At 57.9% G+C, this 56,412-nt stretch carries 55 protein-coding genes and 1 tRNA gene (1 of these 56 only partly in view); 26 read left to right on the top strand and 30 right to left on the bottom strand.

Translation table 11 applies throughout. The features are described 5' to 3' along the window. The 3 genes from CU103_RS25975 to ftsE all read right to left on the bottom strand — a co-directional run. A protein-coding gene (locus tag CU103_RS25975) for a YdcF family protein (RefSeq protein ID WP_245449005.1) crosses the window boundary here: on the bottom strand, positions 1-646 show its 5' portion. The gene continues 65 nt to the left of window position 1, outside the view; the window shows 646 of its 711 coding nt (coding positions 1-646); its start codon is at positions 644-646; the stop codon falls past the left edge of the window. A gap of 105 nt (positions 647-751) precedes the next feature. Beyond that, entirely contained in the window at positions 752-1,750 is a 999-nt protein-coding gene (locus CU103_RS25970) for a cell division protein FtsX (RefSeq protein ID WP_106666935.1), read from the bottom strand. After that, complete coding sequence (gene ftsE, locus CU103_RS25965) at positions 1,743-2,402, bottom strand: cell division ATP-binding protein FtsE (RefSeq protein WP_106666934.1); 660 nt, start codon at positions 2,400-2,402, stop codon at positions 1,743-1,745. Before ftsE ends, CU103_RS25970 begins: the two co-directional genes overlap by 8 nt. 170 nt (positions 2,403-2,572) lie before the next feature. Between ftsE and CU103_RS25960 the strand changes: the two genes are divergently transcribed. Together CU103_RS25960 and hpt are read left to right on the top strand one after the other, a co-directional pair. Beyond that, positions 2,573-2,896, top strand: coding sequence for a hypothetical protein (locus CU103_RS25960; RefSeq protein ID WP_106666933.1), 324 nt, complete (start codon positions 2,573-2,575; stop codon positions 2,894-2,896). Positions 2,897-2,980: 84 nt separating this feature from the next. Beyond that, complete coding sequence (hpt, locus tag CU103_RS25955) at positions 2,981-3,517, top strand: hypoxanthine phosphoribosyltransferase (RefSeq protein WP_106666932.1); 537 nt, start codon at positions 2,981-2,983, stop codon at positions 3,515-3,517. Here the strand turns inward: hpt and CU103_RS25950 are convergent. The 4 genes from CU103_RS25950 to argH form a co-directional block, all read right to left on the bottom strand. Beyond that, on the bottom strand, positions 3,514-6,069 hold the full coding sequence (locus CU103_RS25950) for a TIGR02302 family protein (protein WP_106666931.1): 2,556 nt from the start codon (positions 6,067-6,069) through the stop codon (positions 3,514-3,516). The genes hpt and CU103_RS25950 overlap by 4 nt on opposite strands. A 162-nt stretch (positions 6,070-6,231) precedes the next feature. Further along, positions 6,232-7,497, bottom strand: a complete 1,266-nt coding sequence (gene lysA, locus CU103_RS25945) for a diaminopimelate decarboxylase (RefSeq protein WP_106666930.1) — start codon at positions 7,495-7,497, stop codon at positions 6,232-6,234. A gap of 11 nt (positions 7,498-7,508) precedes the next feature. Beyond that, entirely contained in the window at positions 7,509-7,661 is a 153-nt protein-coding gene (lptM, locus tag CU103_RS25940; protein ID WP_245449010.1) for an LPS translocon maturation chaperone LptM, read from the bottom strand. Between the two features lie 161 nt (positions 7,662-7,822). Further along, on the bottom strand, positions 7,823-9,223 hold the full coding sequence (gene argH, locus CU103_RS25935) for an argininosuccinate lyase (protein ID WP_106666928.1): 1,401 nt from the start codon (positions 9,221-9,223) through the stop codon (positions 7,823-7,825). 35 nt (positions 9,224-9,258) lie between these two features. Between argH and tlpA the strand changes: the two genes are divergently transcribed. After that, on the top strand, positions 9,259-9,939 hold the full coding sequence (tlpA, locus tag CU103_RS25930; protein ID WP_106666927.1) for a thiol:disulfide interchange protein TlpA: 681 nt from the start codon (positions 9,259-9,261) through the stop codon (positions 9,937-9,939). A 61-nt stretch (positions 9,940-10,000) separates the two neighbouring features. Here tlpA and CU103_RS25925 read toward each other — a convergent pair whose 3' ends face one another. The 11 genes from CU103_RS25925 to CU103_RS25870 form a co-directional block, all read right to left on the bottom strand. After that, on the bottom strand, positions 10,001-11,938 hold the full coding sequence (locus CU103_RS25925) for a DEAD/DEAH box helicase (RefSeq protein WP_106666926.1): 1,938 nt from the start codon (positions 11,936-11,938) through the stop codon (positions 10,001-10,003). 425 nt (positions 11,939-12,363) lie between these two features. Then, the gene (locus tag CU103_RS25915; RefSeq protein ID WP_106666924.1) at positions 12,364-12,837 is read right to left on the bottom strand and encodes a YaiI/YqxD family protein; all 474 of its coding nucleotides are present in this window, start codon (positions 12,835-12,837) and stop codon (positions 12,364-12,366) included. 5 nt (positions 12,838-12,842) lie between these two features. Further along, a complete protein-coding gene (locus CU103_RS25910) occupies positions 12,843-13,481 on the bottom strand; it encodes an exopolysaccharide biosynthesis protein (protein ID WP_106666923.1) in 639 nt (212 codons plus the stop codon). A 22-nt stretch (positions 13,482-13,503) separates the two neighbouring features. Beyond that, positions 13,504-14,535 carry a TerC family protein gene (locus CU103_RS25905; RefSeq protein WP_106666922.1) on the bottom strand — a complete coding sequence of 344 codons (1,032 nt, stop codon included), beginning with the start codon at positions 14,533-14,535 and terminating at the stop codon, positions 13,504-13,506. A gap of 183 nt (positions 14,536-14,718) precedes the next feature. Next, the gene (locus CU103_RS25900) at positions 14,719-15,600 is read right to left on the bottom strand and encodes a 3-hydroxybutyryl-CoA dehydrogenase (RefSeq protein WP_106666921.1); all 882 of its coding nucleotides are present in this window, start codon (positions 15,598-15,600) and stop codon (positions 14,719-14,721) included. 102 nt (positions 15,601-15,702) lie between these two features. Next, entirely contained in the window at positions 15,703-16,632 is a 930-nt protein-coding gene (locus CU103_RS25895) for an electron transfer flavoprotein subunit alpha/FixB family protein (protein ID WP_106666920.1), read from the bottom strand. Between the two features lie 20 nt (positions 16,633-16,652). Beyond that, positions 16,653-17,402 (bottom strand): electron transfer flavoprotein subunit beta/FixA family protein, encoded by a 750-nt coding sequence (locus tag CU103_RS25890; protein ID WP_106666919.1) that lies wholly within the window; start codon positions 17,400-17,402, stop codon positions 16,653-16,655. Positions 17,403-17,595: 193 nt separating this feature from the next. Next, the gene (locus tag CU103_RS25885; protein ID WP_106666918.1) at positions 17,596-18,357 is read right to left on the bottom strand and encodes a rhomboid family intramembrane serine protease; all 762 of its coding nucleotides are present in this window, start codon (positions 18,355-18,357) and stop codon (positions 17,596-17,598) included. A gap of 36 nt (positions 18,358-18,393) precedes the next feature. Beyond that, positions 18,394-18,975, bottom strand: coding sequence for a cob(I)yrinic acid a,c-diamide adenosyltransferase (locus CU103_RS25880; protein ID WP_106666917.1), 582 nt, complete (start codon positions 18,973-18,975; stop codon positions 18,394-18,396). A gap of 19 nt (positions 18,976-18,994) precedes the next feature. Beyond that, entirely contained in the window at positions 18,995-19,192 is a 198-nt protein-coding gene (locus CU103_RS25875; protein WP_099997916.1) for a twin transmembrane helix small protein, read from the bottom strand. Between the two features lie 43 nt (positions 19,193-19,235). Continuing rightward, positions 19,236-20,069, bottom strand: a complete 834-nt coding sequence (locus tag CU103_RS25870; protein WP_106666916.1) for an SDR family oxidoreductase — start codon at positions 20,067-20,069, stop codon at positions 19,236-19,238. A 100-nt stretch (positions 20,070-20,169) separates the two neighbouring features. Between CU103_RS25870 and CU103_RS25865 the strand changes: the two genes are divergently transcribed. Next, entirely contained in the window at positions 20,170-21,024 is an 855-nt protein-coding gene (locus CU103_RS25865; RefSeq protein WP_106666915.1) for a YihY/virulence factor BrkB family protein, read from the top strand. On the opposite strand, the gene CU103_RS25860 is transcribed toward CU103_RS25865, so the two are convergent. Then, the gene (locus CU103_RS25860) at positions 20,991-21,875 is read right to left on the bottom strand and encodes a DMT family transporter (RefSeq protein ID WP_106667043.1); all 885 of its coding nucleotides are present in this window, start codon (positions 21,873-21,875) and stop codon (positions 20,991-20,993) included. The genes CU103_RS25865 and CU103_RS25860 overlap by 34 nt on opposite strands. A gap of 119 nt (positions 21,876-21,994) precedes the next feature. Further along, positions 21,995-22,858: a tRNA glutamyl-Q(34) synthetase GluQRS gene (gene gluQRS, locus CU103_RS25855; RefSeq protein ID WP_106666914.1), complete on the bottom strand. Its 864-nt coding sequence runs from the start codon at positions 22,856-22,858 to the stop codon at positions 21,995-21,997. Positions 22,859-22,943: 85 nt separating this feature from the next. Between gluQRS and CU103_RS25850 the strand changes: the two genes are divergently transcribed. Together CU103_RS25850 and CU103_RS25845 are read left to right on the top strand one after the other, a co-directional pair. Next, the gene (locus CU103_RS25850; RefSeq protein ID WP_106666913.1) at positions 22,944-23,588 is read left to right on the top strand and encodes a DNA-3-methyladenine glycosylase family protein; all 645 of its coding nucleotides are present in this window, start codon (positions 22,944-22,946) and stop codon (positions 23,586-23,588) included. A 109-nt stretch (positions 23,589-23,697) separates the two neighbouring features. Then, positions 23,698-24,255 (top strand): HNH endonuclease, encoded by a 558-nt coding sequence (locus CU103_RS25845; protein ID WP_106666912.1) that lies wholly within the window; start codon positions 23,698-23,700, stop codon positions 24,253-24,255. 170 nt (positions 24,256-24,425) lie between these two features. Here CU103_RS25845 and CU103_RS25840 read toward each other — a convergent pair whose 3' ends face one another. Both CU103_RS25840 and CU103_RS25835 read right to left on the bottom strand, forming a co-directional pair. After that, complete coding sequence (locus CU103_RS25840) at positions 24,426-24,929, bottom strand: disulfide bond formation protein B (protein WP_106667042.1); 504 nt, start codon at positions 24,927-24,929, stop codon at positions 24,426-24,428. Between the two features lie 32 nt (positions 24,930-24,961). Continuing rightward, positions 24,962-25,552 carry a YqaA family protein gene (locus CU103_RS25835; RefSeq protein WP_106666911.1) on the bottom strand — a complete coding sequence of 197 codons (591 nt, stop codon included), beginning with the start codon at positions 25,550-25,552 and terminating at the stop codon, positions 24,962-24,964. A 271-nt stretch (positions 25,553-25,823) separates the two neighbouring features. On the opposite strand from CU103_RS25835, the gene CU103_RS25830 reads away from it, so the two are divergent. Beyond that, positions 25,824-25,908 (top strand) — tRNA-Leu (locus CU103_RS25830). 41 nt (positions 25,909-25,949) lie between these two features. On the opposite strand, the gene CU103_RS31610 is transcribed toward CU103_RS25830, so the two are convergent. Next, positions 25,950-26,105: a hypothetical protein gene (locus CU103_RS31610; RefSeq protein WP_162707288.1), complete on the bottom strand. Its 156-nt coding sequence runs from the start codon at positions 26,103-26,105 to the stop codon at positions 25,950-25,952. An 84-nt stretch (positions 26,106-26,189) separates the two neighbouring features. Here CU103_RS31610 and CU103_RS31215 point away from each other — a divergent pair, with 84 nt between their 5' ends. Further along, complete coding sequence (locus CU103_RS31215) at positions 26,190-26,387, top strand: hypothetical protein (RefSeq protein WP_146147873.1); 198 nt, start codon at positions 26,190-26,192, stop codon at positions 26,385-26,387. A gap of 44 nt (positions 26,388-26,431) precedes the next feature. On the opposite strand, the gene bspF is transcribed toward CU103_RS31215, so the two are convergent. The 3 genes from bspF to secA form a co-directional block, all read right to left on the bottom strand. Continuing rightward, positions 26,432-27,718 carry a type IV secretion system effector crotonyl transferase BspF gene (gene bspF, locus CU103_RS25825; protein ID WP_106666910.1) on the bottom strand — a complete coding sequence of 429 codons (1,287 nt, stop codon included), beginning with the start codon at positions 27,716-27,718 and terminating at the stop codon, positions 26,432-26,434. Further along, positions 27,718-29,139, bottom strand: coding sequence for a lipopolysaccharide biosynthesis protein (locus CU103_RS25820; RefSeq protein WP_106667041.1), 1,422 nt, complete (start codon positions 29,137-29,139; stop codon positions 27,718-27,720). The genes bspF and CU103_RS25820 overlap by 1 nt, the downstream gene beginning before the upstream one ends. A 143-nt stretch (positions 29,140-29,282) precedes the next feature. Beyond that, complete coding sequence (gene secA / locus CU103_RS25815) at positions 29,283-32,009, bottom strand: preprotein translocase subunit SecA (RefSeq protein WP_106666909.1); 2,727 nt, start codon at positions 32,007-32,009, stop codon at positions 29,283-29,285. Between the two features lie 268 nt (positions 32,010-32,277). Between secA and CU103_RS25810 the strand changes: the two genes are divergently transcribed. From CU103_RS25810 to CU103_RS25790, 5 genes are all read left to right on the top strand, one after another. Then, complete coding sequence (locus CU103_RS25810) at positions 32,278-33,195, top strand: peptidylprolyl isomerase (RefSeq protein ID WP_106666908.1); 918 nt, start codon at positions 32,278-32,280, stop codon at positions 33,193-33,195. A gap of 81 nt (positions 33,196-33,276) precedes the next feature. After that, entirely contained in the window at positions 33,277-34,518 is a 1,242-nt protein-coding gene (argJ, locus tag CU103_RS25805; RefSeq protein WP_106666907.1) for a bifunctional glutamate N-acetyltransferase/amino-acid acetyltransferase ArgJ, read from the top strand. A gap of 12 nt (positions 34,519-34,530) precedes the next feature. Continuing rightward, positions 34,531-35,283, top strand: coding sequence for a GNAT family N-acetyltransferase (locus CU103_RS25800; RefSeq protein ID WP_106666906.1), 753 nt, complete (start codon positions 34,531-34,533; stop codon positions 35,281-35,283). Beyond that, on the top strand, positions 35,280-35,687 hold the full coding sequence (locus tag CU103_RS25795) for a (deoxy)nucleoside triphosphate pyrophosphohydrolase (protein WP_106666905.1): 408 nt from the start codon (positions 35,280-35,282) through the stop codon (positions 35,685-35,687). Before CU103_RS25800 ends, CU103_RS25795 begins: the two co-directional genes overlap by 4 nt. 80 nt (positions 35,688-35,767) lie before the next feature. After that, a complete protein-coding gene (locus CU103_RS25790; protein WP_106666904.1) occupies positions 35,768-36,094 on the top strand; it encodes a hypothetical protein in 327 nt (108 codons plus the stop codon). 4 nt (positions 36,095-36,098) lie between these two features. Here CU103_RS25790 and CU103_RS25785 read toward each other — a convergent pair whose 3' ends face one another. After that, positions 36,099-36,983 carry a methyltransferase domain-containing protein gene (locus CU103_RS25785; RefSeq protein WP_106666903.1) on the bottom strand — a complete coding sequence of 295 codons (885 nt, stop codon included), beginning with the start codon at positions 36,981-36,983 and terminating at the stop codon, positions 36,099-36,101. Between the two features lie 63 nt (positions 36,984-37,046). Here CU103_RS25785 and CU103_RS25780 point away from each other — a divergent pair, with 63 nt between their 5' ends. The 5 genes from CU103_RS25780 (at position 37,047) to CU103_RS25760 (ending at position 40,407) form a co-directional block, all read left to right on the top strand. Then, a complete protein-coding gene (locus tag CU103_RS25780) occupies positions 37,047-37,814 on the top strand; it encodes a ComF family protein (RefSeq protein WP_106666902.1) in 768 nt (255 codons plus the stop codon). A gap of 78 nt (positions 37,815-37,892) precedes the next feature. After that, positions 37,893-38,162, top strand: a complete 270-nt coding sequence (grxC, locus tag CU103_RS25775) for a glutaredoxin 3 (RefSeq protein ID WP_106666901.1) — start codon at positions 37,893-37,895, stop codon at positions 38,160-38,162. A 10-nt stretch (positions 38,163-38,172) separates the two neighbouring features. Further along, entirely contained in the window at positions 38,173-39,039 is an 867-nt protein-coding gene (locus CU103_RS25770) for a carbon-nitrogen hydrolase family protein (protein ID WP_106666900.1), read from the top strand. Then, positions 39,036-39,449 (top strand): DUF1178 family protein, encoded by a 414-nt coding sequence (locus tag CU103_RS25765; protein ID WP_106666899.1) that lies wholly within the window; start codon positions 39,036-39,038, stop codon positions 39,447-39,449. Before CU103_RS25770 ends, CU103_RS25765 begins: the two co-directional genes overlap by 4 nt. 61 nt (positions 39,450-39,510) lie before the next feature. Beyond that, positions 39,511-40,407, top strand: coding sequence for a DMT family transporter (locus CU103_RS25760; protein WP_106666898.1), 897 nt, complete (start codon positions 39,511-39,513; stop codon positions 40,405-40,407). A gap of 14 nt (positions 40,408-40,421) precedes the next feature. Here CU103_RS25760 and ubiG read toward each other — a convergent pair whose 3' ends face one another. Continuing rightward, positions 40,422-41,165, bottom strand: a complete 744-nt coding sequence (gene ubiG, locus CU103_RS25755; protein ID WP_106666897.1) for a bifunctional 2-polyprenyl-6-hydroxyphenol methylase/3-demethylubiquinol 3-O-methyltransferase UbiG — start codon at positions 41,163-41,165, stop codon at positions 40,422-40,424. A gap of 190 nt (positions 41,166-41,355) precedes the next feature. On the opposite strand from ubiG, the gene CU103_RS25750 reads away from it, so the two are divergent. The 8 genes from CU103_RS25750 (at position 41,356) to CU103_RS25715 (ending at position 53,880) form a co-directional block, all read left to right on the top strand. Next, positions 41,356-42,609: an aspartate kinase gene (locus CU103_RS25750; RefSeq protein WP_106666896.1), complete on the top strand. Its 1,254-nt coding sequence runs from the start codon at positions 41,356-41,358 to the stop codon at positions 42,607-42,609. A 143-nt stretch (positions 42,610-42,752) separates the two neighbouring features. Next, positions 42,753-44,993, top strand: coding sequence for a phosphoenolpyruvate--protein phosphotransferase (gene ptsP, locus CU103_RS25745; RefSeq protein WP_106667040.1), 2,241 nt, complete (start codon positions 42,753-42,755; stop codon positions 44,991-44,993). 7 nt (positions 44,994-45,000) lie between these two features. Further along, the gene (gene prfA / locus CU103_RS25740; protein ID WP_106666895.1) at positions 45,001-46,080 is read left to right on the top strand and encodes a peptide chain release factor 1; all 1,080 of its coding nucleotides are present in this window, start codon (positions 45,001-45,003) and stop codon (positions 46,078-46,080) included. Between the two features lie 5 nt (positions 46,081-46,085). After that, the gene (prmC, locus tag CU103_RS25735; protein ID WP_106666894.1) at positions 46,086-46,958 is read left to right on the top strand and encodes a peptide chain release factor N(5)-glutamine methyltransferase; all 873 of its coding nucleotides are present in this window, start codon (positions 46,086-46,088) and stop codon (positions 46,956-46,958) included. A gap of 295 nt (positions 46,959-47,253) precedes the next feature. After that, a complete protein-coding gene (locus CU103_RS25730; protein WP_106666893.1) occupies positions 47,254-48,069 on the top strand; it encodes a DUF4167 domain-containing protein in 816 nt (271 codons plus the stop codon). 264 nt (positions 48,070-48,333) lie between these two features. Beyond that, positions 48,334-48,996, top strand: a complete 663-nt coding sequence (locus tag CU103_RS25725; protein WP_106666892.1) for a dihydrofolate reductase family protein — start codon at positions 48,334-48,336, stop codon at positions 48,994-48,996. A 687-nt stretch (positions 48,997-49,683) separates the two neighbouring features. Further along, a complete protein-coding gene (gene clpB, locus CU103_RS25720) occupies positions 49,684-52,296 on the top strand; it encodes an ATP-dependent chaperone ClpB (RefSeq protein WP_106666891.1) in 2,613 nt (870 codons plus the stop codon). Between the two features lie 171 nt (positions 52,297-52,467). Next, entirely contained in the window at positions 52,468-53,880 is a 1,413-nt protein-coding gene (locus CU103_RS25715; RefSeq protein ID WP_106666890.1) for a L,D-transpeptidase, read from the top strand. Between the two features lie 3 nt (positions 53,881-53,883). On the opposite strand, the gene CU103_RS25710 is transcribed toward CU103_RS25715, so the two are convergent. Then, the gene (locus CU103_RS25710) at positions 53,884-55,836 is read right to left on the bottom strand and encodes a M23 family metallopeptidase (RefSeq protein ID WP_106666889.1); all 1,953 of its coding nucleotides are present in this window, start codon (positions 55,834-55,836) and stop codon (positions 53,884-53,886) included. Between the two features lie 215 nt (positions 55,837-56,051). Further along, a partial coding sequence (locus CU103_RS31830) for a hypothetical protein (protein ID WP_210203845.1) occupies positions 56,052-56,412 on the bottom strand: 361 nt, incomplete at its 5' end.

The following is a 56,412-nucleotide window of genomic DNA, read 5'->3' as shown; positions in this document are numbered from 1 at the left end:
GGATCACGGCTCCCAGATATTTGACATATTCGACCAGAAGGACGCGGACGATAAGTCCGCGTGTGATCCAGTCGCCGTCCCGCAGATTGCTGTTGATGATGGGATAGGGGATGAATTCAATATCCCGCGATGCGCGTTTGAGTTCAACCATCGTGCGGGGGATATGATAATTGTTGGTAACGACAATGACCCGGGCATAGTGGTTCGCCTTGGCCCATTTGACGCTTTCGGCAGCATTGCCAATCGTGTCCATGGCGGATCGGTCGATATCAACACAGCATTCGAACAGAGTGGCGTCGCCGCCGGTGACCCGCTGCAACTCGCTGCGGTTGGTGGAGGAATGGACGCCGCTGATGAATAGCCGCTCGCCCCGCTTGTTCTTGAGAAGTTCGAGAGCCCCTTCGATGCGCGAGTAGCCACCGGTAAGAACGACGATGCCGTCGGCGGGTTCGACCAGATCGGGTGTCTCCAATGTGCTGACATGGTCGCTGAAGACGATGAAGCCGCCGATAAACAGGCCCAGTGCGAGAATGCAAAGCAGGAACAATGGCAGCACAATCCGCGTGCGGATCAACGAGGCCAATCGCTCGCCGCGGTTCTGATCACCGGTGCCCGGCTTCTGGTTGCTGTCGTTCACGCCGTCCATTTTGCGTCGCAAATGCCTTGTTTGGGTTTCGTTTTTAAAGAGGGGTTCAACAGCAGCTTTGCAGGAGCTTTTGTAAAATCCATATTATCAATAGATGGAATAAGCTTAGGTTTCGTGACCTGTCCCGGTCCGTCCGTCCACCTGCCTCAAATGCGCTATGACTGTCATTCTTGTTGTAATCATCGTCAAGACGCTGACCGCCAGAATGATGAGGACCACACCCGAATAACCGCCTGATCCAATGGAAAAATTGCCGAAAAGCGCTGTAGCCTGATCGGCCTCGGGGGTTGCCAGGTTGCGCGAGGACCACCAGGCAACGGCCAGGAAAATGACCATGGCGAGCGCCCCGCCGCAAAGTGCGCCTTTCAAGGCTGTCCAGAAGAAGTGCCGCTCGAATTGGCGGGCGACGAACTTCTGTTCCGCGCCAATAAAATGCAGCACCTCGATGATGTGCTCATTGCCAGCCATGGCACCGCGGGTGGCAAAGATGACCGTCAGGACAGTTGCGGCAATGACCAGACCGAGAACGGCCATGCCGATGAGAACGGTCGAACGCGCCATCGAAACAAGCCGGTCGACCCAGGTGCGGTGATCATCGAAACTTGCGCCCGGGACGTCCTTGACCAGCGCGTTGCGTATGGCGGCAAAATCCGGTGGGGAAGCTTCGTCGAGGGTGACAATCACCAGACGGGGCACGGGTAGTTCATCGATGTCGAGACCGGTGCCAAGCCAAGGCTCCAACAGGCGTGCGGTCGCGGCACGATCGATGATACGGGTGGATTTCACCCCGGAAAAGCCCTGTGCGATCGCGCTGGCCTGCGCCAGCAGAGCTTCCATGTCCTGCCCCTCGACAGGCCGGACCTGGATCGTAGCCTCCGTCGAAATCTGGCTCTGCCATGTGGCGGCCGTCGATTGAACAAGGCTGACCGCGCCTATGGTAAGGCAAGCGAGGAAGGTCATGATGGCGATGACGATCATCAGTGCATGGCCAACAACATTGCCGGCCGGAACGATGGGCGCCTGGCCGCTTTTGCCGCGTGCGATTTGCACGGCCTTCGCAAACAGGACCAGCGCCTGCTCCTTGAGTTGGGCCGCTCTAATCATAGATGTCGAGCCTTCCCTGGTCGAGGATCATGCGCCTTGCATTGATCTGGTCCATCAGCGTCAGATCGTGCGTCGCGATGACCACGGCCGTGCCGGAACGGTTCAATTCGCCGAAAAGCCGCAGCAACCGCCTTGCCAGCGGCGGATCGACGTTGCCCGTCGGTTCGTCCGCCAGAAGGATTTCGGGCTGGTCGATCAAGGCGCGGGCGATAGCGGCACGCTGCTTCTCTCCGCCGGACAGGACGGGCGGCAGCACATGCATGCGCTCACCAAGCCCGACCCAATGCAACAGCTCTTCCACCTCGGCACGATAAGTGGCTTCCTCCTTGCCGCGCACGCGGAGCGGAAGGGCAACGTTCTGATAGGTCGTCATGTGGTCCAGCAAGCGGAAATCCTGGAAAACGACACCGATCCGGCGGCGAAGCAGCGGCATTTCCTTGGAGGAGATGGTCGCGATATCCTTGCCGAACACGGTGATCAGGCCGCGCGTCGGTCTCAGCGTCATGAACAGCAGGCGCAACAGCGAAGTCTTGCCGGCCCCGGAAGGACCGGTCAGGAACTGAAACGACCTGGGTGCAATGTGGAGGCTGACATCACGCAGAACCTCCGGGCCCATCCCATAGCGCAAACCGACATTCTCAAAACGAATCAAGCGTAATTTTCCAATCTCATGTCCACGTGTGTTTTATTCAGCGCCGACAGGTTTGGCCACACCAATCACGGCTGAAGATCAGCCGAAACGTTAATTTTTGTGCAGTAGCCTCACCCCATGATTCGGAGGAACATGACTGCAACATGGCGGGATGATCGGAAAACCGTGTAATGGCGCAAATCAGGCCAGTAATTGCCGAATTCGATCTGAATTTTCTTGGCGCAGGCCCATTCGACAGAGGCGTTGCGGAGGACATTCATTTCGAAACCGTCATGCCGCCAGAGTATACGGCGGCCGGTGGTGTGCCAAACCATGCCCCTGTCCGGTCTTCTGAGCGTTCACTTCCTGACAATGACGGTATCTCGATTCTCCAACCCGCCGGAAATGGGCAAGGTAAGATGCCAGGGTTCGGCTACTGGCTGTTCGTTACGCTGGTTGCCGCTTCGGTGTTCTGGATTTGCGGCGGGCACACGCTGTTCGTAGCGCTGCGATAATCTCGATTAGGCTTTTGCTTTTGGAACCGGGTTTGGGCTATAGCAACCCCTTCAATCACTGCTGCCCAGTACAGGAAGACGTGCATGCCAAAAGTCGGCGGAAAAAACATCGACATCCTCTTCAGCGCTCAGACGATTGCTGACCGAAATCTCGAACTTGCCAAGGCTATCGTCGCACGCAATTTCGAGAATCTGCTGGTGATATCAATTCTCAAGGGGTCGTTCATTTTCGCGGCCGACCTGATCCGGGCCATGCATGACGCGGGAGCGGAGCCCGATGTCGAGTTCATCACCGTTTCGAGCTATGGCAAGGGAACAGAAAGTGGCGAGGTACGTCTGTTGCGCGATATCGACAGCGATGTCCATGGACGCGATGTTCTGCTGATCGACGATATTCTCGAATCGGGCAGGACGCTGAAGTTCACTCGCGAATTGATGCTGGAGCGCGGCGCCCGCAGCGTTTCCATTGCGGTGCTGCTCGACAAGAGCGTGAAGCGCAAGACCGACATCGAAGCCGATTTCAAAGGTTTTGAATGCCCCGACTATTTTGTGGTGGGATATGGCATGGATGTCGGGCACTCGTTCCGGCAACTGCCCTATGTCGGCGTTGTCACGGACTAGTCGAATTTCAACAGCCGCTCGAGATAATCCTTCTCTATCTGCGGGCTGAGTGCATTGCCAAGACGGCGACGGATTTCGTCAAGGATCTGGCGCGCGCGCTGGATGTCGATTTCGCCGGGCAGCATATTGCCGGGCTCAGGCGCCAGTCCTTCCGGGCCCCGTTGCGGGCGCCCCAATGGATCTCGGCGGCCATTCTGTTGCTGACCGCCCGGGCCCGTCTGTCCGTCCTGGCCCATCGCTTGCTGCCACTGCTTCATCATGTCCTGACCGCCGCGGCGCAGCGCATCGAGTGCGTTGCCTTGCTGGTCCAGGGCTTGACCGCCATCGGCTTCGCCGAGCGATTTTCCTGCCTCACCCATGGACTTCCCTGCTTCGCCGAAATCCTTGCCGGGATTGATCCCCAATCCTCGCAGATCCTTCATCATTTGCTCGAGGTCTGACTGAAGCTTGTCCTGTCCTTCCTGCAGGCCACGCAGCGCCTTGGCGATGTCCTCTTCGGACATCTGGCCCTGGTTGCCTTGCTGACCCTGCTCGTTCTGCCCGTAATCCTGCTGCATGCCGTTCTGTCGCTGCTGCTCGAGTCGATGGGTCTCGTTCATCATTTGCTTCTGGCGCCGCATCAGATCACCAAGCTTGTCCATCTGCTGCCGCATCTGACCTTGCTGACCGTTCTGCCCCTGCTGGTTTTGACCCATCTGCAGATTATTCAGCATGTTTTCCAGTTCAGACAACAGCTGCTGTGCCTGATCCTTCGAACCCTGCTTGGCCAGATCCTCGATCCGGTCCAGCATGCGGTCGATATCTTCCTGCCGCAACTCCATCATGTTGGGGTTTGGCGCCTGTGCCATATTGGGGCTCTTCTGGGCCTTCTCGGCAAATTCACGCAAATACTCGTTCATGGCGCTGCGCAATTCGGCCATGCGCTTTTCGATTTCTTCCTGGCTCGCACCCCGTTCGATCGCTTGCTTCAGTGCTTCCTGTGCCTGGCGCAGGCGACGCTCGGCGTCGGACAGTGCGCCATCCTCGATCCCGCGTGCAACCTGCCACATATAGGCGACCACATCGCGCAATTGATCGTCGCTGCGAGCAAGGTTGAGGCGTGAACGAACGCTGCGCAGAGCGAGATAATGCGAGGCATTCTTGATTGTTTCTTCCGGCCAGATGGTGATGGCATCAAGCGTATTCAGCACATCGGGCTTGGCATTGGCATTGAGCGCCAGCACGCGGCGTTGTTCCACGACGGCCCGCGCCAGGGGGTTGGCAAAGGGACGTTCCGGCATCACCAGGGTTTTGGTTTCGCTTCGTGCCTCCTGCTTTGCGTCGTCAGTCGCGGCGAGGGTCATGCGGACTTCGGAACCCGCCCATGGATGCTCGGTGAGATCCTTTGTGGTCTTCATTTCCCTGGGTTGCTCACCGCGCCGGGGCAGCGAGAGGGGCAGATCCGGTGCGTTGTAAAGCGGCCGCGCGTCCTTGCCGGAGACCACGGCCTGCTCAATTTTCGCAAGGGCACTCACGGCACCGTAATCGTCCTTCAGCGCGTACGACACTTCCATCGTGCGGTTGGCGGCGCTCGAAGGGTCTTTGGTGAAGCGGATAGAGGGGGGCTGGTCCGGAATAACGGAGAACGACCACGCGGAGTTCGCAGTACCATCGCCTGAAAGCGCAACTGTGCTGTTGGCACCAAGCAGGATTTCGAAGTTGCGCGGTTTGCTCTTGGCGGCTGCGGCATCGTCCGCCTTGCCCTGGTCTTTTGCTTCTATATTGGCGGCTTTGCCATCAATCGATGTCAGTGTGACCTTCTCGGACCCGCTACCGCCGATGATCCGGATGATGAGGGTGCTATCCTGCGGGACAGTAAACTGTTTTTCTTCGGCATTGGCTGCCGATGTCAGGAAAAGCGGCGCCCGCCCGGTATAGCGGGGGGGCGTTACCCACGCATCAATCCGCGGCGGCACAACGTTACTACCGCTATGGCTGCGGAAAGCATCGCTGATGCGACCGCCGAGCGGTCCGCCGGAAAAAGCAAAAGCGACCACGAAAAGAAGTCCGACGACAGCCCTCAACGCCCAGGGATCACGTTCCGGGATACGCGTTTGCGGCAATCCGCTCTTCAAATCCCGGAGACGCTCAGCCATGCGTTTTCGGTGTTCGTTCCACAACGCCTGCGCAAATGGATCATTCGCGTTGGTGGCGAGTTCTTCCGACTGCACGGTAATCGGCTGATGATCGAGCGTATTGACGCTCTCCAGCCGCCGGCTGATTTCCGTATGACCTGGCAAGCGGAACTTCGACAGAAGGTAGAGGCAGGCTGGAAGCGAAAGAGCAAACAATCCGAGAACGGCGAACCGCACTAAATCCGGAATCATCCGGAAAATACCGAACCACGACAGGCAAAGGAATATTGCGATAACAAGCAGAAGCGGTAGCAAAAGCGGCCACAGGCGTTCCAGTACCACCGTCAGCCAAGTCGACAAACGGAGGCGATCGATACTCCTGAAAATATCGAACGTGAGCCTTGTCTCGTCCCGTTCATCGGGGTGTTGACCGGTCATCTTCACTCCATCTCGCTGGCATGAATGGTGTCAGCCTCGACAACAATACCATTCATCATGGCAAACGCGAGGCCTTAGGGGCAATTTGCGATCATAGTTTTGTGTAAAGACGAAAGCCCCAGTTACCCAGTCCGACTGAAATCGCAATGGGTCTCCTAAGATCTACAGCCACTCCGGGACAGAATCGAGCGCGATCAGCTCTTCATAGGTCGTACGCGGGCGCACGACATGGAACCGGTCGCCATTGACCAGCACCTCCGGCACCAGCAAACGCGTATTGTAGGTGCCGGCCTGAACAGCGCCATAGGCGCCCGCCGTTCCAATGGCGATGAGATCGCCGGGAGCAGGTCGCGGCAGGTCACGGTCAAGTCCAAGATAGTCGCCGGTTTCACATACTGGACCAACAACGTCGCCGCGAATGCGTGGATGGGTGGCAGCAGGCTCGATGACCGGGCGGATCATGTGAAACGCATCATAGAGCGTTGGCCGGATGAGATCGTTCATTGCCGCATCGACAATGATGAAATTCCGGGCATCCCCTTCCTTGAGGTAAATGACCTCGGTGACGAGAATTCCGGCATTGCCAATAATGAGGCGGCCCGGCTCGAAGATGGTCTTCAGACCAAGCGGTTTGATATGCTTGGCGACAATCTGCGCATAAGCGTCGGGCAATGGCGGTGGATTGTTGTCGAAGTGATAGGGAATGCCGAGCCCGCCACCAAGATCGACATGTTTGATGTCATGGCCGTCCGCTTTCAGCTGCGCCACAAATTCAGCGAGCAGCCGGAAGGCATTGTCGAAGGGTTCGAGGTCGGTGATCTGGCTGCCGATATGCATGTCGACGCCGACGATTCGGAGGCCGGGCAGCTTGGCAGCATGCGCATAGACCGTGCTGGCCTTGGCCAGAGGAATGCCGAACTTGTTCTCGGATTTTCCGGTCGAGATCTTCTTGTGGGTCTTGGCGTCAACATCCGGATTGATACGCAGGGACACCGGCGCAACCTTGCCCGCGGCCACAGCGCGGGCCGACAGAAGTTCAAGCTCGGGTTCAGACTCGACATTGAAGCAATGGATGCCGGCGGCCAGGGCATAGTCCATTTCGGCGGGCTTCTTGCCGACGCCAGAAAAGACAATTTTGTTTGCAGAAATTCCCGCGGCAAGCGCCCGGCGCAGCTCGCCCTCGGACACCACATCGGCGCCGGATCCCAGCTGGGCCAGGGTCTTCAGGACCGCCTGATTGGAATTAGCCTTGAGCGCGTAGCAGACAAGCGCGTCCATTTCGGCAAAAGCGGCCGAGAAAACCTTGAAATGGCGTTCAATAGTCGCTGTCGAATAGCAATAGAACGGCGTTCCGACCGCCTTGGCGATATCGGGAATGCTGACGCCCTCGGCGTGAAGGACGCCGTCCTTGTAATCGAAATGGTTCACGTAAAATCAGCCTAGATCAATGGGTCGAGTATGAAACGCTTGTCGGGCGCAGGTGGGGTTGCGGTTTTCGGTTCGCCAGGCATCGAGGTAACCGAAGCCGGTGGCGGTTCAAGCGGGCCCTTGCGGCCACAGGCCGAAACAGCGCTTACAATCGCGATCGACATCAGAATTGTCGTCAGAATAGAACGGCTTGTCATCAATTTGATCCTGTCGTCCGAATGGGCGTTTGTCTTTGTCTAGAGCATGACGGGATCATATGGAAGGGTCTCGCTCTGACATCCGATGCCGATTATCTCTGCCCTAGATGGGGGAGATCAGTGAAGCCTTACAGCTTCCCGATGCGCTTTTGCCAGAATTTGATCTGCCGGCGAACCTGTTCCGGGGCCGTGCCGCCATAGGATTTGCGGCTGCGCACCGACTTGTCGACAGCCAGATAGCCGAACACTGCATCGGTGATGCCGGTATGGATCTGCTGCAGGTCCTCAAGCGACAATTTGCCGAGATCGACTTTTTTCTGCTCGGCCAGCGCGACGGCGCGTCCGGTCACGTGATGTGCCTCGCGGAAGGGCAGGCCGAGTTCGCGCACGAGCCAGTCGGCAAGGTCGGTCGCGGTGGAATAGCCGTAGCCGGCGGCCTTTTTCATCGCCGCCGTGTTGATCGTCATGTCACCGACCATGCCGGTCATCGCGGCAATTGCGAGTTCCAGGGTTTCCGCCGCGTCAAAGACCGCCTCCTTGTCTTCCTGCATGTCCTTGGAATAGGTGAGCGGCAAGCCCTTCATCACCGTGAGAAGCCCGACGAGTGACCCGGTAATGCGCCCGGTCTTGGCGCGGACCAGCTCGGCCGCGTCAGGATTTTTCTTCTGCGGCATGATGGAGGAGCCTGTCGAGAAGGAATCGGACAGGCGCACGAAGCCGAACTGCGGCGTCGACCAGATGACGATTTCTTCCGCCAGACGCGACAGATGCGTGGCGGTGATGGCCGCAGCCGCGAGGAATTCGAGCGCATAGTCGCGATCGGAAACGCTGTCGAGCGAATTACGCGTCGGTTCGCGAAAGCCAAGAGCCTTGGCCGTCATGTGCCTATCAATGGGGAATCCGGTGCCGGCAAGCGCCGCAGCGCCGAGCGGCGACTCATCCATGCGCTCGATCGCGTCCTTGACGCGGCCCAGATCGCGGCCGAACATTTCCACATAGGCCATGCAGTGGTGGCCGAACGTCACCGGCTGCGCTGTCTGGAGATGGGTAAAGCCGGGCATCAATGTCGCCGCATGTTCTTCGGCGCGCTTCAGAAAGGCTGCGATCAGCTGCTTGAGCGCGACGGCGGTCTTTTCGAATTCCGCTTTCACCCAGAGGCGGAAATCGACGGCGACCTGGTCGTTGCGCGAACGGGCCGTGTGCAACCGGCCGGCGGAGGCGCCGATCAGTTCCGCAAGGCGGGATTCGACATTCATGTGAATGTCTTCAAGTTTGCGTGAGAACGTGAACTTTCCCTGTTCGATCTCTGACAATATCGTGTTCAGACCCTTTGCGATCTTGTCGTGATCCTCCGCCGCAATTATGCCGGTCTTCGCAAGCATGGCAGCATGGGCAAGCGAACCCTGAATGTCCTGGGCGTAGAGTTTCTGGTCAAAGCCGATGGAAGCATTGATTTCTTCCATGATCGCGGCGGGACCGGAGGCAAAACGGCCTCCCCACATTTCATTGCTGTTCTTCTTGTCGGACATGGAAAGCGCCTTGGGTGAGAAGCGAAAGAGTAGAAATGACTGACGACAACCGAACACAGAAATCGCCACGGAACGCGAGCAGAAAGATCATTCTTCTTGCAGGCCTGGCGGGCATCGTTGCCGGTGCGGTTGCGGTATACGTGATGGAGCGGCCTTCTGGCAATATTGTCGCCAGCACAAACCCGTCCGATCAGTGCGCAATGAAAACCGACGCCGCCAAGAAGCTCGATGCGGCCGCGACGGGCGCAGTTGCGGCCATGCGCGGTGCGGACGCGCCGCAGTCCATGTCGGAATTGGCGTTCACAGCGCCAGACGGCAAGCCGGCGCGGCTTTCGGATTTCAAGGGCAAGACGCTGCTGGTCAATCTCTGGGCGACATGGTGCCTGCCGTGCCGCGAGGAAATGCCGGCGCTCGATGCGCTGGAGTCGAAAAAGGGCGGGGATGACTTTCAGGTCGTGACGATCAATATCGATACGGGTGACGATGAAAAGCCTAAGGCGTTCCTGAGCGAGATCGGCGTCAAATCGCTGCAGCTCTACCGCGATGTCTCGATGGGCGTGTTCAACGACCTGAAGCGCAAGAACCTGGCATTTGGGCTGCCGGTAACAGTGCTTGTTGACAAGGATGGCTGCCAGATCGCCGCCATGAACGGGCCCGCGGACTGGTCGAGCGACGATGCCGCCCGGTTCATCGACGCGGCGATATCGGGGCAGTGATCAATAAAAAAAAGCCTCACCCGAGGGCGAGGCCTTTTCAGCTTTTGCCGAACGCGCTGAATTACTCAGCTCCTCCCGCAGCGGCCTTTTTTGCCTTCTTGGCTTTGTACTTGTCAAAGCCATGCAGTTCGCCTGGTTTGCGTTCTTTAGGTGTTTTCTTCGGTTTTTCAGGCTTTTCTGTGGTCCAGCCTTCCGGCTTCGCCTTGGCCGGCTTGGCAGCCCAGTCGGATTTCGGCTTGTCATCACGGAAACGGGGCTTGCGGTCGTCAAAATCCCGCTTCTCGCCAAAGCTCTTCTTGCCTTTGTAATCGCCACCTTCACGACGCGGCGATGAGGGGCCAGCGCCTTCGCTGCGCGTGATGTTCACGCCCTTTTCGCCCGTGCCAAATTGCTTGATCCGCGCCATGAAATCGTCGGCCTTGCTGGCGGTGATTTCAAAACGGGTTTCCGTCTCGAGAATCTTGATCGAACCGACATCGGTCTTGGTGATATCACCGGCCTTGCAGATCAGCGGCAGGAGCCAGCGCGGTTCGGCCCGCTGCTTGCGGCCGACGCTCAAGGAGAACCAGGCACCGCTCTCGAACTGTTCGAAGCGTTCGGAACGTGGTGCGCGTTCACCGCGTCCAGGCCTGTCGTCGAAGCTGCCCTTGCGGCCAGAATCGCGCATCGGCTCAAGCACATGCGACGGTGTGCCTGACAATTCTTCGGGGGCAGGGCGTGCAGCCATCTGCTGGCGCAGATAGGCAGCGGCGATCTGCGCGGCTGAATGCATGCCCAGCAACTCACGAACATAATCGCCCTCTTCCTCGGTCATGACTTCGGTCAGCGAAGGATCATTGAGAATGCGATCATGGTTGCGCTTGTTGATTGCGTCCGCATCGGGGGGCGGCACCATCGTCGTTGCGAGCTTTGCGCCTTGAAGCAGGCGCTCGGCGGTGCGGCGGCGTGATGGCGGTACGATCAGAACGCAGATGCCCTTACGGCCTGCACGTCCTGTTCGGCCGCTGCGGTGCAGGAGCGTCTCGGAATTGTTCGGTAGGTCGGCGTGAATGACGAGATCAAGATTGGGCAGATCGATACCGCGCGCGGCAACGTCGGTCGCCACGCAAACCCGGGCACGGCCGTCGCGCATTGCCTGGAGTGCATTGGTGCGTTCGGCCTGGCTCAACTCACCAGAAAGCGAAACAACCGAGAAGCCGCGATTGGACAAGCGGCTGGTCAGGTGCTTCACCGCCTCGCGGGTCGAACCAAAGATGATTGTGTTCTGCGCGTCGTAGAAAAGCAGCGCATTGATGATTGCATTTTCGCGCTCGCGCGGCGCTACCGGCATGATGTGGTATTCGATGTCGCTGTGCTGCTCGCGGTCGCTTGTGGCGGTAATGCGCAGCGCATCCTTCTGGAACTGCTTGGCAAGCATGGCGATCGGTTTAGGCACTGTCGCCGAGAACATCAGCGTGCGCCGGTCCGCCGGCGCTTCGCCGAGGATGAATTCGAGGTCCTCGCGGAAGCCGAGATCAAGCATTTCATCGGCTTCGTCGAGCACGACCGCGCGCAGTTCCTTCATGTCGAGAGAACCGCGGGTGATGTGGTCGCGCAAACGGCCGGGTGTGCCGACGACGATATGGGCGCCCTGGCTGAGCGCACGGCGCTCCTTGGTCATGTCCATGCCGCCGACGCAGGAGGCAATGCGCGCGCCAGTCTTCTCGTAGAGCCATTCCAGCTCGCGCCGCACCTGCAGGGCGAGCTCGCGGGTCGGAGCGATGACCAGCGCGTAGGGCGCGCCAATGGAAGTGAAGCGGTCGGCGCCATCGAGCAGGGTTGGCGCAATGGCAATACCGAACGCGACGGTCTTGCCGGAACCGGTCTGCGCGGAGACCAGAAGATCGGCGCCGCCAGCTTCGGGAGCAAGGACGGCGGTCTGCACCGGCGTCAGCGTCTCGTAGCCACGGGCAGCCAATGCACCGGACAGCGCCGGAGCGATAGAATCGAATATAGTCATTAATGAACTTTCAAGTACGTGTTTGGGCTGGTGTTTTGGGCTCGGCGTTTAGAGCGAATTGTAGTCATATTGAATAAGTTCTGTTTCTCGGATGGCGAGACAATCCACGAGGAAGGTGGCGAGGCCGATGTTCGCGCATCGGACGATGCCGCCTGACAAAGTGGTTGGCCGCCAGCCGGAAACCCGAAGGGCCGGATGAATTCGGGCCAAATCCTTCGGGCTTCGGCGTCGTCCGATGGAAAGGCATCGGCCTCGCCAAATCCCTTGACCTTGTCCGCGAATTCCCGCCGGCAGAACTATTCAATATGACTACAACTCGCTCTTTGGAGCACGAGCGGCACGCAAATAGCTTTGTTGCGCTCTCGTAGAGCCTGCGACGCGTTCCGTCAATGCCAAGAAACGCATAGCTCCCATCCGCATTACCCTCAGGTGGCGAAGCCCGCACGTTTCAACCGCACAATAGCGAGGTCGAGCGCAGAAAGAAAGGCGGAGCGATCTTTTGGTGAAAATGGCCGCGGACCGCCGGTGATTTGCCCTGCGGAACGCAATTCATCCATAAGGTTGCGTGTTGCGAGCGTATTGCCGATGGAGGCTTCCGTGAAGGCTCTTCCTGTCGGCGAAATGGCATCGGCTCCAGCTTTGACGCAGCGGCTGGCAAGCGGAATATCGGCTGTCACAACGACATCGCCGCGAGAAACACGTGTCGCAATCCAGTCATCGGCGGCATCGAACCCGTCGCTGACGATCACCCTTTCGATCATCGGGTCGCGGGGAATTGCCATCATGGAGTTGGAAACGACGAAGACTTTTACGCCATACCGCTCGGCAACGCGGTAGATTTCAGCTTTGACCGGGCAGGCGTCGGCGTCAACGTAGATGGTGATTGTCTTGGCGTTCATCGCACTCAACCGAAAATATGCAGGGCCGCGAGACCAACCGATGCGCCGAGGCCAATGGCGATGCCCGCGGCAAGAGCAGCTACCAGAAGACCGGTACCAAGCCAGACACCATCCTGTTCGCCAAGACCAATCGAGAGCAGGATAATGCTGAGCGCCGGCATCTGGTTGATCAGCGGGATGGGCAGGATGACGATCAGGGACATCAGCAATGCGACGATACTGACGACGCGCTCGACCAGCATTTGCGGTACGAGCCAGTAGCGCGGACGCGCCAGTTTTTCAAAACGCGTGAGAACCGGTTCGAGTCTGGAGATGAAAGAGCGGTAGCTTTCAATGCGGATGGACTTTTGCCGGATAAACGCGGGAAACCACGGCTTTTCGAAGCCCATCAGCAGCTGGATCGATAGCAGGACAAGGGGAATACCGAATATGGTCGATGTGCCTGGTGGCAGGGGCAAGAGATTGAGCGCTGAAAAGAGAATCATCAGCGCCCCAAAACCGCGTTCGGACAAGGCGGACAGGATGTCGTTGAACGAAATCCTGTCCGCCGGTGTTTCGCCGAGCTGGACAAGAACGCTGGACAGGCGCCGCGTATGTTGCGAACCCATCGGGTCCCAATCAGGCGGTGTTCCATCCGCGTTCATTTTGTCCTCCCTTTTGATGGAATTATGCCTTTCCAGTGCTTTCGGCGCTACAGGCCGGTTGGGCGTCAATCAATAATACCGGCGCTGTTTGCTCATGCCGCGTTTTCCAGAGCGAACTCAGAATTCCGGCAAGCAGGATGCCAAGCGTGATCGACAGTGACCACATTGGCGGTATCTTTGCCAGTCCCAAAGCATCTGCGACGAAAATCTTTCCGCCGATGAAAACCAGCACCAGGGACAATGCGTATTTCAGGTAGACGAAGCGATGAATAAGGCTTGCGAGCGCGAAATACAGCGCACGAAGGCCAAGAATGGCGAAGATATTCGATGTGAAGACAAGATAGGGGTCGGTGGTGATGGCGAAAATCGCCGGGATCGAATCCACCGCAAAGATCACGTCGGCCAGTTCGACCATGACGAGGGCGAGCAGCAGCGGGGTGATCCAGGTTTGCCGCTTCATTGTCAGGGGATCGGTCCGCCTGACGATGAATTTCTCGCCATGCAGTTCTTTCGTGACGCGGAATCGTTTGCTCATGAACTTAAAGACGGGATTGGCGGAAACGTCGAAGTCGCCCTCTCCGGCCATGAGCATGCGAATGCCGGTGAAAATCAGGAATGCCGCGAAGAGGTAGAGCACCCATTCATATTCTTCGACGATAGCGGCACCCGCCGCGATCATGATGCCGCGAAGGATGACGACACCGAGGATGCCGTAAACCAGCACCCGGTGCTGGAACTGCTTCGGGATGGCGAAGTAGCCGAAAATCATGGCAATGACGAAGATATTGTCCATCGCCAGACTTTTCTCGACAACGAAGCCGGTCAGATACTGCATCCCGGCTTCAGACCCGAGTTCCCACCAGATGAAGCCGCCGAAGGCGACGCCAAGACTGATGTAGAACGCCGAGAGCAGGAGGCTCTGGCGCATGCCTATGTCATGATTTTTACGGTTGAGGACGCCCAGATCGAGGACGAGGAGAACAAGAACAAGGGCAAAAAAGCCAAGCCACATCCATAGGGGCTTGCCCATGGCATCAATAAACAGAAGCTCCATGTTGAAAAAGATCCGCCGGCATCGGTTCCAGATTACAGCTCCGACATCACGAGAGAGCCGGTAACAATCGCCAGAGGGGCCCGGTGCTGCAATTCTGCTTCAGTTGGGGAGAGGCACAGACCAATGCAAGGGTTTGATTAGAAATAAAATATTGACGATGCACGCCATAACGTGCCCGTCCCGTCACCGTGTCGGAACGGGATGTTCGCCGCGATAATCGTAGAAACCGCGGCCGGCCTTGCGTCCCAGCCAGCCGGCTTCGACATATTTGACAAGAAGCGGGCAGGGCCGGTACTTCGAATCCGCAAGACCGTCATAGAGCACCTGCATGATCGAAAGGCAGGTGTCTAGCCCGATGAAATCGGCAAGCTGCAGCGGCCCCATCGGGTGATTGGCGCCCAGTTTCATCGCCGTATCGATGGCTTCGACCGAACCCACGCCCTCATAAAGCACATAGATCGCTTCGTTGATCATTGGCAACAGAATGCGGTTGACGATGAAGGCCGGAAAATCTTCGGCAACGGTGATCGTCTTGTCGAGGCTGGCGACGAATTGGCGTGCGCTCTCGAAAGTCACATTTTCGGTGGCAATGCCGCGAATGAGCTCGACAAGCTTCATTACCGGAACAGGGTTCATGAAGTGGATGCCGATGAAACGTTCGGGCCGGTCAGTGGTCGCCGCAAGGCGCGTGATCGAAATGGACGAAGTGTTGGTGGCGAGGATCGCTTCGGGATTGAGATTGGGGCAAAGCTGCGCAAAAATTTTGCGCTTGACGGTCTCGTCTTCCGTTGCGGCCTCAATGGCAAGATCGACTCCGGACAGATCTTCCATCCGCAAAGCTGGGCGGATATGCGCCATTGCCTTGACGCGCTCCGGTTCCTCCAGTTTGCCGTGGGAAACCTGACGGGCCATGTTGCCGTTGACGGTGGCGATGGCCTTTTCCAGCTGTTCGGCAGATTGGTCGTGGATCAAAACATTATATCCGGCCACGGCGCAGACGTGGGCAATGCCCGAGCCCATTTGCCCTGCGCCAATAATGCCTACAGTCTTGATCGTACCAGCCATGTTTCCATCCGTTTTGCTTTATTTATATCACACAAACTAAATGGCCGGAGTAGCGTTCGTCTACCCCGGCCAGATAATTTCATTTCAAAACGTGGATTAAATTCAAAGTGCCTTTTCAAGCTCCGGCAGGATGGTGAAGAGGTCACCGACGAGACCGTAATCGGCGACCTGGAAGATGGGGGCCTCTTCGTCCTTGTTGATGGCGACGATCACTTTCGAATCCTTCATGCCGGCAAGATGCTGAATGGCACCGGAGATACCGACGGCGATGTAAAGGTCCGGCGCGACCACTTTGCCGGTCTGGCCAACCTGCCAATCGTTCGGGGCGTAACCAGCATCAACCGCAGCACGCGACGCACCGACGGCAGCGCCGAGCTTGTCTGCGACCGGAAGGATCACTTCCTTGAATTTTTCGCTCGAGCCGAGGGCACGCCCGCCGGAGATGATGATCTTCGCGGAAGTGAGTTCCGGACGATCGCCGCCGGAAAGCTTGGCTTCGACGAACTTCGACAGGCCCGGGTCGGTCGCGGCGGAGACAGTCTCTACCGAAGCCGAACCGCCTTCGGCGGCCGCGGCAAAGGTTGCGGTACGAACCGTGATGACTTTCTTGGCGTCGGTCGCCTGCACGGTCTGAAGCGCATTGCCGGCGTAGATCGGACGTTTGAACGTGTCGGGTGAGATCACCTCGATGATGTCCGAAACCTGCATGACGTCGAGCAAGGCGGCGACGCGCGGCAGGATATTCTTGCCGTTGGTCGTGGCCGCAGCAATGATCGTGTCATAATTTCCGGCAAGCGAAACGATGAGCGCTGCGCTGGCCTCGGCAAGACGGTTTTCGAGGTCAGGACTGTCGGCAAGCAGGACTTTCTTGACGCCCGCGAGCTTTGCGGCCTGATCGGCGACGCCCTTTGCGCCCTTGCCGGCCACCAGCACATGCACATCGGAACCGATGGCAAGCGCCGCTGTCAGCGCCTTGGCGGTCTGGTCGGAAAGGGTCTCGTTGTCATGTTCGGCAAAAAGAAGAATAGCCATGTTGTGTTCCTTTCCTGATCCTAGAGAACGCCGGCTTCGTTCTTCAGCTTGCTGACGAGTTCAGCAACATCCTTGACCTTGACGCCCGCCTTGCGGCCGCCTGGCTCTTCGGTTTTCAACACCTTGAGGCGCGGCTTGGTGTCGACGCCATAATCGGCAGCGGACTTTTCATCCAGCGGCTTCTTCTTGGCCTTCATGATGTTCGGCAGCGAGGCATAACGCGGCTGATTGAGGCGAAGATCGGTGGTGACGATCGCAGGCAGCTTGATTTCGATGGTCTGCAGGCCGCCGTCGACTTCGCGGGTGACCTTGGCAGTGTCGCCGCCGAGCTCCACTTTCGAAGCGAAGGTGCCCTGGCTCCAGCCAAGCAGAGCAGAGAGCATCTGGCCAGTCTGGTTGGCATCATCGTCGATCGCCTGCTTGCCGAGAATAACCAGCTGCGGCTGTTCTGCTTCGACAACGCCCTTGAGGATCTTGGCGACGGCCAGCGGCTCAACGATATCGTCGACCTTGACGAGAATGCCGCGATCGGCACCCATGGCCAGCGCGGTGCGGATGGTTTCCTGCGCCTGCGCCGGTCCGATCGATACGACGATCACTTCCTCGACCTTGCCGGCTTCCTTCAGACGAAGCGCTTCCTCGACCGCGATTTCGTCGAACGGGTTCATCGACATCTTCACATTGGCAAGTTCAACGCCGGAGCCGTCGCCCTTTACCCTGATCTTCACGTTGTAATCGACTACCCGCTTTACCGGTACGAGGACTTTCATGGGGACTCCCTCTTATAAAAACGAAAGGCAGATTTAACCGCCTCGATAACACACCCGCTTGCCGGATGCCGACATTGAGGTGAAAAAAACGACACTCTGGCTCTATGTTGCGCGGGACCGTAATTATGAGTGACGTAAAGGTCAATCACCGTCGCGTCTCATATGGAACTTCAACCGATTGAATGGCCGGGGGCTATCGTCCCCACTTGATCGGTTCTGTTTGAGAGGGTGCCGGTTCGGTAGGTTTGTCGGTCACCACGGCGCGCGGCGAGACGATGGCCCGGTCAAACAGCGGCACGCTTCGTCGCTTGAGGATGACGATGAGCAAGGCACCGGCGATGATGCCGCCAACATGGGCAGGCCAGGAGACCTGCTCCCCGCCACCCCAAACGAGCATCAGGAACTGCGTCGCCACCCACAGGATGAGCGGATAGATGGCCGGGATACGCAAGGGTATGCGTCCAAAGGCGAGCACCCATACTTTCACACGCGGGTGCAGCAGCAGATAGGCAGAAACGATGCCCGCAATGGCACCCGATGCACCGATCAGCGGCGCCTCGGAATCAGGCAGGATCACCCCGTGCAGGAATGCTCCGGCGGCAGCGCAGAGAAGGTAGAAGATCAGGAACTTGATGTGCCCAAGCGCATCTTCGATATTGTCGCCGAAAACCCAGAGGAACAGCATGTTACCGCCGAGGTGGAAGATGTCGGCATGAAGAAACGCGTAGGTGACATAGGTGAAATCCCGCGGCACGAAATAATAGCTTGCGGGTAAAATCGCCAGATCGTGGATGACCGCAGGTATATAGCCGAGGCCGACGGCGGCGGCTTGCGCGTAATCACCCGAGACGCTCATCAGCAGGAAGACAAGCACATTGATCGCAATCAGCGACAGCGTGACATATTGCAGCTTGATGTATTTGAGGCTGTTGGCGTCATGCAATGGAATGAACATCGGCGCCGGGTTCCTGCCTCTGCGGGTTTTTGCGTCTCAGCGATTGTGACCCGGCACCCATAACACGTCCCTCGAGCCATTGTCATTGACCACGCGGGCGGCGACAAAGAGAAAATCCGAGACACGGTTGATGTATTTCAGTGCGGCGGGGGTGACCGCCTCGTGCGGCTTTTGCGCGAGTTCCACCATATACCGTTCGGCACGGCGGGCGACGGTGCGGGCAAGGTGCAGCGCGGCGGAGGCGGGGGAACCTCCTGGGAGGACGAAGGAGCGCAAGGGCGCGAGGTTTGCGTTCAATTGGTCAATGTCGGCCTCAAGCCGCGAAACCTGGCTGTCGATGATCCGCAGCGGCTCGTAAGGCAGCGTCTGGCCCGTGTCCGGGGTTGCGAGATCAGCCCCGAGATCGAAGAGATCGTTCTGGATGCGCATGAGCATGGCATCGAGTTCCGGAAAGGCTTTTTCCGTATGCAGCCGGGCGAGGCCGATGCAGGAGTTGGCTTCGTCCACAGTGCCATAGGCTTCCACGCGGAGATCATGCTTGAGGCGCCGTTCGCCGTTGCCGAGGCCGGTGGTGCCGTCATCGCCTGTGCGGGTGTAGATCTTGTTCAGCTTGACCATGGGGGTTCTATCCTCGGGACTAGCCCGCCGAGCGGTGGAAATAGATAGCGCCGACGATAAGTATGATGGCGATAAGCTGCAGGAAGATGCGCAATTGCATCATCTTGTTGGAGAAGTTGGCATCGCCGCCCTTCATCATGTTGCGCAGGCCAATGAGAAGGACAATCGTGACTGCGGCAATGGCGACGACCGCCAGAAACTTGAAGATGATATCCATGGGTATTTCCTTTCAGATCAGCCGCCGTTGCTGACTGATCCTATCATGATTGGCTCGCAAGCATGCGGTATAGCGCACGTTTTGACAGAAATCTGCGGGCAAAGACTGTAAATTTTGCCGGACGCGTTACCAGATAATGGGGCCGCGGACGAGGATTTTCCAATGCGTCCTTGAGCACCGCATAGACCGCATCTGGACCGAGTTTGAATTTCGACTTTGTCCCCCCACCCGATAATCGTGCGATCAATCGGCTATAGTCGTCGCGGTGCGCGGAGTTTTCCACGTCGATGTGGCTTTCGAACTGCTTGAGTGCGTTGTAGGTGAATTGCGTCGCGATAGGCCCAGGCTCGATCATCGACACGTGTATGCCAGATCCTTCCAGCTCCATGCGCTGCACCAGCATCAAGCCTTCCAGCGCGAACTTGGATGCGACATAGGCACCGCGCCATTTCATCGGCACGAGGCCAAGGATCGATGAGCAGTGAACGATCCTGCCGTACCCCTGCTTGCGCATGACGGGAACAAGGTGCTGCGTCAGTTCATGCCAACCGAAGAAATTGGCGTCGAACTGTTCGCGCAGGCCGGCGATAGGCAAATCCTCTACCGCGCCGGGCAGGGCATAGGCGCCATTGTTGAAAAGTGCATCGAGCCTCCCGCCGGTTTCGTCCAGTACGGTGTTCACGAGCGCGGCAATGGAATCCGGTTCGCGATAGTCGAGATAGTGGGCGGACAGACCATCCGCTTTCAACGCATCGATATCCGATGCCTGCCGCGCTGTGGCGAAGACGGTCCATCCATCGGTTTTCAACACCCGCGCACAGTGGGCACCTATCCCGCTGGAACATCCTGTGATCAAAATCGTTCTGGAACGGGCCATGTTTACCGCATGTTTCAAATCAATCGATTGAGTAAGAAAAGACTTCACATATTCGCCAACGCCTTGCAATCTCACGGATCAAGGGGGCAAAACATCATTGATGCGTAAATTATATGGTTTTCTCCGGCGTGTGATCGCCGACGCGCTGGGGCATTTCCTTACGGATGATGGTTGGGCGCTGGCCAGCCACGTCGCACTTTCCGGCATCATGGCACTGTTCCCGTTCCTGATCTTCGCAACCGCGCTTGCCAGTTTTCTCGGTGCGAGCGCTTTCACGGATACGGCCGTCCATGTGATCTTCGATACCTGGCCCGACGTTATCGCAACGCCGATTGCGCGGGAAGTACGCAATGTCCTCAACGTGCAGCGCAGCGGCCTGTTGACGATCAGCGTGATCGCAGCGGCTTACTTCGCCTCCAATGGCATCGAAGCACTGCGCGTCGCCCTCAACCGGGCCTACCGGGTGATCGATACACGTTCGATCATCTATTGCCGCCTGCAAAGTCTGGGTTATGTCATCGTCGCGACAGTCGGCATCATGGCAATCAGCTTTCTGCTGGTCCTGGCGCCGCTTGCCGTCCGCATTGCCGAAAAATGGATCCCTGAGATTGCGCTCGTGTCCGGGACGATCGGCTTTTGGCGCTATGTCATCGCGACGACTGTGCTTGTCGTCGGACTTCTGGTTGTGCATTTGTGGCTGCCGGCGGGGCGCCGCAGGCTGATCGATATCCTTCCGGGTATTTTGCTGACGCTCATCGCCTGGACCGCGGGTGCCACGATCTTTGCCAACTATCTTGAAACGTTCGCCACTTACGTGTCGACCTATGCGGGTCTTGCCTCGATCATGGCAGCGATCGTTTTTCTCTATATCATCGCGGCAATTTTCATCATCGGCGCCGAGATCAATGCTGCAATCATCCGCTATTGGGAAGGCAAGGCGGCCGAACGTCTTTGACCGGTCGACAGGGCGACCCCAAGCGTCGCGATAAACATCCCAACCAGTTGGAACAATGTCAGCGTTTCACCGAAAAGCGCGTAGGCCATCAGGGCGGTGACACCCGGTACCAGGTAAAACAGCGACGCGACCTTAGACACTGCGCCCTGATTGATGAGAATCATCAGGAGCAGCACTGCACCGATGGAAAGGACGAACACCAGCCAGAACATGGCAAATACCAATGGGCCTGACCAGATGATGATGTGCGTCTCGAACAGCAGCGAGAATATGCCGGTGAGTACCGCGGCACCGAGATATTGCAGTGCCGTCCCCGCCTTCAGGTCGATCGCACCGACAAAGCGTTTCTGCCAGACCGTGCCAGCGCTGATGGCAAGCACGGACACGATCGATGCCGTGACGGTCGCGGGTGTGATGCCGTCAGCGGAAATCGACAGCTTTGGCCAAAGGACCATGGCGACGCCGCTGAACCCGACGGCCAGTCCGGCCCAATGACGCGGCTGAATTGTCTCGCCAAGAGCCAGGCCGGCAATCAACGCCGTGATCAATGGCTGCAACCCGACAACGAGAGCGGACATACCCGCCGGCAGTCCATTGTGGATGGCCCAGAAGACTGCGCCCAGATAGACGCCGTGTATGAGGCAACCGGCGACGATCGCATGCATGGCGCCGCGCTTGTTCGGCCAGTGGCTGCCGGCCAGGACTACCCAGATGCCGAGGATAGCGCCAGCAATGACAAACCGCGCCGTCAGGAACAGGAACGGCTCCATATAAGGCATGGCATAACGCGCGCCAATGAAGCCGGTGGCCCAGAGGATGACGAACAAGGCGGGGAAATAGCGGACAGACATGAGTGGGGAACCGGGCAGGAATGATTTGTCGAGATCATGTATACCGAATTGGTCACAACAACCAGACGTCGTTTGAAGGCCAGGCGGCGCACCACGCACGATAATTGTTGCGTTTGAACTCACAACCCAACCAAACCACGTATCTCCTGGGGCGTCTTACCCTGTTCGCGCAATTCGCGCAGGGCCGTATCCTTGCGGCTTTTCGAGAGTTTCTGGCCGTCGCGGTCGAGCACCAGCGCGTGATGGTGGTAGACAGGAGGATCGATATCGAACAGCCGCTGCAGGAGACGATGTACGCTGGTGGCGTGAAAGAGGTCCGTGCCGCGGACGACATGGGTGATGCCCTGCAGGGCATCGTCGATGACGACGGACAAGTGATAGCTCGTCGGCATGTCCTTGCGCGCGATGATGACGTCGCCCCAATCCTGCGGCCGCGCCTCGACCAGATGTCTGTCAGGTGCGGTTTCGCTCCACGAGAGTTTCTCGCCAACATGTTCAAGCGCGCGCTGCATATTCAAGCGCCAGGAGAAAGGTTGTCCTTCGCCGATTCGCCGGTCGCGCTCGCTTTTTGAAAGCATCCGGTCGTTTGGCGGGTAGTGAAGCGCCCCATCGGGATCACGCGGCCAGTGATCCCTGTCTCCGGGCATCGCTTCAATTGCCCGCTTGATATCACTGCGGCTAAGGAATGCCGGATAGACAAGTTCCATGCCGATCAGCTTGCTCAATGCTTTGTGGTAGACGGCAAAGTGCTCGGACTGGCGGCGAATGGGTGTTTCCCAGTCGAGTCCTATCCACCGCAGGTCCTCAAGCATGGCCCGTTCCAAATCTGGCGTGCAGCGCTCGCGGTCGATGTCTTCCATGCGCAGGAGCAACCTTCCGCCCGTATTGCGTGCCATTTGCTGGTTCAGCAAAGCCGAATAGGCATGGCCAAGGTGCAGATGGCCATTGGGACTTGGAGCAAATCGGAATACCGGAACTGTCATGAGTGATGAGTGGCGTTCTTGCGTGGGTATCGCAGCAATTGATACGGTGTTTGCGAAACGATGCAAAGCGAACGGTTGAAGACATATGCGCAGGATAGATACACTCGACGATATCGCCGAAGGCCTGGAAGTCTTGCTGCAAACCCATCCGGAGCTTGGGGTCATCGCTGAGCGGGCAGGGCCGTTGCCGTTACGCCGTTCCGAGCCGGGTTTTGAAAGTCTTGCTTCGGTGATTGTATCGCAGCAGGTCTCCAAGGCGAGCGCTGCTTCGATTTGGGACCGCCTCGTCCGGCTTAACGATCCGCTCACCCCGGAAAACTATCTGGCGGGCGGTGAGGAGGCGTGGCGGCTCGCCGGTCTGTCGCGTGCCAAGCAGGCGACGCTTGCCCGCATCAGCGAGGCGATCATTGCCGGCGAGCTCGATCTTTTCGACCTGTGCGACCGGCCGATCGATGAGGCCATGCAGGTGATGACAAGCGTGAAGGGCATTGGCCCATGGACGGCGGAAGTCTATCTCCTGTTCTCGGCCGGACATGCGGATGTCTTCCCGTCGGGCGATGTCGCGCTCCAGCATGCCTATGCCCATGCCTACTGCGAATCAGTCCGGCCGGACTCAAAAGCGCTGCGGCTTTTTGCCGAGCGCTGGTCGCCCTGGCGCGGTGTTGCAGCCCGACTTTTCTGGGCTTACTACGCCGCAACCCGTGGCCGCGATGGCACACCAATCGCATGAAGTTGAAATAACGGGGTTTTTCCTCAACAATCACAGCAATTCGCTTCACATTCCTGTCACGTCCAGCTTACAATAATGGGGCCTGATGGTTGGATTGGGAGTTGATTCCTTGACAATAGCCGTCTCGCCGGACGGGTTACCGGCTTTGGTGCTCAATGCGGACTATCGTCCGCTCAGTTATTACCCCTTGTCGCTCTGGTCCTGGCAGGACGCGATCAAGGCGGTTTTTCTCGACCGTGTGAACATCGTCGCGGAATATGAGCACGAGGTGTCTTCGCCCTCCTTCGCCATGCGGCTGCCCAGCGTGGTTTCACTCAAGACCTACATCAAGCCATCGCGAAACCCCGCTTTTACCCGGTTCAATGTTTTCCTGCGCGACCGGTTCGAGTGCCAGTACTGCGGCTCCGAGGAAGACCTCACATTCGATCACGTTATTCCGCGTTGTGCCGGCGGAGAGACGATCTGGGAGAATGTCGTGGCCGCCTGTTCGCCCTGCAATCTTCGCAAGGGCGGCTTGATGCCCAACCGGGCGAAGATGTGGCCGCGGCAAAAGCCTTATCAGCCGACGGTGCACGACCTGCACAATAATGGCCGCCTGTTTCCCCCAAACCACCTGCACGAAAGCTGGATGGATTATCTCTACTGGGATGTCGAGCTGGAACCTTAGAGACTTCAGCCAATCCACCCCGGTGGCCATCTGATGCGATTTTCTGTGCTTCCGGTGCTCACGTACTATACGTACGCTGCGCTCCGGTTCTCGAAAACCGCACCAGCTGACTCACCGGGCTGAATTGTCAGAAGGTCTCAACTACGCTCTTGAGATTCAAGAAAGCGTATCTAGGCTTTTCTAGCCCCCCGGAAAGCGACTGTCATCAGAACAAGGCTCGCGATTGCGTTCCAGCCGGCAAAGGAAAGGCCGAGCACACGCAGCGCCGCGGTATCGCATGCGGGCGGATGAACGGCATTCATGTCATTGAGCAGATTGCCTGCGTCTGTCGTGATCGACATGGAAACCGCAGTACAATCCGTCGGGCCGGCCCAGAACTTCCACTCCACGCCAGCGTGGAAAATCGCCAGTCCCAGTCCGATGAGCATCAGGATTCCGCCGAGTGCCAGCAGAAGACGTGTGAGACCGGCAGGCCATTTCAAGCTTGACGAAGCCACCGCGAGCGCCATCAGCGGGATTCCGGCATAGTAGGGATAGCGCTGTTCCAGGCACAATTTGCAGGGAAGATAGCCGCCGATATATTGAAAACCGAGTGCAGATCCGACTGTGACGATCATGGCCAGCAAGAGGAAGATGGCGGTCTTGAGGTGGGCGGAGGTACTGGTGGTAGCCATGATGTATTTGACGTCCTCATTCATGATCTGAATCACAGGTGATAATAATGGAACAAGGCATAGAGCAAAATTAGGACGGCTGCGGCCGCGCTTGCGATCAGGCCCAGCCGCTTCTCGATGAAGTGACGAATTGGTTCGCCATAGCGGCGCAGCAGCCAGGCGAGGAAAAAGAAGCGTGCGCCGCGCGCGATGATCGCCGAGGCGATGAACAGCCAGATATTGATCGCGGCGGCTCCGGAAAGGATGGTCACGACCTTGATGGGCGGCAGATGGGCAAGCCCCGATGTAACCAGCAGAAGGAGGATCGCATCGGCGCTGGTAGAACCGCGCAACTGCTCGAAAGCGTCCAGCTTGCCGTACATTTCAAGAATGGGTTTTGCCAATGTCTCATAGGCGTAATAGCCGAGAAGCCAGCCGGCTATGCCACCGAGGACCGACGCGAGGGTTGCCACGAGTGCATAGCGATAGGCGCGATCGGGCCGTGCCAGCGCCATAGGAAGGTAAAGCACATCGGCCGGGACGAGAAACACCGAACTTTCGACGAAGGCGATGATTGCGAGCCAGACTTCCGCCGATTTGCGCGCGGCAAGAGACATCGTCCAATCGTAAAGTCTGCGCAGCATAAGTGGGTTCCTGTCGGGGGAGTTGTTTGGAAAAGGCCGGTGATCTTTAGAGCAAACTTCGCCCGAATGGAATCGTTTCGCTCAAATTTAGCGGCCCGGCGTTGCACTTTTGCCCGATCCCGCGTGTCGCCTTTAGTGGTCCGCTGCCAGTGCAGCAACACACGAGTGCGTTATCATCGAGAAAACGTCTTATTGGTGTTGACCGAAGGCCGCCTCTGCATGTATTTGGCTTTCACGGATTTGGTTCGCCCAGATCGACGCCTGTCTGGCGGCCCCCTTGGCGGAATTGGTAGACGCGCCTGACTCAAAATCAGGTTCCGAAAGGAGTGCTGGTTCGATTCCGGCAGGGGGCACCACTAGCAGGGCAAAAGCCCGATTTCTGGTTGCTCGCGGAAATTCAGTAGTCGTTCACGCGGTAGGTGCAATTGGTGAACACCTTGGCACCAAAGTCGCTTGGCCGATCACAGAATACCAGTGGGCTAACGTTGCCGGACGAAGTGCAGCCGGGCAAAATCATCAACAAGGCTGCCAAAAGCATCGCAATACGTGTCATGTGTTCAACCCTTTCAGACCGGATACGCGGCAGGCGACGTCTTAGTATTTGTGGCCGAGCCGCGGCGTGCAGTGGGTAGTTGCCGTGGATTTAAAAGAACCGGGGGTGTCGCAGAACACCAGCGGACTGACATTTCCTGATGAAGCGCAGCCAGTTAATATCATCAAAACCGTTGCCGCTAACAGCGCGATACGCATGATGGATCAACCCTCCAGCAATGGTGGCCGGTTCCCGTGCGGGACAGCCATCAATGATGATGAAAGTCGGTTTCTAGCAGGATAGCCTACCACACTGCGGCGGCTCAGGTGTAATTTTCCGGAAAGCCCCTATTTCCGCCGCGTCAGATCGCGCAGACGTTCCCGGACGACACGCGCAAGATTTTGCGTGCGCCGGTAGAGGTGAAGCTGCGACGCTGCCTGCCGTGCAGCGCGATCCGCCGCCGGCGTCAATCCGATCACGAGCGTGCCGATGGGCTCCCGTTCCTGAAACAGCCGCGAGGCGACGGGGTGGTCGGGCACGGCGCAGGAATCGGTCCGGTCGATGTTCGGGTCATCAAGGTGGTTCTTGAGCATCTCGATCATCAGGAGAACGCCGGGTGAATAGGCCGCCAGACTCTCGTCATAAGCGGTCTTCCAGGTCCAGGCCTCGCCGGCTTCGACAAAGACGACGAGCACGGCGATGGTCTTGCCCTCAAGTTCGAGCGTGTGAATGCGGGCCAGATCGCGGGCGGCGAGGTTATTGACGGCTTCGCGGGCAAAGGCGGCGCGGAAACGATCGACGGCCATCGCCGAGCCGCGCTGGCCCTTCCAGCCGCTGGCTTCCAGCGCCAGAAACTCTTCCAGCTTGAGGCGGATATCCTCACCGCTGCGGCTCACTGTATAGGTCAGCTTGCCCTTTTCTGAAAGACGGCGCCAAAGCCTGCGATATTCCTTGGCGTGGCGCGGGCCGATCGCATCACGCAGGTATTCCTCGCCTTCCTTGGCGCTTTCGAGGAACGGGCGTTCGACCTGATTGACGGACACGAGCGGAAGATTGCGGTCCATGGCAACCGAGCGGATCAGCTGCGCCACCGGACGGTTCAGCAATACATCGGGAAGGACGAGAATATCGGGGAATTTGAGGTGCTTGCGCGCCAGCATATCGAACAGATCGTTGAGTACGCCGACAGGATCGTCCCTGTCGATCAGCGGTGTGCCCTGGGGGCCAAAGGGTGTGGCCCAGGCGCGCAGGATCGAGGCCGACACGGTGAAGCCGGGCCGTTCGATTGTATAGGGCATGAGGAAGCGCAGACGGCTTTTCACGTCATTTTCGTCGCGCATGACCATGAAACGGACTTGCCGGTCATCGAGACGCGGCATGGCCGGCGCCAGGAAGCGCGGATTGAAGAAGATATTGGGCTCGACGGTTCTGTAGGTCAGGTATTCGAGTTCATCGAGCAGTTCGAAGCCGGCAGAGGCCGAGTAGACGGAGAGCTTGCGCGGTACGCCGCGATTTCCCAGGGTCTCCTCTATCTGCTTTGCCGCATCGTGCGGGTGATCGAATCCCGAGAGCTGTGCAATGATCTGCGAGGAGGGACCCCCGGCCAATTCTTCGAGAAGCGGTATGGCTGCCATCAGATTTCTTCCTTGGCAGGACTTGCATTCGTCCTGCCGGCAAACACGAACATGGTGATGTTCAGACGATTGTAAACAGTCAGCGCGAGTGTCACCGCCTCAAATACCATCGAGAAGGCAGTGGCGAATGCGGCGCCAGCGAGGCCATAAACCGGTATCAATACAATGCTGAGACAGATGTTAACAATCAGTGTGACGGCATAGACCATGGCGCAGATTTTTTGCTTGCCGGCCATGTTGAGGAGGCTCTCCGCCGGGCCGACCGAAGCGCGGGCGACAACGCCGATCACCAGAACGAACAGCAATGGATAGCCATCGGTGAACTGGGCGCCGAAGAGGTAGAGCAGTGGTTTTCCAAGCAGCAGCAGGACGATTGCCATCCCGAGTGACGGCCAGAAGGTCCAGCGCGCAGTGTCCCGTGCGAATTGCGCCAATTGAACATTGTCATGGCTGTGCATCAGTTCCGAATAACGCTGCGCAGCGCCTGCCTTCACTGAAAAATAGACGAAATGCACCAATGCGAGCAGCTTCACCGTGGCGAAATAGGTCGCGACCTTGTCGGGGTCCATGAAGCGCCCGACCATCAGGACGTCGGCATTGGTGAGCAGGAAGAAAAATCCTTCGACCAGGAAGATGGGCAGCGAGACGGCAAACCACTCGCCAAAGCGGATTTGCCTCGCGCCGGGCGCGACGACGGTGCGGAACCTGTGGTTGACGACAAGCAACTGAAACAGCGTTGTCGTATAGGTTGCGATGATCGCCGAGGATACGGCCGTTACCGCAGTTGGAGCGAAGCCGGTAATATGCAGGATGCTCATCACCAGCAAGGTGAGAACCGGCCGGATGATGTAGGTTGGCGTGAGGGCGACGAACGCCCACGACCGCGATCGCGCCGTTCCATCGAGCGTGTCGCCAAGCGCAATCATCGGCAGGCAGATGAAGCCGATCATGAATGGCGCGACGTAGTAGGATTCGATCGTTTCGCGGAAGAAGTAGACGCCAGCCGCGCCCGCCAGCGCAATGCACGTGGTCAGGCCCAGTGCAAAGGCCTTGCTGGTAAACAGCATGCCGCGCAAGTGATCCAGTTGCTGGCGCTCGAGATATTCCGGCACGAAGCGGATGATGCTGGTCTGGAATCCCAGGCACGACAGATTGCCGAGAATGACGACCGTTACCCACACCAGGACAAAGATGCCGTATTCGAACTGGCCCATCCAGCGTGCGAAAATCACCTGCGAGACGAGGGCAATGGCTGCGCTGACAATGCGCACGAAAAACGCGATCAGCGAAACACGCTGTGCAACGGCGTGCTCGGTTGATCCGTCAAGCATCTGATCCACGCGCAAGAGCCACGGATTAAGCTGCTGTGACAATTTTTCCGGCAAAAACCGGACCGCAGCTCCGACCGCAGAAATTCGCAAGGGCAGCTCCAATCGTTCCAATGCCAGACGCTATAACCCGTAAACCTTTAGAAACGGTTCGAAAAGTCAACGGGTTCTGCTTTGGAAACCATGCAAAAAGGCCGCATCATGAGTGCGGCCTTTTCGGTGATTGTCAGTGATTGTCAGACGAAGGCGCCGTGACAGTGCTTGTATTTCTTGCCGGAGCCGCAGGGGCAGGCCTCGTTGCGGCCAATCTTGCCCCAGGTCTGCGGATTGTCGGGGTCGCGGTCCGCCGGATCGACGACACGCAAATCTTCCTGCACCGCAAGAACACTGCCCTCGCCGAAATCATCCTCACCAGTAAAGCCATCGATGTGGTGACCTTCCATCACCGGCAGGGCCGGCTCCGGGGCACTTGCCGCTTCGCGCACGATTTCGACGCGCATCAGCTGCGTCGTCACGTTTTGGCGCAGATTGATCAGCATCGTCTGGAAGAGCTCGAAACCTTCCGTCTTGTACTCGTTCAGCGGGTCACGCTGGGCATAACCACGGAAGCCGACAACGGAACGGAGATGATCCAGATTGACGAGATGTTCGCGCCACAAGGCATCCAGGGTCTGAAGGATGACCGATTTCTCGACATAGGCCATGATCTCCGGGCCGAAACGTTCGGCACGATCCGCGGCTGCCTTCTCCACTGCATCCGTCAGGCGTTCACGAATATCATCCGGTGTAATGCCGTCTTCGAGTGCCCATTCGGTGATCGGCAGATCGAGGTTGAGAATATTGCGTACGTCCTCGTCGAGCTGCTTGATATTCCACTGCTCCGCGTAGGCACCTTCAGGCGTATGCCGCGAAATCAGGTCATCGACCACATCTTCGCGCATTTCCTTGGTCGTTTCGCTGAGGTTGGTGCTGTCCATCAGCTCGATGCGCTGCTCAAAGATCACCTTGCGCTGATCATTCATCACGTCGTCATATTTGAGAAGATTCTTGCGGATGTCGAAATTTCGCGCTTCCACCTTCTTCTGCGCCTTTTCCAGCGCCTTGTTGATCCAGGGATGGACGATGGCTTCGTCCTCCTTCAGGCCGAGCTTCTGCAGCATGCCGTCCATGCGTTCGGAGCCGAAAATACGCATCAGATCATCCTGAAGCGACAGGAAGAATTTCGAACGCCCCGGATCACCCTGACGGCCGGAACGGCCGCGCAACTGGTTGTCAATGCGGCGGCTTTCGTGCCGCTCGGTCGCCAGGACGTAAAGACCGCCGGCGGCCAGCGCCTTCTCTTTCAGACGGGCAATGTCATCGCGAATGGCAGCTTCCTTGGCCTTGCGCTCTTCACCATGCGGCATATCGTCGAGTTCCCGCGCGATACGCATTTCCACATTGCCGCCGAGCTGAATATCGGTGCCGCGGCCAGCCATGTTCGTGGCGATGGTGATTGCGCCGGGTACGCCGGCCTGGGCGACGATATAGGCTTCTTGCTCATGGTAACGGGCGTTGAGAACCTGGAAGTCCTTGAAGCCCTCCTTGCGCAGGCGCTCTGCAAGCTGTTCGGATTTTTCGATCGACGTGGTGCCAACGAGGATAGGCTGGCCCTTGGCGGTTGCCTCGCGGATATCGCGAACGATCGCCTTGTATTTCTCCTCGACAGTCCGGTAGACCTCATCGTCCTCGTCGGCCCGCTGAACAGGAAGATTGGTCGGGATTTCCGTGACCTCGAGGCCATAAATATTGCCGAACTCTTCCGCTTCGGTGGAGGCGGTGCCGGTCATGCCGGCAAGCTTCTTGTACATGCGGAAATAGTTCTGGAACGTGATCGAGGCCAGTGTCTGATTTTCCGGCTGGATCGTCACGTGTTCCTTGGCTTCGAGTGCCTGATGCAGGCCTTCAGAAAAGCGGCGGCCCGGCATCATGCGGCCGGTGAACTCATCGATAATGACGATCTCGTCATTGCGGACGATGTAGTCCTTGTCCTTCTGGAAAAGCTTGTGGGCGCGCAACGCATTGTTGACGTGATGCACGACAGCAACATTCTCGATGTCGTATAGACCTTCGCCCTTGAGATGCCCGGCTGCCTTGAGCAGGTTCTCAAGCTTCTCGGTACCTTCCTCGGTGAAGATGGCCGTCTTCTGCTTTTCGTCGATCTCGTAATCTTCCGGTCTCAGCGGCAGGATAAACGTATCGATGAGATTGTAGAAGTCGGAGCGGTCATCCAGCGGGCCGGAAATGATCAGCGGCGTGCGGGCTTCATCGACGAGGATCGAGTCAACTTCGTCGACGATCGCGTAATGATGCGGCCGCTGCACCATCTGGGCGCGCTCATATTTCATGTTATCGCGCAGGTAGTCAAAGCCGAGTTCGTTGTTTGTGGCGTAGGTGATGTCCGCACGATAGGCGGTGGCACGTTCCTCGTCATCGAGTCCGTGGACAATAATGCCGTAGGTGAGGCCGAGGAAATTATAGACCTGGCCCATCCAGTGCGCATCGCGGGTCGCGAGGTAGTCGTTGACGGTCACGACATGCACGCCCTTGCCCTCAAGCGCGTTGAGGTAGACTGGCAAGGTCGCAACGAGCGTCTTGCCTTCGCCGGTACGCATTTCAGAAATGCCGCCATTGTGCAGGACCATGCCGCCGATCAGCTGTACGTCAAAGGGACGCATGCCGAGGACACGCTTGGCCGCCTCGCGCACCACGGCAAAAGCCGGGACGAGCAGATCGTCAAGTTTTGTCCCTTCGGCAAGTTTCGCGCGGAATTCAGCGGTCTTTGCCTTCAACTGTTCATCGGTAAGTGATGAAATTTCCGCTTCAAGCGCATTGATTGCATCAACGCGGGGTTTGAAGCTCTTGACACGGCGCTCATTGGAAGAGCCGAAAATCTTGCGGGCAAGGCCGCCGAAACTGACCATCCCTGGTCCTCTCTAATTCGTTTTGTCAGATAAATCTGACATTTAATTACCCGCCGCCCGGCTTTTGAAACAGCTGATACTGTGCAGGCATCATGCCCCATGTACCAAGCATATCCGTTGCCAAGCTATCTGGACGCAAAGCCGTTGGACAGATAAGAGGGGGCTTGAATGATGTCAATGTTGAAGCAGCACGCTGTTATTGCTGCATCGTGGCAAAATTCTGCCGTATTCATAGCCCGTACCGGTCCTCCCAAGGAGAAATTGACCCATGAACCAATTGCGCAAAACCCTTTCATTTATGACTGCTGCCGTATTTTTGACCGGTATTTCCTCTGTGGCAATAGCCCAGGACACCGGCAAGACGGACCCTGCCAAGCCGGACGCCGCTCAGGCGGATGCTGCGAAGGCGGATCCCAACAAGGTATTGGCAACAATCAATGGCACCAAGATCACGCAGAAGGATGTCGATCAGATTTCCACGGACCTCGATCCCCAATTTGCGCGTCTGCCCGACGATCAGCGGCGTTTGGCCGCTCTGGCCGCGATTATTGACATCAAGTCGCTTTCGGCCAAGGCCGAGACCGAGAAGCTGGATCAGACTCCGGAATTCAAGGCTCGCATGGAATTCCTGAAAGACCGCGCTCTGCACAACGACTACTTCAAGCAGCAGGTCGTCGACAAGATCACTGACGCCGACGTGCGTGCCCGCTACGACAAGGAAATGGCAGCAATGCCAGCCCAGAACGAAGTTCGCGCCCGTCACATTCTGGTAAAGACGAAGGAAGAAGCGGAAGCAATCATCAAGCAGCTCGATGGCGGAGCCTCCTTCGAAGATGTTGCCAAGGAAAAGTCGACGGATGGTTCGGCCGCCCAGGGCGGCGATCTCGGTTACTTCGGTCCCGGCCAGATGGTGCCGGAATTCGACAAGGCAGCCAATGCCCTCGAAATCGGCAAGTACACCAAGGAACCGGTTCAGACACAGTTCGGATTTCACGTGATCAAACTGGAAGACAAGCGCCCGCAGCAGCCGCCGGCGTTCGATCAGGTGAAGGACCAGGTCAAGTCCATCCTCATTCGTGAGCGCTACATGGAATTGGTCAAGAAGGACCGTGCTGACCTGAAGATCGAATATACCGATCCGGAAACGGAAAAGGCGATCAAGGCCGCGACCGAGGCACAGCAGTAACATTGGAATGGGCCCGGTCTTCACCGGGCCTTTCTTTCAGCCCTGACCCAACCTTGCGAAACGCTCTTTTCGAGGTAACCAATGTCGACGACTGTCTCTCCACTGGCTCCGAAACATTATCCGGCCATGCCGGAAATCCATGGGGTGAGGATCGCAACCGCTGAAGCCGGTATCAAATACAAAGGCCGAACCGATGTTCTGCTTATCGTGTTTGACAAGCCGGCCGCGGTGGCGGGGGTATTCACCAGGTCAAAGTGTCCTTCGGCAGCCGTGGATTTCTGCCGTAGCAGCCTTGGTGGCGGTAAGGCACGGGCCGTCGTGGTCAATTCCGGCAATGCCAATGCGTTCACCGGCAAAAAAGGCAGGGAATCGACCAAATTGACTGCTGCGGCTGCGGCAAAGGCCGTCGACTGCAAGCCGGGCGAAGTTTTCCTCGCTTCAACGGGCGTTATTGGCGAGCCGCTTGACGCTGGAAAGTTCAGTCATCTCTTGGCCGACATGACCAGGAACGCCGTCACGAGCCGCTGGCAGGAAGCCGCCAGTGCCATCATGACGACGGACACCTTTCCGAAGGTTGCAACGGAAACGGTTCTGCTGGGCGGAGTGCCGGTTACGATAAACGGTATTGCCAAGGGCGCCGGCATGATCGCGCCGGACATGGCGACGATGCTTTCCTTTGTTGCCACGGACGCACCGATCGATTCGGATGTCCTGCAAGCGCTGTTGTCGAAATCCGTCGGCAAGAGTTTCAATTCCGTGACCGTCGACAGTGATACTTCGACGTCAGACACACTGCTGCTCTTTGCAACGGGCTCCGCTGCCGAACGCGGTGCTGAGCGGGTAACCAAGGTCAAGGACAAGCGGCTGAAGGATTTCAGCAAGGCGCTCGACCGGGTACTGAAAAGCCTCGCCTTGCAGGTGGTGCGCGATGGCGAGGGCGCGCGCAAGATGCTGGAGATCACGGTGACTGGAGCGACCTCGGACCGGTCGGCCAAGCGCATCGCCCTTTCCATCGCCAATTCGCCGCTGGTCAAGACGGCCGCGGCGGGCGAAGATGCCAATTGGGGCCGTATCGTCATGGCCGTCGGCAAGGCAGGTGAACCGGCAGACCGGGATCGCCTGGCGATCTGGTTCGGCGATATCCGCGTTGCCCGCGAAGGCGAGCGCGATCCGGACTACTCGGAAGAAGCAACCTCCGCTTACATGAAGAATGACGATATCAAAATCCGTGTCGATATCGGTCTCGGCAAAGGCAAGGCAACTGTCTGGACTTGCGACCTGACCAAGGAATATGTGGCGATCAACGGTGATTACCGTAGCTGACAAGGATTACGGATGCAGTTAGCCCAAATCAGGCAGATTGAGGCGGTTGGGTTTCGGGCCTGGCCCGCTTCCTCCGTCCACTACGACGGAAGTTGGGCCATTCGCATGACGGCAAGCCATCCTTCCAAGCGCTTGAACTCGGTCAATCCCCTCGACCCCGGCGATATCGCCAATATGGAGCAGCGGGTGACCCGCGCCGCTCAGCGGTTTCGCGCCTATGGCAGGCCGCCTGTTTTCCGCCTGTCGCCACTCGCGCCAAAAGAACTGGACCAGTATCTGGACGATCTCGGTTGGGCGCGTTTCGATGAATCGATGGTCATGACCGTGGATCTGGCAAATGTCGATCTCTCCGGTGCGCTCGACCAGATACCGCTGAAAGATATCGGCCGGTTCATTGACGCGGCGTTGCAGGTGCAGGGTGAAAATTCTGCCCTGAAGCCGGGACTGTTCGAAGTCATCAATGCGATACGGCCCTCCAAGGGCCTGTTTGTCATCGAAGAGGGTGCGGTGCCGGTATCAACCGCGATTTGCGTCCATGATGGCACGCTGGCGGGGCTGTTCAATATTGGCACGGCAGCAAATCGCCGCCGTGCGGGGCTCGGCCGGGCCATCATCAAGTCTGCACTGAAGTGGGCCGTGCAGCACGGTGCCAGGAGGGCCTGGCTGCAGGTGGAGGTGGCGAATACCGGTGCCATCAAATTGTACGAGCATATGGGCTTCAACGAAGCCTATCGCTATGCTTACCGTCAGGCTCCGGACACATGAGCGAACATCCGATCCTGCTGGTGACCGCTTGCGCGCTGGTTGATGCCGACGGCAGGGTACTGCTGACGCAACGTCCTGAAGGCAAGTCACTTGCCGGCCTGTGGGAATTCCCGGGCGGCAAGGTCGATCCGGGCGAAACGCCGGAAGAGAGCTTGATCCGCGAACTGCGCGAAGAACTCGGCATTACTGTTAAACCCGCCTGCCTCGCACCGCTGACCTTTGCCAGCCATACCTATGAAACGTTTCATCTGCTGATGCCGCTTTTCATATGCAGGCGGTATGAGGGCATCCCGCGTTCCATGGAAGGGCAGGTTTTGAAATGGGTAAAACCGAAGGATATGCGCGATTATCCGATGCCGCCTGCCGACATCCCGCTCATTCCGTTTCTCATCGATCTGCTGTAATTCTTTGCCAATTGTTAATGACTCCTTCACCTGATTGAGCGACTTTTAGTCAATTCTGAAGGCGTATTTTCAGGTGGGGCATGGGGCGCAAGAACGACTATCGTGACGACGAGCTGTTGCTGTCGAGAACTCTCTCGGGCGCAGGGATGGGTCTGTTGCGGATCACGCTGTTGTTCGGTTCGGCGGCTATCGCATTGGCGCTGATCATTGCGCCGCTTGCCGACCGCGGATCGCAAGCCGTGGTCGACTACTCGACTGGTCGTTCCATCGACGAAATCGCGACGGGATCGATCAAAAAGGCCGATCCGGCTGCATCCACCTTTACCGTCCGCCGCAGCGTGCTGCAAAGATCGCCGAATGCCGTCTGCATCCTCAACAGCGACGGGTCGAAAAGCGGCGACTGCTGAGAACCTATTTCTTTTCGAGCGATTCCACATCCTTGAGAAAATCGGCAAGCGACGCCTTGGCCGAGCCCGGCTTCAGCGGCTTCTGCTGCGATTCGTGCGCGGCCCAGCCGGACATCCAGATGAACGAGAATGTCGCTCTGATCCGGCCATCGGGGTCGCTGAAGCGGTCCGCATAGACCTCTGCGACCCGCGCAAAGAAGTGCCGTGTCAACGGCCGCCGCGACCGGCCGGTCAACGCGTTCTGCATGCCCATGGCGCGCAAGTCGCGCATCAATGCGAAGGCCGAATCATAGCGTACCGTATAGCTCTCGATATCTGTGACCGGCAAGGTGAACCCGGCACGCTGCAGCAAGCCTCCGGCATCGCGGACATCGGCAAAGGGTGCAACCCTTGGCGCGGCGCCACCAAATATCTCGCTCTCTGCCACGAGCAGGCATTCGCGCAATTCCGCCAGGGTGTTTTCACCGGCCATCGCCCCGAGAAACAGGCCGTCAGGTCTCAACGCGCGACGGATTTGCAAGAGCGTGCCAGGCGTATCGTTGGTCAGGTGCAGCGAAAGCAACGAGACGATCAGGTCTGCACCGGCGGGTTTGAGCGGCAGTGCTTCCTCGTCAGCGACAACCGCCGGAAATGCTCCGGTGAAAAACCGCGCATCCTGCTCGACACGGACGATCGTCGCGGCCTTGCCGGACCGTTGCAGCGCCTGTGCCGCAAGATCCGTATGGCTTGCAAGATCGACTGCAATTTCGAACTTGCGCTCAACGGCGGAAAGACGCTCTTCCAGGTCGGCGGCAGCGCGCGCAAGCAGAAAATCCGCAGAATGCCCGTGTTGCTTCAGAGCGCGCAAGCGCCGGGCCAGAAGCAAATTTCGATCGAAGACCTGATGCATTCCGAATTTCTCTGATCTCTGTATAGTTCTCACGGTAGATGCGTCGCCTCGGGTGAAATTGCAATGAAAACCGTTGGAACAACAGCAGCTCTTTTGACACGCTCGGCGACAAATCAGCTGTTCAGGCTGTTGTTTCCACCGATTTGCGCTGGCTGCGACATACACGTGGCTGAGCCAGGAACCTTGTGTGGCGCCTGCTGGTCAAGGGTGCGCTTCATCGAAAAACCTTGCTGCCCGGTGCTTGGCATTCCGTTCAGCCACGACCTCGGCGCCGAGATTCTTTCCGCCGAGGCGATTGCTGATCCGCCGCCATTCCGGCGCGCGCGATCGGTTGCGGTGCATGAGGGCGTCATCCGCGATATGGTGCACCGGCTCAAATACGATGACCGTACAGACCTTGGCCCCTGGATGGCGCGCTGGATGCTGCGGGCCGGCAGGGAGTTGCTGAACGATTGCGATATAATAGTCCCTGTGCCGTTGCATGCACGGCGCTTCTGGTTGCGAAGATTCAACCAGTCCGCAGAACTGGCCCGCCATCTGGCAAGCTTGAGCGGCAAGACATTCGACCCGGATGCGCTGAAACGCATCAAGCAGACAAGACAGCAGGTTGGCCTCGGGGCAAACGAGCGGACGGCCAATGTGCGTGGGGCCTTCAAGGTGCCGGAGACGCAGGCGATCAAGGTGCGCGGACGCAATGTCCTTCTGATCGACGATGTCTATACTACCGGCGCCACTGTGAAAGCGGCTTCGCGTGCCTTACTCAGAGGCGGTGCGTCAAGTGTAGATATTCTCACTTTTGGCCGGGTTCTGGGACAGGAATTATCGGTCTGAGGGCGTTCTCGCGCAAAGAACAGGTCTTTTCGGCAGAATATTTGATGCCTATATAGGAGGACAAAGCGGAGTATCTGAATGGTTGATGTAACAATCTATACGCGTAACGGTTGCGGTTATTGTACTGCCGCCAAGGGTCTTCTTTCAGACAAGGGCGTTGCGTTCGTCGAGCATAATGCGACGATCGAACCTACGGCGCGACAGGACATGCTGGCACGCGCCAATGGCCGCACGACTTTTCCGCAAATATTCATTGGCGAAACCCATGTCGGCGGCTGCGACGATCTGTATGCGCTGGAAAATCAGGGCCGCCTCGACACATTGTTGAAAACCGGCGAACTCGCTTGAGGATAATGACATGAGTGCATTTCGTGCCGCCGCTATCCAGATGCGCTCGGGCGTAGACCCGCAACGCAATGCCGCCGATCTTGCTGGTTATGTTGCAGACGCGGTGGGGAAGGGCGCTGTTTACGTCCAGACGCCGGAAATGACCGGTGCCCTGCAGCGGGATCGCAAGGGGCTCCAGAGTGTCTTGAAGGCCGAGAACGATGATGTCATCGTCCGCACCGCTTCAGAACTTGCCGCCAAGCATGGAATTCACCTGCATATTGGCTCAACGGCGATCGCCCGTGACGATGGCAAGATTGCCAACCGGGCATTTTTATTTGGACCGGACGGTAATATCCTCACGCGCTACGACAAGATTCACATGTTCGATGTCGATCTCGACAATGGCGAGAGTTGGCGTGAGTCTGCCGTTTATGCGCCTGGTGCCGATACGGTGGTGATCGACCTGCCCTTCACGCGCCTCGGTTTCGCAATTTGTTACGACGTCCGCTTCCCGCAATTGTTCCGCGCGCAGGCTTTGGCTGGCGCAGCCGTCATCACGGCACCTGCCGCCTTCACCCGCCAGACGGGCGAGGCGCATTGGCACGTGCTGCAGCGCGCCCGTGCCATCGAAAACGGTGCCTTTATGATTTCAGCAGCTCAGGGCGGTGTTCATGAAGATGGCCGCGAGACCTATGGCCACTCGATGATAGTCGCGCCATGGGGTGAGGTCCTGGCGGAAGCTGATCATGCGGATCCTGGCGTTGTCGTCGCGGATATCGATCCTGCCTTAAGCGCCGCTGCCCGAGCAAAGGTGCCAAACCTCAAGAACGCACGTCCATTTGGACTGGTCGTTGAGAACGGCGGCCAGAGTGAAAGGCTTGTCGTGGCGTCATGATCCGTTTTTCCCTTCATTGCGACAATGATCACGATTTTGAAGGCTGGTTTCGAAGCAATGATGATTTTGATACGCAGGCCCAACAGCGGCTTGTGACGTGCCCTGTTTGCGGCTCGCACAAGATCGGGAAAGCATTGATGGCGCCTTCTGTGACCACCGGCCGGCAAAAAGAAAAAATTGCCGTTGCCATGAGCAAAATGGTCACGGAGTTGAAGGAGATTGCTCAGAAGGTCCGCGAGAATGCCGACTATGTCGGCAGCGACTTTGCCGAGGAGGCCCGCAAGATCCATTTCGGCGAAGTGGAGAAGCGCGGCATTTACGGGGAGGCCACGGGGGAGGAGGTCAAGTCCCTGCTGGAGGACGGCGTCGATGTCATGCCGCTACCAGTCTTTCCTGAGGATCACAATTGATCTTGCCCGGTTAAAGCGGATGTCTATGGTGGTCCAACTGAACCCCATCGGATGATTCCCCATGCCATTTCTGAATTCTGCCCCCGTGCTGCTTGTCTTGACAGGCACGTTTCTCGGATTGACGCTGCCGTTCGGCAAGCTGGCATTCGCTGCAGGCATAGCGCCGTCGCTATGGGCATTCGTCATCTCCACGGGAGCAGGGACCGTGCTGCTTGTAGCGTTCCTCATCATGGGGAAACGGCCGCGCTTCGACGCTCACATGATGAGGTACTATCTTGTGGCTGCGCTTGTATCCTATGCCATTCCCAATCTCATGACGCTCTCAGCGATCCCACATTTGGGGTCCGGCTATACCGGGATCATGTACACGCTGTCGCCGGTGTTTACCCTGATGCTTTCGATATTGTTCAAAATGCGAAGGCCCAATCTTCTCGGCCTTCTCGGGATATTCGTAGGGTTTGCCGGGGCGGTCCTCGTCGGCTTTACCCGCGGTCAGGTCGGCCAGCCGGCCGAACCCCTGTGGGTGGGGATTGGGCTGCTTATTCCGGTGCTTCTGGCATTGGGCAATGTCTATCGCACGATCGACTGGCCGGAAGGCGCCGATCCGACCGAGCTTGCGGCCGGTAGTCATTTAACGACAGCCGTTGTCCTCATTCCGGTGATTTTCTACATGACTGGAGCATTCCCGGTCGAACCGCTTGGCACTGTGCCATGGCTGGTTTTCTTCCAGGTTCTGGCATCTGCCTGCATGTTTGCTTTGTATTTCCGGCTTCAGGCCGTCGGGGGTCCCGTGTATCTCAGCCAGATCGGATATGTGGGCGCGGCCGTTGCTCTGCTCGCCGGAACGCTGTTCCTGGGCGAAGTCTACCAGCTCGCGACCTGGGTAGGGGCTGTCATCATCACGATCGGCGTTCTGATGACCACGAAGGCCCAGCGTATGGCGGCAAAGGCCGCTTAGAGCGCTTCAAGGCTCTAGGGCCTTGTTGCCAGAACCATGTAGTTGACATTGGTATCGCGCGAGCGGCTCCAGCTGTCGGCAAGCGGGTTATAGGTAACGCCGACCTTTTCAACGATCTCAAGTCCGGCACGCGATAGCGCCGTTTCCAGTTCTTCGGGACGGACCAGCTTGTCATATTGATGCGTGCCGCGCGGCAGCCAGCGCAAGACATACTCGGCGCCAAGAATCGCGAGGCCGAGCGCCTTCAATGTCCGATTGATCGTGGCGACAAAGGTCATGCCGCCGGGTTTGACCATTTGCGAGCATGCCGACATGTAGAGATCGACATCGGCAACGTGTTCGACGACTTCCATGTTGAGAACGATGTCGAATTGTTCTCCGGCTTCGGCGAGGGCTTCCGCGGTGGTTGCACGGTAGTCGATGGAAAGGCCGCTTTGCGCGGCATGGATCTTGGCCACTTCGATATTGGTTTCGCCGGCGTCGGCGCCAACGACCGTTGCGCCAAGGCGGGCCATGGGTTCGCAAAGAAGGCCGCCACCGCAACCAATATCGAGTATACGCAGGCCGGCAAATGGCAACGGCCCGTTTGGATCGATGCCGTAGTGGGCGCACACCTTTTCCTTGATATAGGCAAGGCGCGTCGGGTTGAACTTGTGCAGGGGCCGGAACTTGCCCTGCGGGTTCCACCACTCGGCCGCCATGCGCGAAAAGCGCTCGACTTCCGCCGCATCGATTGTACTGCGCTGTGTTGTCGCCATCGGCCTGTCCTCGCTGTTGTTTCCGAGAGGCCCCGTCCGGCAAAAAATGTCAAGACGCAAATCGTTCCGCGTTCTTGCAGTCACGTCATAATTTCGTTATGGGAGGCCGCATTCATTTGGCGAAGGGTGGTTTCATTTCCAGCGGCTCTTTTCCGACCCAATTTCAGGCATTCCAGAACGGTACCTTTCCATGGCACGCATTGTGATGAAATTCGGTGGCACTTCGGTGGCCGATATCGACCGCATCCGTAATGTGGCCAGGCACGTCAAACGTGAAGTCGATGCCGGACACGAGGTTGCCGTCGTTGTCTCTGCCATGGCCGGAAAAACCAATGAGCTGGTGGCTTGGACCCGCCAGACCTCGCCGATGCACGATGCGCGCGAGTATGATGCCATTGTTGCCTCCGGCGAGCAGGTAACTGCCGGCCTGCTGGCGATCGCGTTGCAGGCTATGGGCGTGCATGCGCGTTCATGGCAAGGCTGGCAGATCCCGATCAAGACCGACAACGCGCATGGCGCGGCCCGTATCCTCGAAATCGACGGTTCGTTCCTGATCGAGCGGTTCGAGGAAGGGCAGGTCGCTGTCATATCCGGCTTTCAGGGCATTGGACCGGACAACCGCATCTCGACGCTCGGACGTGGCGGCTCGGATACCAGCGCGGTTGCCATCGCGGCAGCCGTCAAAGCCGATCGATGCGACATCTATACGGATGTCGATGGTGTGTACACCACCGATCCGCGTGTGGAACCCAAGGCTCGCCGCCTGTCGAGGATATCATTTGAAGAAATGCTTGAAATGGCCTCGCTTGGCGCCAAAGTGTTGCAGGTGCGGTCCGTCGAGCTTGCCATGGTGCACAAAGTGCGCACATTTGTCAGGTCCAGTTTCGAAGACCCCGATGCGCCGGGCATGGGTGATTTGATCAATCCGCCCGGAACACTTATTTGCGACGAGGAAGAAATCGTGGAACAGCAGGTTGTCACAGGAATTGCCTACGCCAAGGACGAAGCCCAGATTTCGCTGCGTCGCGTTGCTGATCGCCCCGGCATATCCGCCGCCATATTTGGACCGCTCGCCGAGTCGCATATCAACGTTGATATGATCGTTCAGAATGTCTCGGAAGATGGCACCAAGACCGATATGACCTTCACGGTACCGTCGGGTGATCTCGACAAGGCGCTGGTTGTCCTGGAAAAGGTCAAGGCGGAGATTGGCTGCGACATCATCCAGTCGGAAGCCGGTATGGTCAAGGTCTCGGTCATTGGTATCGGCATGCGCAGTCATGCGGGCGTTGCCGCGACGGCTTTCCGCGCGCTCGCCGACAAGGGCATCAATATCCGCGCCATCACCACTTCGGAAATCAAGATTTCCATTCTTATTGATGGTCCCTATGCGGAACTTGCAGTACGCACTTTGCATTCCGTCTACGGTCTGGATAAGCATTAGCAAGCCAGATTCTATTTGTCGGCATCTTCGACGGCTGACATGATGGATTGACTGATTTGGTGAGGCCATTCCGGCCTTGCCAATATTGTTATGGAGAAAGGCTCCAAGTGCCCACGCGCGAGCAGATAAGCGGCCCCCGTGTCATGCTGAAGCGCCTCCGCGAATTGATGGCGGAGGCTCTTGAGCCACAGGAGAGGCTTGACCGCATTGTTCGCGAAATCGCGCAGAACATGGTCGCGGAAGTGTGCTCATTCTATGTGCTGCGCTCCGATGGCGTCCTCGAACTCTATGCTACCGAGGGTTTGAATCCATCCGCCGTCCATCTGGCGCAGCTGAGACTTGGACAGGGCCTTGTCGGTACCATTGCCGCCAGCGCCCGCCCGCTCAATTTGACCGATGCACAGACCCACCCGGCTTTCGCCTATCTGCCGGAAACGGGCGAGGAGATCTACAATTCCTTCCTCGGCGTGCCTATCCTGAGGGCAGGGCGAACGCTCGGCGTTCTGGTCGTCCAGAACAAGACCAAGCGCGTCTATCGCGAGGACGAGGTTGAGGCGCTGGAAACCACGGCGATGGTCTTGGCCGAAATGGTGGCGGCCGGCGAGATACCGAGGCTCGCCCGTCCGGGCGTCGAACTTGATCTCGGGAAGCCGATGAGCTTCAGCGGCAACGCCTTCAATGATGGCGTCGGGCTCGGCCATGTCGTGCTCCATGAGCCGCGCATTGTCGTCACCAATCTCTTCAACGAAAACATCGATACGGAAATCGACAGGCTCGAAAGTTCGCTTGGTTCCTTGCGTATCTCGATCGACGATATGCTGTCGCGCCGTGATGTGGCGTTCGAGGGCGAGCATCGCGAGGTGCTGGAAGCCTACCGGATGTTTGCGCATGATACCGGCTGGGTGCGGCGTCTCGAAGAGGCAATCCGCAACGGGCTGACTGCGGAAGCGGCGGTCGAGAAGGTGCAGAGCGACACACGCGCCCGCATGATGCATCTGACTGATCCCTACATGCGCGAGCGCCTCAGCGATTTCGATGATCTGGCAAACCGGCTGTTGCGTCAGCTGATGGGTCGCGACGTCAAGACCATGGCCGGGTCGCTTGCCAAGGATGCCATCATCATCGCCCGCTCCATGGGCGCGGCGGAACTGCTGGACTATCCGCGCGAACGGCTGCGTGGCCTGGTGCTGGAAGATGGCGCCGCGACCAGCCATGTGGTGATCGTTGCCAGAGCGATGGGCATTCCGGTTGCGGGTCAGGTCAAGGGCGTCGTGTCCATGGCGGAAAACAATGATGCGGTGATCGTCGATGGCGATGATGGCCGCGTTCACCTTCGTCCGCAGTCGGACGTGGAAGCGGCCTATTCGGAAAAGGTCAAGTTTCGCGCCAAGCGCCAGGCGCTCTACAGGGAATTGCGCGACAAGCCCTCGGTGACAAAAGACGGCGTGCAGATCTCGCTGCTGATGAATGCCGGCCTGTTGGTCGACCTGCCGCAATTGATGGAGGCGGGTGCTGCCGGCATTGGCCTGTTCCGGACCGAATTGCAATTCATGGTGGCTTCGACGTTCCCCCGTGCCGAACAACAGGAACGTCTCTATCGCTCCGTGCTCGAGGCTGCCGGTGACCGGCCGGTTACGTTCCGCACACTCGATATCGGCGGCGACAAGGTTCTTCCCTATTTCCGCAGCAATGTGAACGAGGAAAACCCGGCCATGGGCTGGCGGGCGATCCGGTTGACGCTCGATCGTCCGGGATTGCTGCGCACGCAGGTCCGCGCCTTGCTCAAGGCTGCAGGTGGCCGCGAGCTCCGGCTGATGCTGCCGATGGTCACGGAAGTCGCGGAAGTGCGCAAGGCGAGCGAACTGATCAATCGCGAGGTTCAACACCTGTCGCGCTTTGCCTATGATCTGCCAACGCGGGTCAAGATCGGCGCAATGGTCGAGGTTCCGTCGCTGCTCTGGCAGCTCGACGAGCTGATGTCGGTTGTGGATTTCGTCTCTGTCGGCTCAAATGACCTGTTCCAGTTCATCATGGCCGTTGATCGAGGCAATTCGATCATTACCAATCGCTTCGATAACCTGTCCGTGCCCTTCCTGCGCGTTTTGCGTCAGATCGCCGAGGCCGGTGAGCGCAACAATACCGATGTCACCCTCTGCGGTGAAATGGCTGGCAAGCCGCTTTCGGCCATGGCGTTGCTCGGCCTTGGATTCCGGTCCATATCCATGTCACCGGCTTCAATCGGTCCGGTCAAAGCCATGCTTGGCACGCTCGACGTCAGCGAACTCAGCGCGCAGCTGAACGACGCAATCGACAATCACGGTGAAACGGGTTCGTTGCGCCATGTTCTCACCAAGTTTGCAGAGCGAGCAGGCGTTACACTGTGAGGTTTGCATGAATTCCATTCCGCAGGATCGTATGGATCAACTGCTGAAGCGCTTCTCCATGATGGAGACGCAGATGGCAAGCAATCCCGATTCCGACACTTACGTCAGGCTTGCGTCGGAATATTCCGAGCTGGAGCCGGTCGTTGCGAAAATTCGCGACCTCGTCAGCGCCCGCAGTGAAGCGGCCGATCTGAAGTCCATGCTCAATGACGCATCGACGGACAAGGATATGCGCGAGCTGGCGGAAGCCGAATTGCCGGAAATCGATGCGCGCATCGAGGAACTGGAGAAGGATATCCAGGTCCTGCTGTTGCCGAAGGACGTTGCCGACCAGCGCAACGCCATTCTCGAAATTCGCGCCGGTACCGGCGGTTCGGAAGCGGCGCTGTTCGGCGGCGATCTGTTCCGCATGTATGAGCGCTATGCGGCATCCAATGGCTGGCGCGTCGAGCTGATTTCAGCGAGCGATGGCGAAGCTGGCGGCTACAAGGAAGTCATCGCCATGGTTTCGGGCAAGGGTGTCTTTGCCAAGCTGAAATTCGAATCGGGCGTGCACCGTGTGCAGCGCGTTCCCGACACGGAAGCGAGCGGCCGTATCCACACTTCGGCCGCAACCGTCGCAGTCCTCCCGGAGGCCGAAGAGATCGACATCGATATCCGGCCGGATGACATCCGCATTGATACGATGCGCGCATCGGGATCTGGCGGTCAGCACGTCAACACCACCGATTCCGCAGTGCGTATCACGCATATCCCCTCGGGCATCGTCGTTGTGCAGGCGGAAAAATCGCAGCACCAGAACCGCGCCCGCGCCATGCAGGTCCTGCGTTCACGCCTGTTCGACATGCAGCGGCAGAAAGCCGATAGCGAGCGTTCCGAGGCTCGGCGCAGCCAGGTCGGTTCAGGCGATCGTTCAGAGCGCATCCGCACCTATAATTTCCCGCAGGGGCGCGTCACCGATCACCGCATCAATTTGACGCTCTACAAGCTCGATCGCATCATGGAAGGCGATCTGGATGAGCTTATCAGTGCGCTGATTTCGGACTATCAGACAGCTTTGCTTGCCCAGATGAATGAAGGGTTTTGACAGCAATGGCTGAGGACGGGTCATTGACCCTCGCCGATGTGCACCGGGAAGCCCGGACTCGCCTGATCGCAGCTGGAATAGACACTCCAGATCTTGATGCACGTCTCCTGGTCGAGTGGGTCACCGGGTGCGACCGGCTTGAAATGGTCCGCAACCCGAATCGCCCCGTCGAAAATGCGGTTGTCGGCCAGCTGGAGGCGGTGCTTAACCGGCGTATCAATGGCGAATCAGTGCATCGCATCATCGGCAAGCGCGCTTTCTACGGCGTTGAGCTTGCCTTATCTGCTGATACGCTCGAGCCGCGTCCTGACACCGAGGCCCTTGTCGAACTGGTGGTGCCGTTCCTGCGTCAACGCATTGAAAAGCATGGTGTCGCCGACCTCATCGATCTTGGTACCGGCACCGGTGCAATCGCGCTGGCGCTGCTCGACCAGTTCAAGCAATTGCGGGCGGTGGGCGTTGATATTTCCCAGGGTGCCCTTGAAACGGCCCGTCACAACGCCCATATGGCAGGTGTATCGGAGCGTTTCGCAGCCCTCCATTCGGATTGGTTTTCCGGGGTAACTGGCTGCTATGACCTGATTATTTCCAATCCGCCCTATATACCGTCCATTGACATAGCCAGCTTGCAGCGCGAAGTCGTGCTGCACGATCCGCTCAGGGCTTTGGATGGCGGCCAGGATGGACTCACTGCGTACCGGATAATTGCCGGTCGGTCCCGGCAGCATCTGAGACAAGGCGGTGCGGTCGCATTGGAAATCGGGTATGGACAACGCGGTGATGTCACGGCGATTTTCTCCGGAGAAAATTTCGCCCTGACGGGTGTCCGGAAGGATATTGGCGGGCACGAAAGAGCAATATTGTTCTCGCCAATGTAAAAATCTTGAAAAAGGGCTTGGAATTTGCAGCGAAGACGGCTAGTTTCGCCTTACCGCTCTAAACCGAACAAATCTGGTTCTGCCTATCAAGAGATTGATACGGGAATTTCCGGGTGTTTGATTTCTCTTTGGAAATAGCTTTGGAGAAATGGTTTTTGCGGCAGCACAAAAGTTTTATGAACTTTGGATGCGATTGAAGCGCGGGGCGCGCTTCAGGTCGGCACTTGAGAAGCGAAGCTTTTTGACTCAAATGGTGAGCAAATTAGCGCCCCTGATTTTCTGAAAAGAGATAAGTATGAGGCCAGTACAGCAGAATAGGCGCATGCGCGGACGCGGTAACAACAATAACCGCAACAAAGGTCCCAACCCACTTTCCCGCAACTATGAGAGCAACGGCCCCGATGTTAAAATCCGGGGGAACGCTCAGCACATCGCCGAAAAATACACTACGCTTGCACGTGATGCACAGAGCGCCGGTGATCGCGTGATAGCTGAAAACTATCTCCAGCACGCCGAGCACTACAATCGAATCATTCTCGCTGCTCAGGCTCAGGCGCCTGTCCAGTATCAGCGCGACGATCGTGATGACCGCGACGAGCAGGATGAAGATATTGGCTATGACGATGAGGGCAATAACGGCAACGGCAACGATTCCGATCGTCAAGAGCTGCCGGAACGCCAGCAGGAGTTCTCCCAACGTCAAGAACGTCCCCAGCGTCAGGAACGTCCAGAGCGCCAGGAGAGGCAAGAACGCTCCGAGCGTCATGAGCGTCCAGAACGTGTGATGCATCAGCCAATCAATGGCAGTGGCCCACAGCCCATCATTGAAGGTACTCCCGCAGAAGTCGCCTATGACGACGACACGGTAAGCCAGCGCCAGCCGCAGGTTCAACCCGTCGAAAGCGCTCCCGAGGCTTCCGAAGAGGCTGCCGAGGCCAAGCCGGCACGTCGCGCCCCGCGCGGCCGTCGTCCTGCTCGTCCGCGTGAACCGCGGGTGACGGAAGAAAGCGCCGCTGAACCAGTTGCGCCTGATACCGCCAATGATCTTTCACCGGCAGGTATTGTCGCCCAAGTGAAGAAGCGCCGGGCGGCGGTAGAATCCGACGTTTGATCTGAGTGTGATTGAATTTTACGCCACCTGCGGGGAAACCTGCGGGTGGCGTAATGCGTTGAATGACCTTGGCACGGGTGCATGGTTCCGAGGGGCCGCGAGGAACTTTGCCGGAACCACGGGCTTTATACGGCGCGCGCAAGAGCGCTGTACCCACGGCCCCGTAAAAAAATGCGCTGATATGTCGGCCAGACGCTCGCTCAACCGTCCTTCGGTTGTCCTGAGCCTCGCAGTTGCGGGTCAGGAAAAAAGAGGAGAAACGAAATGCGAAAAGTCATTGCTTCAACTTTCCTGAGTGTCGATGGGGTCATGCAGGCCCCTGGCGGACCCGACGAGGACCCAACCGGCGGATTCACCCATGGCGGCTGGACGGTCAATTATTGGGACGAGCCAATGGGCAAGGTCATGGACGAGATCATGACAGCGCCCTTCGATCTGCTGCTTGGCCGCAAGACCTATGAAATATTTGCCGCCTATTGGCCTTATGCGGAGAGCGGCCTTATTGCAGATAAGTTCAATGCGGTGACCAAATATGTGGCAACCTCATCGACAGAGCCGCTCACCTGGAAAAATTCGGTGGCCATTCACGGTGACGTGGCGGCAGAAATCGCGCAATTGAAGCAGCAGGACGGATCGGATCTGCTCATTCAGGGCAGCAGCCAGCTTATCCAGACGCTGCTGGCAAACGACTTGATCGACCAATTCAATCTTTTTGTCTTTCCACTCTTGCTGGGTTCCGGCAAACGCATGTTTGGCCAAGGCGGCGTACCTGCCGGGTTGAAGCTCGTCGAGACGAAAGTTTCGACGACCGGTGTCACGATGAGCACCTATCTGCGCTCCGGATCTGTCAGCACTGGATCATTCGCCCTCGAGGAACCAAGCGAAGCCGAACTCGCACGTCGCGAGAAGATGAAACGCGAGGGTTAGAGGCAAGATCGTCTATGGTGACGCTTCCTCACGTTCCTCTTGCGAACCACGCACAGCAGGCACCATACGGCAGTCAGCGCCGTCCAGGTCAGAAAATAATCCCGCCAACTTATCCAACACCCTCCAAACCTGGTTTATTCTAAGCCGGTCCTTTCCACGGGGAACTGCTTCCGGAGCCGTTCGAAGCGGGGAAAGGACCAGCGCCTCCGATGGCGGGGAACGGACCCGCTGTCCGGGGACGTTCTGTCCAAGGGTTCCCCTGCCGGTACTAGGATCGGCGCGTGCTGGACGAGCATTCTAAGGGGCACGTAGGTGACGCATGGAATGCCGCAAATGGTATTCCCCGGTGCCGAAGCCTCCCAAGGGAACGGACGGGATGAAAAGTCGCCGGACGGGCGGTCTTCGGATCGCATTACTACTTCTACCAAGACGCGCTTCGGCGACCGCCCGTCTTCCCCAGCCACTCAATGACCAGACTCAGAGAATGAGGGCGTGGCGGGGGGAGGATGTGCTATACAAAAAACTCCGTGCATGTGGCGCAACAAAACGCCCAACTCCGATCTTGCGCGGCATTGATAATGTTCCCATATTTGGAGGCGAATGAATGGGTTTGCCTCATGAGGGGACCCGTCACCAACACGCCGCACGACGCCTCCAAGAGGGTCGTTCGGGAAAAGGAGACATACGATGAACATTGAAAAATATACGGAGCGCGTCCGCGGTTTCATCCAGTCGGCGCAGACCTTTGCCCTTTCCTCCAATCATCAGCAGTTTGCCCCCGAACATTTGCTCAAAGTCCTGGTTGACGATGAGGAAGGTCTTGCCGCGTCGCTGATCGAGCGGGCAGGCGGGCGCGTAGAAGATGTACGCCTCGGTTTGCAGGCTGCTCTTGATGCGCTGCCGAAAGTGACAGGTGGCAATGGCCAGCTTTATCTAGCCCAGCCATTGGCCAAGGTTTTTACGACTGCCGAGGAAGTAGCGAAGAAGGCCGGCGACAGTTTCGTAACTGTCGAACGCCTGCTGACGGCCATGGCGATCGAAAAGTCGGCCAAGACTTCCGAAATCCTGAGCCGCGCCGGCGTCACTGCGGCCGGTCTGAACGCGGTTATCAACGATATCCGCAAGGGCCGGACGGCTGACTCGGCATCTGCCGAGAACACGTATGATGCCCTGAAGAAATATGCACGCGACCTGACGGCCGATGCGCGGGCGGGCAAGCTCGACCCCGTCATTGGCCGCGACGACGAGATTCGCCGGACGATCCAGGTTCTGTCGCGGCGTACCAAGAACAATCCGGTGCTCATTGGCGAACCCGGCGTGGGCAAGACGGCAATTGCAGAAGGTCTCGCTCTGCGCATCGTCAATGGCGATGTGCCGGAATCGCTGAAAGACAAACAGCTGATGGCGCTCGACATGGGTGCACTGATCGCCGGTGCGAAATATCGCGGCGAGTTCGAAGAGCGATTGAAGGGCGTGCTTTCCGAAGTCACGTCAGCCAATGGCGACATCATCCTGTTCATTGACGAGATGCACACGCTTGTCGGCGCCGGCAAGAGCGAAGGCGCGATGGATGCTTCGAATCTTTTGAAGCCCGCGCTGGCTCGCGGCGAGCTGCATTGCGTCGGCGCGACGACGCTTGATGAATATCGCAAGCATGTGGAAAAAGATCCTGCTCTTGCCCGCCGGTTCCAGCCGGTGTTCGTCGACGAGCCGACAGTCGAGGATACGATCTCGATTCTGCGCGGCCTGAAGGAAAAATACGAGCAGCATCACAAGGTCCGCATTTCCGACTCGGCGCTTGTGGCTGCGGCGACATTGTCGAATCGTTATATCACCGACCGCTTCCTGCCGGACAAGGCGATCGACCTTGTCGACGAAGGCGCCGCGCGGCTTCGTATGCAGGTTGATTCCAAGCCGGAAGAGCTGGATGAAATCGACCGTCGCATCATGCAGCTGAAGATCGAGCGCGAGGCCCTGAAGGTCGAGAAGGATGACGCTTCCCGCGACCGTCTGGAGAGGCTGGAAAAGGAGCTTGCCGATCTTGAGGAACAGTCGACTTCATTGACGAATACCTGGCAGGCGGAAAAGCAGAAGCTCGGGCATGCCGCCGATCTGAAGCGCCAGCTTGACGATGCTCGCAACGCTCTCGCTTCGGCTCAGCGAAATGGTGAATTCCAGAAGGCGGGCGAGCTTGCCTATGGAACGATCCCGCAGCTGGAGAAGGAACTGGCGCAGGCCGAGCAGCAGGACAATGCTACCTCGATGGTCGAGGAAACGGTCACACCGGATCATGTTGCCCAGGTCGTTTCACGCTGGACCGGCATTCCCGTTGACCGGATGCTGGAAGGTGAGCGGGAAAAGCTGCTGCGGATGGAAGACGAACTCGCCAAGCGTGTCGTCGGACAGGGCGAAGCGGTTCAAGCCGTATCGAAAGCCGTTCGCCGTGCGCGCGCTGGGTTGCAGGATCCGAACCGGCCAATCGGCTCGTTCATTTTCCTGGGACCTACAGGCGTCGGCAAAACCGAGCTTACGAAAGCGCTTGCATCATTTCTGTTCACGGACGAGACGGCGATGGTTCGCCTCGACATGTCCGAATATATGGAGAAACACTCGGTTGCACGTCTGATCGGTGCTCCCCCCGGCTATGTCGGCTATGAGGAAGGCGGCGCTCTGACCGAGGCCGTCCGGCGCAGGCCCTATCAGGTTATCCTCTTCGACGAGATCGAAAAGGCGCATCCCGATGTATTCAATGTGCTGCTGCAGGTTCTCGATGATGGGCGTCTGACCGACGGTCAGGGGCGTACCGTCGATTTCCGCAACACTCTGGTCATCATGACGTCCAATCTCGGCGCGGAATATCTTGTCGGCCTGGCCGAAGGTCAGGATGTCGAGGAAGTTCGGGAAGAGGTGATGAACGTCGTCAAGGCGTCGTTCCGGCCGGAATTCCTCAACCGCGTGGATGAGATAATTCTGTTCCATCGCCTGCAGCGCAAGGAAATGGGCAAGATCGTTGCGATCCAGCTCGAGCACCTGCAGAAGCTGCTGGCCGATCGCAAGATCGTTCTCAAGGTCGACGAAGATGCGACGGACTGGCTTGCCGAAAAGGGCTATGACCCTGCGTACGGTGCGCGGCCGCTGAAGCGTGTCATCCAGAAGCAGGTCCAGGACCCGCTTGCGGAGAAGATTCTGCTCGGCGAGATTCTGGATGGCTCGACGGTAAGAATCACCGCGGGTTCGGACAGGCTGAATTTCAAATCGGTCAAGTCAGCTCCCGAACGGGAGAAGAGCGAAGCAGCTTGAGTGCTCACGACATGAAAATAAAGAGAATGGCCGCCATATGGCGGCCATTTTCACGTCCCGTTCATCCGATAGATGCAACGATAAAAGCGCGCAGTCATTAACCATAAAGACAGGAAAATCGGTCAATCATGCTTAATGTTGCGTTACTAGTGAAAACCGGAAGCGATCCGCATGGCGTCTTATTATAATTCAATGTTTGGAATGTTGCTCGTTGCTTCCGCAAGTGCCCTTGCCCCCGCGAGCGGGCGGGCGGCCGAAATTGCAGGACCCGCGGCAAGCGATCAGGCTCCTTATGCGGTCGCGCAACTCTTCGAACCAGGTGAACGCCGTCCGCGCCGCGAAGCTTACCGGGCGTATTTTGACGAATATGGCAGGAAAATCACGGTCGACCGTCGCGGCCGCATTGTTGCGGTCGAAGAGCCGCAAAATGATCAATCAAGCGATTACTTTCCCGACGCTCCGCAGGATCCGTATGATACCGGTGCGATTCCGGAAGATCCGTACGCGCGTCCGAACGACCCATACGAACAGCAATCCGCGCTGCCTTCCGAACGCGACTATGGCAGTGTCGATCGTCAGCCCTTGCCGCCTGCTGATGGCGAATCAAACTTGCAGTCACCCGACCCGAATTATGTTGACCCTGGATTGCCAGGCGATGGGCTGACCGACGCTCCGCAGCAAGAGCAAATACCGGTTCATCCCAATCCGGCACCTACTGTCGAATTGCCCAAGGGGCAGGGGGCGAAGGCCAAGATCGCCGCCATCCAGGTTCTGCTTGATCGAATCGGCGTGTCACCTGGCGTCATCGACGGGCACAAGGGCGGCAATGTCGACAAGGCCGTAGCCGCTTTTGAGGAGATGACCGGGCAGAAATTCGATCCGCTCAACGAGGAAGGTATCAACGCATCGCTGGAACAGACCGGTGGTCCGGCTTTCGTTTCCTACACGATCACGTCGGAAGATGCGGCTTATCCGTTTGTCGCGTCCATCCCCGAGGATTATAGCCACAAGGCACAACTTGAGCGCATGGCGTTCACATCCGTCACGGAAATGTTGGCCGAGCGCTTCCATATGGATGAAAACTATCTGAAGGAAATCAATCCGGGCGTGGATTTCAATACGCCGGGTGTTGCTATCCAGATTGCCAGCACGGGCCAGAATGCCGGCGGTGCTGTGACACGAATCATTGCCGACAAGGGGCGCAAACAGGTGCGTGGCTACAATGCGGAAGGAAGGTTGATCGTTGCCTACCCCGCAACGATCGGCTCGACGGATACGCCATCGCCATCCGGTACGGTTCAAGTGGAGCGGATCGCGCTCAATCCCAACTATACATACAACCCGAAGATCAACTTCAAGCAGGGTGAAAACAATTCGGTCCTGACTATCCCACCGGGTCCGAATGGGCCGGTCGGTACGGTCTGGATCGCACTGTCAAAGCCGACCTATGGGATCCACGGTACTCCCGAACCGTCAAAGATAGGCAAGACCAACAGCCATGGCTGTGTGCGATTGACCAACTGGGATGCAACAGAATTGTCGAAATTGGTTCAGAAGGGCGTGACGGTCGAATTTCAGGAGTAGGTCTTAGCCGCTCGCGGCGACTTTCGTTCCGTTCGCGTCTTCTTCCCTCAGCAGCTGATCGATGCGCTCGCGCTCACGCTTGAAAGCGACGAGGTCATCGCCATCGAGAGCGCCGCCGCTTGGCAAGCGAATGCGCATTGGATCGACCTTCGAGCCATTGACGATGACTTCATAATGAAGATGCGGCCCTGTCGAAAGTCCTGTCGAACCGAGATAGCCAATCACCTGACCTTGCCGGATACGGGCTCCCGGTGTAACGCCACTCGCAATTGCATTCTGGTGAGAATAGCTGCTCTCGTAACCATTTGAATGGCGAATAATGGTTTGATTGCCATAACCATTTGTCCAGCCCGCGCGCTCAACCACGCCATTTCCTGCGGCTATGATCGGTGTGCCGCGCGGCGCAGACCAGTCGACGCCGGTATGCATGCGGGAATAGCCGAGAATCGGATGCCGGCGCATGCCGAAGGGCGAACGAAAGACGCCGTTCGGAACGGGTTTGCGCAGCAGGAACTGTTTGGAGCTCTTGCCGTTCTCATCGTAATAGTCCGTCGTTCCGTCCTCACCATGGAATCGATAGAATTTCTTGAGGTCGCCGCCAAAATTCGCGGCTACATAAAGAATCTCCGATTCGTCGCCAGCCTTATCCGAATCAGCCGGGAGCGAAAAGAGCGCTTCCAGATGATCGGTCGGGCTGAGTTGAGACTGGAAGTCGACGTCGGATGCCAGCATGCGGATGAGCTGCTGGATCATTGAATCCGTCATGCCATAGGCGAGGCCAGCTCTGTAGATGCCATCATAGACCGCCGGTAAATCTTCGGAGCGCCGCGAGGGGGGTGGATTGTCATCGAAGGCAACCTGCAGACCCGGAGTCATTTCCGGCTCGTCAGCCGGAACATACTGGTCTCCGTCATTCAGGGCGATTGTCAGGATATGCGTGGCGCCGTTATAAACACTGGCCCGCATGATCCTGTCGATATTATTGCGGGATTCGATTCCAAGCCGCAAAACGCTTCCGCTTTTCAGGCGCGGTGAATTCAATAGTTTGCCAATTGCCTCGGACATGCCGGTAGCATCGTCATTTTCGTAGCCAGCTTCATTGAGGGCGGCCAGAATATCCTTGTCACCGCGAAACGGGATGAGTTCTTCTGAATAGCCGGCACCCTCGGCATCTTCTGGCAAGCGGGGCGCAACGCTGACATTCTCCTGAATGATTTTGACCGCCAGCGGATTGCGCAGATTGTAGGGGTCTTCTTCAGCACCAAAACGCAATGGATCGACATAGTGAAGCGAAGCGACCTGGATCGCTCCGTCAGTCAAGAGCGAACCCGTATTGCGGACGACTTCCTCTACTTCATCCGCACTCAGATCATCTGAAGGATCATACTGTGCCGTGGTCAGAGGGAAATCCATGGTGCGGAGGCTGACTTCGCTCTCGACTTTTGCCCCATATATCAGCCCTGTCTTCGGCGTCGGGTCGGTGCCCTCATTTGCTTCCGCAAAAACGTTGAGCGGATTGAATGCGGGATATCGGCGATTCGTATTATGAACATCAGCAAGGGCAATGTTTACAAATTCGAACGGCATCGAGCGAATGACGTCGCGTTCGCCATCCTTGAACATTGTCGAGACGTCAAGCCGCCGCCGATCGCGATTTTTCTGTATGGGGGTCGTCGCAGCGACGCGAGCGCCTTTGGCGACATCACTGTTCCCGCCCGCTGCAGGCATGGTGTTGCGGGCCATGAGTTCCGGAGGCGTCGCCAATTGTTCACGGCCGTCAAGCGCGGCAAACAGGGCCACACCCATCAGCAGGCTCGAGGTAATGCCGGTGAGGAAAGTACCCGCTAGCCATCGCGCCGATATCTCGCGCCGGTCCGGTGGGCCACGACGGCCGTCCGTTATCAACGGCGGCTCGTTTCCCGGATCGATTGATGAGTGCCCCTCGTACTCGTTCATACTCTAAGTGTCGATCCTGTCGCCGTTGTGGAATGCAGGGTGTGTGTGGTTTTTCGGTGCGCGTGCCGACCAGCTGCGTGCCGGTATGAAATCAACGTGGCCGCAGTTTTGCCCTTGCAGCTTCGCTCTGTCAACGCAGCGCTCCAGAAGTGTGTGCACAGGCTAGGCCGCGTGCGATGAAAGTCGGGGCTGATCTTGCCGCATGCGAGCGAGCGCTATGGTGGGAATCGGGCATGTTTGTGGCCGCCACGATCACATTTCAATTTGCTGGCTACAGACAGGTGCTGCAATTTGACGAAGGTGAACGGGCGAGGAGGAGGGCCTGTCACATTTTTCATAATATCTTCAAAAACGCTGTTGACAGTTTTGCTGGTGGGGTCTATATACCGGCACAACGAGGGCGGGGCGCCGCTGGCGGTTGCTGAATGCGCCCTAAGGTTTGCTAGGCAGGAATGCTGAGGCAGGCGGTCTTTGAGAGCTTTAGGGATTGTTGCGGAAGTGACATTCTTTTCGGTTTTTCCGGTTTTGTGTAAACCGGAAGGCTTTTGTGCCTGACCGGAAGGTTGGGTTTGTTTG

It is taken from the genome of Phyllobacterium sophorae, assembly GCF_003010965.1.
In the GTDB taxonomy this organism is placed as follows: domain Bacteria; phylum Pseudomonadota; class Alphaproteobacteria; order Rhizobiales; family Rhizobiaceae; genus Phyllobacterium; species Phyllobacterium sophorae.
This window is presented reverse-complemented; position numbering and strand designations above follow the sequence as displayed.

What these genes read in the sequence shown, in the direction of transcription:
- CU103_RS25970 (WP_106666935.1), bottom strand. Translation starts at nt 1,750, where the DNA reads ATGATTAGAGCGGCCCAACTCAAGGAGCAGGCGCTGGTCCTGTTTGCG.
- CU103_RS25960 (WP_106666933.1), top strand. Translation starts at nt 2,573, where the DNA reads ATGGCGCAAATCAGGCCAGTAATTGCCGAATTCGATCTGAATTTTCTT.
- hpt (WP_106666932.1), top strand. Translation starts at nt 2,981, where the DNA reads ATGCCAAAAGTCGGCGGAAAAAACATCGACATCCTCTTCAGCGCTCAG.
- CU103_RS25950 (WP_106666931.1), bottom strand. Translation starts at nt 6,069, where the DNA reads ATGACCGGTCAACACCCCGATGAACGGGACGAGACAAGGCTCACGTTC.
- lptM (WP_245449010.1), bottom strand. Translation starts at nt 7,661, where the DNA reads ATGTCGATCGCGATTGTAAGCGCTGTTTCGGCCTGTGGCCGCAAGGGC.
- argH (WP_106666928.1), bottom strand. Translation starts at nt 9,223, where the DNA reads ATGTCCGACAAGAAGAACAGCAATGAAATGTGGGGAGGCCGTTTTGCC.
- tlpA (WP_106666927.1), top strand. Translation starts at nt 9,259, where the DNA reads ATGACTGACGACAACCGAACACAGAAATCGCCACGGAACGCGAGCAGA.
- CU103_RS25925 (WP_106666926.1), bottom strand. Translation starts at nt 11,938, where the DNA reads ATGACTATATTCGATTCTATCGCTCCGGCGCTGTCCGGTGCATTGGCT.
- CU103_RS25915 (WP_106666924.1), bottom strand. Translation starts at nt 12,837, where the DNA reads ATGAACGCCAAGACAATCACCATCTACGTTGACGCCGACGCCTGCCCG.
- CU103_RS25910 (WP_106666923.1), bottom strand. Translation starts at nt 13,481, where the DNA reads ATGAACGCGGATGGAACACCGCCTGATTGGGACCCGATGGGTTCGCAA.
- CU103_RS25905 (WP_106666922.1), bottom strand. Translation starts at nt 14,535, where the DNA reads ATGGAGCTTCTGTTTATTGATGCCATGGGCAAGCCCCTATGGATGTGG.
- CU103_RS25900 (WP_106666921.1), bottom strand. Translation starts at nt 15,600, where the DNA reads ATGGCTGGTACGATCAAGACTGTAGGCATTATTGGCGCAGGGCAAATG.
- CU103_RS25895 (WP_106666920.1), bottom strand. Translation starts at nt 16,632, where the DNA reads ATGGCTATTCTTCTTTTTGCCGAACATGACAACGAGACCCTTTCCGAC.
- CU103_RS25890 (WP_106666919.1), bottom strand. Translation starts at nt 17,402, where the DNA reads ATGAAAGTCCTCGTACCGGTAAAGCGGGTAGTCGATTACAACGTGAAG.
- CU103_RS25885 (WP_106666918.1), bottom strand. Translation starts at nt 18,357, where the DNA reads ATGTTCATTCCATTGCATGACGCCAACAGCCTCAAATACATCAAGCTG.
- CU103_RS25880 (WP_106666917.1), bottom strand. Translation starts at nt 18,975, where the DNA reads ATGGTCAAGCTGAACAAGATCTACACCCGCACAGGCGATGACGGCACC.
- CU103_RS25875 (WP_099997916.1), bottom strand. Translation starts at nt 19,192, where the DNA reads ATGGATATCATCTTCAAGTTTCTGGCGGTCGTCGCCATTGCCGCAGTC.
- CU103_RS25870 (WP_106666916.1), bottom strand. Translation starts at nt 20,069, where the DNA reads ATGGCCCGTTCCAGAACGATTTTGATCACAGGATGTTCCAGCGGGATA.
- CU103_RS25865 (WP_106666915.1), top strand. Translation starts at nt 20,170, where the DNA reads ATGCGTAAATTATATGGTTTTCTCCGGCGTGTGATCGCCGACGCGCTG.
- CU103_RS25860 (WP_106667043.1), bottom strand. Translation starts at nt 21,875, where the DNA reads ATGTCTGTCCGCTATTTCCCCGCCTTGTTCGTCATCCTCTGGGCCACC.
- gluQRS (WP_106666914.1), bottom strand. Translation starts at nt 22,858, where the DNA reads ATGACAGTTCCGGTATTCCGATTTGCTCCAAGTCCCAATGGCCATCTG.
- CU103_RS25850 (WP_106666913.1), top strand. Translation starts at nt 22,944, where the DNA reads ATGCGCAGGATAGATACACTCGACGATATCGCCGAAGGCCTGGAAGTC.
- CU103_RS25840 (WP_106667042.1), bottom strand. Translation starts at nt 24,929, where the DNA reads ATGGCTACCACCAGTACCTCCGCCCACCTCAAGACCGCCATCTTCCTC.
- CU103_RS25835 (WP_106666911.1), bottom strand. Translation starts at nt 25,552, where the DNA reads ATGCTGCGCAGACTTTACGATTGGACGATGTCTCTTGCCGCGCGCAAA.
- CU103_RS31610 (WP_162707288.1), bottom strand. Translation starts at nt 26,105, where the DNA reads ATGACACGTATTGCGATGCTTTTGGCAGCCTTGTTGATGATTTTGCCC.
- bspF (WP_106666910.1), bottom strand. Translation starts at nt 27,718, where the DNA reads ATGGCAGCCATACCGCTTCTCGAAGAATTGGCCGGGGGTCCCTCCTCG.
- secA (WP_106666909.1), bottom strand. Translation starts at nt 32,009, where the DNA reads ATGGTCAGTTTCGGCGGCCTTGCCCGCAAGATTTTCGGCTCTTCCAAT.
- CU103_RS25810 (WP_106666908.1), top strand. Translation starts at nt 32,278, where the DNA reads ATGAACCAATTGCGCAAAACCCTTTCATTTATGACTGCTGCCGTATTT.
- argJ (WP_106666907.1), top strand. Translation starts at nt 33,277, where the DNA reads ATGTCGACGACTGTCTCTCCACTGGCTCCGAAACATTATCCGGCCATG.
- CU103_RS25800 (WP_106666906.1), top strand. Translation starts at nt 34,531, where the DNA reads ATGCAGTTAGCCCAAATCAGGCAGATTGAGGCGGTTGGGTTTCGGGCC.
- CU103_RS25795 (WP_106666905.1), top strand. Translation starts at nt 35,280, where the DNA reads ATGAGCGAACATCCGATCCTGCTGGTGACCGCTTGCGCGCTGGTTGAT.
- CU103_RS25790 (WP_106666904.1), top strand. Translation starts at nt 35,768, where the DNA reads ATGGGGCGCAAGAACGACTATCGTGACGACGAGCTGTTGCTGTCGAGA.
- CU103_RS25785 (WP_106666903.1), bottom strand. Translation starts at nt 36,983, where the DNA reads ATGCATCAGGTCTTCGATCGAAATTTGCTTCTGGCCCGGCGCTTGCGC.
- CU103_RS25780 (WP_106666902.1), top strand. Translation starts at nt 37,047, where the DNA reads ATGAAAACCGTTGGAACAACAGCAGCTCTTTTGACACGCTCGGCGACA.
- grxC (WP_106666901.1), top strand. Translation starts at nt 37,893, where the DNA reads ATGGTTGATGTAACAATCTATACGCGTAACGGTTGCGGTTATTGTACT.
- CU103_RS25770 (WP_106666900.1), top strand. Translation starts at nt 38,173, where the DNA reads ATGAGTGCATTTCGTGCCGCCGCTATCCAGATGCGCTCGGGCGTAGAC.
- CU103_RS25765 (WP_106666899.1), top strand. Translation starts at nt 39,036, where the DNA reads ATGATCCGTTTTTCCCTTCATTGCGACAATGATCACGATTTTGAAGGC.
- CU103_RS25760 (WP_106666898.1), top strand. Translation starts at nt 39,511, where the DNA reads ATGCCATTTCTGAATTCTGCCCCCGTGCTGCTTGTCTTGACAGGCACG.
- ubiG (WP_106666897.1), bottom strand. Translation starts at nt 41,165, where the DNA reads ATGGCGACAACACAGCGCAGTACAATCGATGCGGCGGAAGTCGAGCGC.
- CU103_RS25750 (WP_106666896.1), top strand. Translation starts at nt 41,356, where the DNA reads ATGGCACGCATTGTGATGAAATTCGGTGGCACTTCGGTGGCCGATATC.
- ptsP (WP_106667040.1), top strand. Translation starts at nt 42,753, where the DNA reads ATGCTGAAGCGCCTCCGCGAATTGATGGCGGAGGCTCTTGAGCCACAG.
- prfA (WP_106666895.1), top strand. Translation starts at nt 45,001, where the DNA reads ATGAATTCCATTCCGCAGGATCGTATGGATCAACTGCTGAAGCGCTTC.
- prmC (WP_106666894.1), top strand. Translation starts at nt 46,086, where the DNA reads ATGGCTGAGGACGGGTCATTGACCCTCGCCGATGTGCACCGGGAAGCC.
- CU103_RS25730 (WP_106666893.1), top strand. Translation starts at nt 47,254, where the DNA reads ATGAGGCCAGTACAGCAGAATAGGCGCATGCGCGGACGCGGTAACAAC.
- CU103_RS25725 (WP_106666892.1), top strand. Translation starts at nt 48,334, where the DNA reads ATGCGAAAAGTCATTGCTTCAACTTTCCTGAGTGTCGATGGGGTCATG.
- clpB (WP_106666891.1), top strand. Translation starts at nt 49,684, where the DNA reads ATGAACATTGAAAAATATACGGAGCGCGTCCGCGGTTTCATCCAGTCG.
- CU103_RS25715 (WP_106666890.1), top strand. Translation starts at nt 52,468, where the DNA reads ATGGCGTCTTATTATAATTCAATGTTTGGAATGTTGCTCGTTGCTTCC.
- CU103_RS25710 (WP_106666889.1), bottom strand. Translation starts at nt 55,836, where the DNA reads ATGAACGAGTACGAGGGGCACTCATCAATCGATCCGGGAAACGAGCCG.